The sequence below is a fragment of the Streptomyces qaidamensis genome, assembly GCF_001611795.1.
Lineage (GTDB): Bacteria > Actinomycetota > Actinomycetes > Streptomycetales > Streptomycetaceae > Streptomyces > Streptomyces qaidamensis.
This window is the reverse complement of the sequence record NZ_CP015098.1, coordinates 3,995,183-4,051,255: the sequence shown is the minus strand read 5'-3', so window position 1 is coordinate 4,051,255 and position 56,073 is coordinate 3,995,183. Positions and strand designations below refer to the sequence as shown.

General features: G+C 72.6%; 53 protein-coding genes (2 of these 53 only partly in view). 29 read left to right on the top strand and 24 right to left on the bottom strand.

Features of this window, described 5'->3' with window-relative positions:
• The 9 genes from A4E84_RS17695 to A4E84_RS17655 form a co-directional block, all read left to right on the top strand.
• Nucleotides 1-1,310, top strand: the 3' portion of a protein-coding gene (locus A4E84_RS17695; protein ID WP_062927517.1) for an acyclic terpene utilization AtuA family protein. It extends 361 nt beyond the left edge of the window; only the last 1,310 of its 1,671 coding nucleotides appear in the window; its start codon lies off the left edge, out of view; its stop codon occupies nt 1,308-1,310.
• On the top strand, nt 1,307-2,905 hold the full coding sequence (locus A4E84_RS17690) for an acyl-CoA carboxylase subunit beta (RefSeq protein ID WP_062927516.1): 1,599 nt from the start codon (nt 1,307-1,309) through the stop codon (nt 2,903-2,905). The genes A4E84_RS17695 and A4E84_RS17690 overlap by 4 nt, the downstream gene beginning before the upstream one ends.
• Before the next feature lie 35 nt (nt 2,906-2,940).
• Nucleotides 2,941-4,791, top strand: a complete 1,851-nt coding sequence (locus tag A4E84_RS17685; protein ID WP_062927515.1) for an acetyl/propionyl/methylcrotonyl-CoA carboxylase subunit alpha — start codon at nt 2,941-2,943, stop codon at nt 4,789-4,791.
• An 81-nt stretch (nt 4,792-4,872) separates the two neighbouring features.
• Nucleotides 4,873-5,994: an acyl-CoA dehydrogenase family protein gene (locus tag A4E84_RS17680; RefSeq protein WP_174569435.1), complete on the top strand. Its 1,122-nt coding sequence runs from the start codon at nt 4,873-4,875 to the stop codon at nt 5,992-5,994.
• A 39-nt stretch (nt 5,995-6,033) separates the two neighbouring features.
• On the top strand, nt 6,034-7,602 hold the full coding sequence (locus A4E84_RS17675) for a 4-coumarate--CoA ligase family protein (RefSeq protein ID WP_062927513.1): 1,569 nt from the start codon (nt 6,034-6,036) through the stop codon (nt 7,600-7,602).
• A complete protein-coding gene (locus A4E84_RS17670; protein ID WP_062927512.1) occupies nt 7,599-8,333 on the top strand; it encodes an enoyl-CoA hydratase family protein in 735 nt (244 codons plus the stop codon). Before A4E84_RS17675 ends, A4E84_RS17670 begins: the two co-directional genes overlap by 4 nt.
• Nucleotides 8,321-8,932, top strand: a complete 612-nt coding sequence (locus A4E84_RS17665; protein WP_062927511.1) for a TetR/AcrR family transcriptional regulator — start codon at nt 8,321-8,323, stop codon at nt 8,930-8,932. The genes A4E84_RS17670 and A4E84_RS17665 overlap by 13 nt, the downstream gene beginning before the upstream one ends.
• Before the next feature lie 49 nt (nt 8,933-8,981).
• The gene (locus A4E84_RS17660; protein ID WP_062927510.1) at nt 8,982-9,230 is read left to right on the top strand and encodes a type II toxin-antitoxin system CcdA family antitoxin; all 249 of its coding nucleotides are present in this window, start codon (nt 8,982-8,984) and stop codon (nt 9,228-9,230) included.
• Entirely contained in the window at nt 9,227-9,628 is a 402-nt protein-coding gene (locus A4E84_RS17655; RefSeq protein ID WP_062927509.1) for a hypothetical protein, read from the top strand. Before A4E84_RS17660 ends, A4E84_RS17655 begins: the two co-directional genes overlap by 4 nt.
• A 3-nt stretch (nt 9,629-9,631) precedes the next feature.
• Here A4E84_RS17655 and pdxH read toward each other — a convergent pair whose 3' ends face one another.
• Nucleotides 9,632-10,300, bottom strand: coding sequence for a pyridoxamine 5'-phosphate oxidase (gene pdxH, locus A4E84_RS17650; RefSeq protein WP_062927508.1), 669 nt, complete (start codon nt 10,298-10,300; stop codon nt 9,632-9,634).
• Between the two features lie 284 nt (nt 10,301-10,584).
• Here pdxH and A4E84_RS17645 point away from each other — a divergent pair, with 284 nt between their 5' ends.
• Nucleotides 10,585-11,685: a citrate synthase 2 gene (locus A4E84_RS17645; RefSeq protein ID WP_062927507.1), complete on the top strand. Its 1,101-nt coding sequence runs from the start codon at nt 10,585-10,587 to the stop codon at nt 11,683-11,685.
• Nucleotides 11,686-11,703: 18 nt separating this feature from the next.
• Here the strand turns inward: A4E84_RS17645 and A4E84_RS17640 are convergent, their stop codons facing one another.
• Complete coding sequence (locus A4E84_RS17640; RefSeq protein WP_062927506.1) at nt 11,704-12,213, bottom strand: hypothetical protein; 510 nt, start codon at nt 12,211-12,213, stop codon at nt 11,704-11,706.
• 818 nt (nt 12,214-13,031) lie between these two features.
• Between A4E84_RS17640 and A4E84_RS17635 the strand changes: the two genes are divergently transcribed.
• Nucleotides 13,032-14,489: a PAS domain-containing protein gene (locus A4E84_RS17635; RefSeq protein WP_079129004.1), complete on the top strand. Its 1,458-nt coding sequence runs from the start codon at nt 13,032-13,034 to the stop codon at nt 14,487-14,489.
• A gap of 341 nt (nt 14,490-14,830) precedes the next feature.
• On the opposite strand, the gene A4E84_RS17630 is transcribed toward A4E84_RS17635, so the two are convergent.
• A complete protein-coding gene (locus A4E84_RS17630) occupies nt 14,831-15,586 on the bottom strand; it encodes an SIS domain-containing protein (protein ID WP_062927504.1) in 756 nt (251 codons plus the stop codon).
• Nucleotides 15,587-15,856: 270 nt separating this feature from the next.
• Between A4E84_RS17630 and A4E84_RS17625 the strand changes: the two genes are divergently transcribed.
• Nucleotides 15,857-16,549, top strand: coding sequence for a metal-dependent transcriptional regulator (locus tag A4E84_RS17625; RefSeq protein ID WP_062927503.1), 693 nt, complete (start codon nt 15,857-15,859; stop codon nt 16,547-16,549).
• Nucleotides 16,550-17,213: 664 nt separating this feature from the next.
• On the top strand, nt 17,214-18,113 hold the full coding sequence (locus A4E84_RS17620; RefSeq protein ID WP_062927502.1) for an alpha/beta fold hydrolase: 900 nt from the start codon (nt 17,214-17,216) through the stop codon (nt 18,111-18,113).
• 17 nt (nt 18,114-18,130) lie between these two features.
• Here A4E84_RS17620 and A4E84_RS17615 read toward each other — a convergent pair whose 3' ends face one another.
• The 3 genes from A4E84_RS17615 to A4E84_RS17605 form a co-directional block, all read right to left on the bottom strand.
• Complete coding sequence (locus A4E84_RS17615) at nt 18,131-19,723, bottom strand: transporter (protein WP_107308341.1); 1,593 nt, start codon at nt 19,721-19,723, stop codon at nt 18,131-18,133.
• The gene (locus A4E84_RS17610) at nt 19,720-20,511 is read right to left on the bottom strand and encodes an ABC transporter ATP-binding protein (protein WP_062927501.1); all 792 of its coding nucleotides are present in this window, start codon (nt 20,509-20,511) and stop codon (nt 19,720-19,722) included. Before A4E84_RS17610 ends, A4E84_RS17615 begins: the two co-directional genes overlap by 4 nt.
• 107 nt (nt 20,512-20,618) lie before the next feature.
• A complete protein-coding gene (locus A4E84_RS17605) occupies nt 20,619-21,281 on the bottom strand; it encodes a bifunctional DNA primase/polymerase (protein ID WP_107308340.1) in 663 nt (220 codons plus the stop codon).
• 306 nt (nt 21,282-21,587) lie between these two features.
• On the opposite strand from A4E84_RS17605, the gene A4E84_RS17600 reads away from it, so the two are divergent.
• Both A4E84_RS17600 and A4E84_RS17595 read left to right on the top strand, forming a co-directional pair.
• On the top strand, nt 21,588-22,973 hold the full coding sequence (locus A4E84_RS17600; RefSeq protein WP_062927500.1) for a hypothetical protein: 1,386 nt from the start codon (nt 21,588-21,590) through the stop codon (nt 22,971-22,973).
• Between the two features lie 201 nt (nt 22,974-23,174).
• Nucleotides 23,175-25,085 carry a hypothetical protein gene (locus tag A4E84_RS17595; RefSeq protein WP_062927499.1) on the top strand — a complete coding sequence of 637 codons (1,911 nt, stop codon included), beginning with the start codon at nt 23,175-23,177 and terminating at the stop codon, nt 25,083-25,085.
• 31 nt (nt 25,086-25,116) lie between these two features.
• On the opposite strand, the gene A4E84_RS17590 is transcribed toward A4E84_RS17595, so the two are convergent.
• Entirely contained in the window at nt 25,117-26,427 is a 1,311-nt protein-coding gene (locus tag A4E84_RS17590) for an ABC transporter substrate-binding protein (RefSeq protein WP_062927498.1), read from the bottom strand.
• A gap of 117 nt (nt 26,428-26,544) precedes the next feature.
• On the opposite strand from A4E84_RS17590, the gene A4E84_RS17585 reads away from it, so the two are divergent.
• Together A4E84_RS17585 and purU are read left to right on the top strand one after the other, a co-directional pair.
• Entirely contained in the window at nt 26,545-27,045 is a 501-nt protein-coding gene (locus tag A4E84_RS17585) for an SCO4402 family protein (protein WP_033312170.1), read from the top strand.
• Nucleotides 27,046-27,116: 71 nt separating this feature from the next.
• Nucleotides 27,117-27,998 (top strand): formyltetrahydrofolate deformylase, encoded by an 882-nt coding sequence (purU, locus tag A4E84_RS17580; RefSeq protein WP_062927497.1) that lies wholly within the window; start codon nt 27,117-27,119, stop codon nt 27,996-27,998.
• Between the two features lie 97 nt (nt 27,999-28,095).
• On the opposite strand, the gene A4E84_RS17575 is transcribed toward purU, so the two are convergent.
• Nucleotides 28,096-29,487, bottom strand: coding sequence for a maleylpyruvate isomerase N-terminal domain-containing protein (locus tag A4E84_RS17575; RefSeq protein WP_062927496.1), 1,392 nt, complete (start codon nt 29,485-29,487; stop codon nt 28,096-28,098).
• Nucleotides 29,484-30,065 carry a sigma-70 family RNA polymerase sigma factor gene (locus A4E84_RS17570; RefSeq protein WP_062927495.1) on the bottom strand — a complete coding sequence of 194 codons (582 nt, stop codon included), beginning with the start codon at nt 30,063-30,065 and terminating at the stop codon, nt 29,484-29,486. The genes A4E84_RS17575 and A4E84_RS17570 overlap by 4 nt, the downstream gene beginning before the upstream one ends.
• A 363-nt stretch (nt 30,066-30,428) precedes the next feature.
• Between A4E84_RS17570 and A4E84_RS17565 the strand changes: the two genes are divergently transcribed.
• Both A4E84_RS17565 and A4E84_RS17560 read left to right on the top strand, forming a co-directional pair.
• Nucleotides 30,429-30,809: an STAS domain-containing protein gene (locus tag A4E84_RS17565; protein ID WP_030849533.1), complete on the top strand. Its 381-nt coding sequence runs from the start codon at nt 30,429-30,431 to the stop codon at nt 30,807-30,809.
• A gap of 168 nt (nt 30,810-30,977) precedes the next feature.
• Nucleotides 30,978-31,490: an EF-hand domain-containing protein gene (locus tag A4E84_RS17560; protein ID WP_062927494.1), complete on the top strand. Its 513-nt coding sequence runs from the start codon at nt 30,978-30,980 to the stop codon at nt 31,488-31,490.
• A gap of 304 nt (nt 31,491-31,794) precedes the next feature.
• On the opposite strand, the gene A4E84_RS17555 is transcribed toward A4E84_RS17560, so the two are convergent.
• Entirely contained in the window at nt 31,795-33,297 is a 1,503-nt protein-coding gene (locus A4E84_RS17555) for a class I adenylate-forming enzyme family protein (protein WP_062927493.1), read from the bottom strand.
• 89 nt (nt 33,298-33,386) lie between these two features.
• Between A4E84_RS17555 and A4E84_RS17550 the strand changes: the two genes are divergently transcribed.
• The 4 genes from A4E84_RS17550 (at nt 33,387) to A4E84_RS17535 (ending at nt 37,719) form a co-directional block, all read left to right on the top strand.
• A complete protein-coding gene (locus tag A4E84_RS17550; RefSeq protein WP_062927492.1) occupies nt 33,387-34,583 on the top strand; it encodes an amidohydrolase family protein in 1,197 nt (398 codons plus the stop codon).
• Entirely contained in the window at nt 34,583-35,716 is a 1,134-nt protein-coding gene (locus tag A4E84_RS17545) for an acyl-CoA dehydrogenase (protein ID WP_062927491.1), read from the top strand. The genes A4E84_RS17550 and A4E84_RS17545 overlap by 1 nt, the downstream gene beginning before the upstream one ends.
• Before the next feature lie 5 nt (nt 35,717-35,721).
• On the top strand, nt 35,722-36,798 hold the full coding sequence (locus tag A4E84_RS17540; protein ID WP_237305136.1) for an acyl-CoA dehydrogenase: 1,077 nt from the start codon (nt 35,722-35,724) through the stop codon (nt 36,796-36,798).
• 444 nt (nt 36,799-37,242) lie between these two features.
• The gene (locus A4E84_RS17535) at nt 37,243-37,719 is read left to right on the top strand and encodes an ATP-binding protein (RefSeq protein ID WP_062927490.1); all 477 of its coding nucleotides are present in this window, start codon (nt 37,243-37,245) and stop codon (nt 37,717-37,719) included.
• Between the two features lie 468 nt (nt 37,720-38,187).
• Here A4E84_RS17535 and A4E84_RS17530 read toward each other — a convergent pair whose 3' ends face one another.
• A complete protein-coding gene (locus A4E84_RS17530; RefSeq protein WP_062927489.1) occupies nt 38,188-39,114 on the bottom strand; it encodes a cyclase family protein in 927 nt (308 codons plus the stop codon).
• 104 nt (nt 39,115-39,218) lie between these two features.
• Here A4E84_RS17530 and A4E84_RS17525 point away from each other — a divergent pair, with 104 nt between their 5' ends.
• From A4E84_RS17525 to A4E84_RS17515, 3 genes are all read left to right on the top strand, one after another.
• Entirely contained in the window at nt 39,219-40,133 is a 915-nt protein-coding gene (locus tag A4E84_RS17525; RefSeq protein ID WP_062927488.1) for an SDR family NAD(P)-dependent oxidoreductase, read from the top strand.
• A 125-nt stretch (nt 40,134-40,258) separates the two neighbouring features.
• Nucleotides 40,259-41,407, top strand: a complete 1,149-nt coding sequence (locus A4E84_RS17520; RefSeq protein WP_062927487.1) for an acyl-CoA dehydrogenase family protein — start codon at nt 40,259-40,261, stop codon at nt 41,405-41,407.
• Entirely contained in the window at nt 41,407-42,456 is a 1,050-nt protein-coding gene (locus tag A4E84_RS17515; RefSeq protein ID WP_062927486.1) for a Zn-dependent alcohol dehydrogenase, read from the top strand. The genes A4E84_RS17520 and A4E84_RS17515 overlap by 1 nt, the downstream gene beginning before the upstream one ends.
• Here the strand turns inward: A4E84_RS17515 and A4E84_RS17510 are convergent.
• Complete coding sequence (locus A4E84_RS17510; RefSeq protein ID WP_062927485.1) at nt 42,446-43,459, bottom strand: GlxA family transcriptional regulator; 1,014 nt, start codon at nt 43,457-43,459, stop codon at nt 42,446-42,448. The genes A4E84_RS17515 and A4E84_RS17510 overlap by 11 nt on opposite strands.
• A gap of 71 nt (nt 43,460-43,530) precedes the next feature.
• Here A4E84_RS17510 and A4E84_RS17505 point away from each other — a divergent pair, with 71 nt between their 5' ends.
• Nucleotides 43,531-44,832: an MFS transporter gene (locus tag A4E84_RS17505; RefSeq protein ID WP_062927484.1), complete on the top strand. Its 1,302-nt coding sequence runs from the start codon at nt 43,531-43,533 to the stop codon at nt 44,830-44,832.
• 20 nt (nt 44,833-44,852) lie between these two features.
• On the opposite strand, the gene A4E84_RS17500 is transcribed toward A4E84_RS17505, so the two are convergent.
• The gene (locus A4E84_RS17500) at nt 44,853-45,320 is read right to left on the bottom strand and encodes a hypothetical protein (RefSeq protein ID WP_062927483.1); all 468 of its coding nucleotides are present in this window, start codon (nt 45,318-45,320) and stop codon (nt 44,853-44,855) included.
• Nucleotides 45,321-45,369: 49 nt separating this feature from the next.
• On the opposite strand from A4E84_RS17500, the gene A4E84_RS42935 reads away from it, so the two are divergent.
• Nucleotides 45,370-45,552, top strand: a complete 183-nt coding sequence (locus tag A4E84_RS42935) for a hypothetical protein (RefSeq protein WP_159029588.1) — start codon at nt 45,370-45,372, stop codon at nt 45,550-45,552.
• On the opposite strand, the gene A4E84_RS17495 is transcribed toward A4E84_RS42935, so the two are convergent.
• The 4 genes from A4E84_RS17495 to A4E84_RS17480 form a co-directional block, all read right to left on the bottom strand.
• Nucleotides 45,530-46,147, bottom strand: a complete 618-nt coding sequence (locus tag A4E84_RS17495) for a flavin reductase family protein (protein WP_237304944.1) — start codon at nt 46,145-46,147, stop codon at nt 45,530-45,532. The two genes, A4E84_RS42935 and A4E84_RS17495, sit on opposite strands and share 23 nt — an antisense overlap.
• A gap of 42 nt (nt 46,148-46,189) precedes the next feature.
• Nucleotides 46,190-46,975, bottom strand: coding sequence for an enoyl-CoA hydratase/isomerase family protein (locus A4E84_RS17490; RefSeq protein WP_062931493.1), 786 nt, complete (start codon nt 46,973-46,975; stop codon nt 46,190-46,192).
• A complete protein-coding gene (locus A4E84_RS17485) occupies nt 46,975-49,200 on the bottom strand; it encodes an acetate--CoA ligase family protein (RefSeq protein ID WP_062927481.1) in 2,226 nt (741 codons plus the stop codon). The genes A4E84_RS17490 and A4E84_RS17485 overlap by 1 nt, the downstream gene beginning before the upstream one ends.
• Before the next feature lie 128 nt (nt 49,201-49,328).
• Nucleotides 49,329-50,534 carry a flavin-containing monooxygenase gene (locus A4E84_RS17480; RefSeq protein WP_062927480.1) on the bottom strand — a complete coding sequence of 402 codons (1,206 nt, stop codon included), beginning with the start codon at nt 50,532-50,534 and terminating at the stop codon, nt 49,329-49,331.
• Nucleotides 50,535-50,821: 287 nt separating this feature from the next.
• Between A4E84_RS17480 and A4E84_RS17475 the strand changes: the two genes are divergently transcribed.
• A complete protein-coding gene (locus A4E84_RS17475) occupies nt 50,822-51,487 on the top strand; it encodes a pyridoxine/pyridoxamine 5'-phosphate oxidase (protein WP_062927479.1) in 666 nt (221 codons plus the stop codon).
• A 119-nt stretch (nt 51,488-51,606) separates the two neighbouring features.
• On the opposite strand, the gene A4E84_RS17470 is transcribed toward A4E84_RS17475, so the two are convergent.
• The 7 genes from A4E84_RS17470 to A4E84_RS17440 form a co-directional block, all read right to left on the bottom strand.
• Nucleotides 51,607-52,488 (bottom strand): GNAT family N-acetyltransferase, encoded by an 882-nt coding sequence (locus A4E84_RS17470; RefSeq protein ID WP_062927478.1) that lies wholly within the window; start codon nt 52,486-52,488, stop codon nt 51,607-51,609.
• Between the two features lie 57 nt (nt 52,489-52,545).
• Nucleotides 52,546-52,758, bottom strand: coding sequence for a DUF4287 domain-containing protein (locus A4E84_RS17465; RefSeq protein WP_062927477.1), 213 nt, complete (start codon nt 52,756-52,758; stop codon nt 52,546-52,548).
• Nucleotides 52,759-52,863: 105 nt separating this feature from the next.
• A complete protein-coding gene (locus A4E84_RS17460; RefSeq protein WP_062927476.1) occupies nt 52,864-53,466 on the bottom strand; it encodes a GNAT family N-acetyltransferase in 603 nt (200 codons plus the stop codon).
• A 31-nt stretch (nt 53,467-53,497) separates the two neighbouring features.
• The gene (locus A4E84_RS17455; RefSeq protein WP_062927475.1) at nt 53,498-53,899 is read right to left on the bottom strand and encodes a Zn-ribbon domain-containing OB-fold protein; all 402 of its coding nucleotides are present in this window, start codon (nt 53,897-53,899) and stop codon (nt 53,498-53,500) included.
• Complete coding sequence (locus A4E84_RS17450; RefSeq protein WP_062927474.1) at nt 53,899-54,348, bottom strand: hypothetical protein; 450 nt, start codon at nt 54,346-54,348, stop codon at nt 53,899-53,901. The genes A4E84_RS17455 and A4E84_RS17450 overlap by 1 nt, the downstream gene beginning before the upstream one ends.
• A gap of 205 nt (nt 54,349-54,553) precedes the next feature.
• Complete coding sequence (locus A4E84_RS17445) at nt 54,554-55,891, bottom strand: SPFH domain-containing protein (protein ID WP_237304943.1); 1,338 nt, start codon at nt 55,889-55,891, stop codon at nt 54,554-54,556.
• Nucleotides 55,888-56,073, bottom strand: the end of a protein-coding gene (locus tag A4E84_RS17440; protein ID WP_062927473.1) for an SPFH domain-containing protein. Its footprint extends 1,530 nt past the window's final position; only the last 186 of its 1,716 coding nucleotides appear in the window; its start codon lies off the right edge, out of view — the gene reads right to left on this strand; the stop codon is at nt 55,888-55,890. Before A4E84_RS17440 ends, A4E84_RS17445 begins: the two co-directional genes overlap by 4 nt.

The window sequence follows — 56,073 nt, the reverse complement described above, 5'->3', positions numbered from 1 at the left end:
CGGGCTCCCTCGCCGCCCACGCCTACCTCGGCGGCTTCGGCATCACGGAGTGTCTGCGGGCGGGCGCCGACGTCGTCGTCACCGGGCGCGTGACGGACGCGGCCCTCGTCACCGGGCCGGCCGCCGCCCACTTCGGGTGGAGCGCAACGGACCATGACCGGCTCGCGGGCGCCGTCGTCGCCGGGCACGTCCTGGAGTGCGGGGCACAGGCCACCGGCGGCAACTACGCCTTCTTCCGGGACGGCGACGTCCGCCGCCCCGGCTTCCCCCTCGCCGAGCTGCACGAGGACGGCGGCTGCGTCATCACCAAGCACCCCGGCACCGGCGGCTTCGTCGACACCGGCACGGTCACCGCGCAGCTGCTGTACGAGACGGCCGGTGCCCGGTACGCGGGACCCGACGTCACCGCCCGGCTGGACACCGTACGGCTGAGCCAGGACGGGCCCGACCGGGTGCGGATCGAGGGCGTGCGCGGAGAGGCGCCGCCGCCCACCCTCAAGGTCGGGCTCAACCGGCTCGGCGGCTTCCGCAACGAGGTCGTCTTCGTGCTCACCGGCCTCGACATCGAGGCCAAGGCCGCCTTGGTGCGGGACCAGATGGAACCCGCCCTCGGAAAGGCCGCCGACGTGCGCTGGGAGCTCGCCCGCACCGACCGCGCCGACGCCCCGAGCGAGGAGACCGCGAGCGCGCTGCTGCGGCTCGTCGTCCGGGACCCCGACCCGGAGGCCGTCGGGCGGACGCTGAGCGGGGCGGCCGTGGAGCTGGCACTCGCCGGCTACCCCGGCTTCCATGTGCTGGCACCACCGGGGAAGGGCTCGCCCTATGGGGTCTTCGAGGATGTGTACGTCCCCCATGGTGGCGTCGACCATGTGGCCGTTCTCCATGACGGGCGCCGGGTCCCCGTGCCACCGGCCCACGACACGGCCGTACTCGACGAGGTGCCGGAGCCGCCGCTCCCCGAGCCGCTCCCGCCCGGGCCGGTCACCAGGGCTCCCCTCGGCCTCGTCGCGGGCGCCCGCAGCGGGGACAAGGGCGGCGACGCCAACGTCGGGGTGTGGGCCCGCACGGACGACGCCTGGCGGTGGCTCGCGCACGAACTGACCGTCGACCGGTTCCGTGAGCTGATCCCCGAGAGCCGCGAACTGACCGTCGTACGGCACGTGCTGCCGAACCTGCGCGCCCTCAACTTCGTCGTCGAGGGGATCCTCGGCGCCGGCGTCGCCGCGCAGCACCGCTTCGACCCGCAGGCCAAAGCCCTCGGCGAATGGCTGCGCTCCCGCCACCTGGACCTGCCGGAGGCACTCCTGTGACCGTCCTGACCTCCGCCCTGGACCCGAACGACCCGGAGTACCGGGCCAACCGCGAGGCCATGCTCGAAAGGCTCGCCGGACTCGACGCCGAGCACGCCAAGGCCCTCGCGGGCGGCGGCGAGAAGTACGTCGCACGGCACCGGGGGCGTGGCAAGCTCCTCGCCCGCGAGCGCATCGAGCTGCTCCTCGACCCGGACACGCCGTTCCTGGAGCTGTCCCCGCTGGCCGCCTGGGGCAGCGAGTACACCGTCGGCGCGTCCCTCGTCACCGGCATCGGTGTCGTCGAGGGCGTGGAGTGCCTGATCACCGCCAACGACCCGACCGTGCGCGGCGGAGCGAGCAACCCCTGGTCGCTGCGGAAGGCCCTGCGCGCCAACGACATCGCCCTCGCCAACCGGCTGCCCTGCATCAGCCTGGTGGAGTCGGGCGGGGCGGACCTCCCCTCCCAGAAGGAGATCTTCATCCCCGGGGGCGCCATCTTCCGCGACCTCACCCGGCTGTCCGCCGCCGGCATCCCGACCGTCGCGGTCGTCTTCGGCAACTCCACCGCGGGCGGCGCCTACATCCCCGGCATGTCCGACCACGTGATCATGGTCAAGGAGCGGGCGAAGGTGTTCCTCGGCGGCCCGCCGCTGGTGAAGATGGCGACCGGGGAGGAGAGCGACGACGAGTCCCTGGGCGGCGCCGAGATGCACGCCCGCGTCTCGGGCCTCGCCGACCACTTCGCCGTCGACGAGCAGGACGCGCTCCGGCAGGCCCGGCGCGTGGTCGCCCGCCTCAACCACCGCAAGGCGTACGAGGATCCGGGGTCCGCCCAGCCGCCCAAGTACGACGCGGCGGAGCTGCTGGGCATCGTCCCCGGCGACCTCAGGAGCCCCTTCGACCCGCGCGAGGTCATCGCCCGCATCGTCGACGCCTCCGACTTCGACGAGTTCAAGCCGCTGTACGGCACGAGCCTGACCACCGGCTGGGCCACGCTCCACGGCTATCCCGTGGGTGTCCTGGCGAACGCCCGGGGCGTGCTGTTCAGCGAGGAGTCACAGAAGGCCGCGCAGTTCATCCAGCTCGCCAACCAGCGCGACATCCCGCTGCTGTTCCTGCACAACACCACCGGCTACATGGTCGGCAGGGAGTACGAACAGGGCGGCATCATCAAACACGGCGCGATGATGATCAACGCCGTCGGCAACTCGAAGGTCCCGCACCTGTCGGTGCTGCTGGGCGCCTCCTACGGGGCCGGGCACTACGGCATGTGCGGCCGCGCCTACGACCCCCGCTTCCTCTTCGCCTGGCCCAGCGCCAAGTCGGCCGTCATGGGCCCGCAGCAGCTCGCGGGGGTGCTGTCGATCGTCGCCCGCCAGTCCGCCGCCGCCAAGGGGCAGCCCTACGACGAGGAGGCGGACGCCGCGCTGCGCGCCATGGTCGAGCAGCAGATCGAGTCCGAGTCGCTGCCGATGTTCCTGTCCGGGCGGCTCTACGACGACGGCGTCATCGACCCGCGCGACACCCGTACCGTCCTCGGCCTGTGCCTGTCCGCGATCCATACCGCCCCCTACGAGGGCGCGCGCGGCGGCTTCGGCGTCTTCCGGATGTGAGGGAACCAGTGACCGATGCCGTGAGGGGCCCTTCAGTGATCACTTCCGTGCTCGTCGCCAACCGGGGCGAGATCGCCTGCCGCGTCTTCCGCACCTGCCACGACCTGGGCATCCGTACCGTCGCCGTCCACTCGGACGCCGACGCCGACGCCCTCCACGCGCGCGTGGCCGACGCGAGCGTACGACTCCTGGGGGAGACGCCCGCCGACACCTACCTGCGCGGCGACCTGATCGTGAAGGCCGCCGTCGCCGCCGGAGCGGACGCCGTGCACCCCGGCTACGGCTTCCTCTCCGAGAACGCCGGCTTCGCCCGGGCCGTCCAGGACGCGGGCCTGGTCTGGATCGGCCCGCCCCCCGAGGCCATCGAGGCGATGGCGTCCAAGACACGCGCCAAGCAGCTCATGGGCATCCGGCCCCTCACCGAGGTCACCGAGGCCGACCTGCCCGTGCTGGTCAAGGCGGCGGCGGGCGGCGGCGGCCGCGGCATGCGCGTCGTACGGCACCTGGCGGACCTGGACGCCGAACTGGCCGCCGCCCGTGCCGAAGCGGCGAGTGCCTTCGGCGACGGCGAGGTCTTCGTCGAGCCGTACGTGGAGAACGGCCGCCACGTCGAGGTGCAGATCCTCGCCGACACCCACGGCACGGTCCGGCCGCTCGGCACCCGCGACTGCTCCCTCCAGCGCCGCCACCAGAAGGTGATCGAGGAGGCCCCGGCACCCGGCCTGTCCGCCGCGCTCGACGAGGAGGTCCGCGCCCTCGCCGTACGGGCCGCCCGGGCCGTCGACTACGTGGGCGCCGGAACGGTCGAGTTCCTCGTCGCCGACGACCATGCGCACTTCCTGGAGATGAACACCCGCCTCCAGGTCGAACACCCCGTCACGGAGGCCGTCTTCGGCATCGACCTGGTGGCGGAGCAGATCCGGATCGCCGAGGGCCACCCCCTCGAAACCGATCCGCCACCCGCGCGCGGCCACGCCGTGGAGGCCCGCCTGTACGCCGAGGACCCCGCCCGCGACTGGTCGCCGCAGACCGGCACCCTGCACCGCCTGTCCGTCCCCCGGGCCGTCCGCCTGGACACCGGGTACACGGACGGCGACGACATCGGCGTCCACTACGACCCCATGCTCGCCAAGGTCGTGGCCCACGCCCCGACCCGCGCGCAGGCCCTCCGCCGACTCGCCTCCGCCCTGGAACGCGCCGAGATCCACGGCCCCGCCACCAACCGCGATCTCCTGGTCCGCTCCCTGCGCCACCCCGAGTTCACCGCGGCCCGCATGGACACCGGCTTCTACGACCGCCACCTGCCGGACCTGACCGAACCGCGCCCCGACCCGCACGCCCCCCTGGCCGCCGCCCTCGCCGACGCCCGGGCCCGCTCCCGTCCCGGCTTCGGCGGCTGGCGCAACGTCCCCTCACAACCGCAGATCAAGCGGTACGCGATGGCGGGACAGGAGTACGAGGCCCGATACCGGCACGGCAGGGAGGGGCTGGAGGCGGAGGGGGTGCGGGTGGTGCACGCCGACGCGGGGCTGGTCGTACTCGAAGCGGACGGGGTGGAGCGGAAGTACGAGGTCGCCCGCTACGGAGACCAGGTCTACGTCAACACCACGGCCCTGACCGCCCTGCCCCGCTTCCCCGACCCCACCACCCAGCACGCCCCGGGCTCCCTCCTGGCCCCCATGCCGGGCACGGTCGTCCGCGTCGCCGAGGGCCTCACGGCAGGAACACCGGTGAAGGCGGGCGAGCCCCTCCTCTGGCTGGAGGCGATGAAGATGCAGCACAAGGTCACGGCCCCGGTGACGGGAACGCTGAGTGAGCTGCGCGCAGTGCCGGGCCAACAGGTGGAGCCGGGCGCACTACTGGCAGTGGTGACAGAGACCTCTTAGGGGCGCGGGGCTGTATCCATGTGCGGCTACCGCCGCGCGAGCGCGACAAGCCATATCCGGCCCGCACCGAAAGGACCCGTCATGGACCCCGAAGACCACAAGGCGCTCCGAGAAGCCGTCGCCGCCCTCGGCAAACGCCACGGCCCCGGCGGCGACCCCACCCAACTCTGGTCGGACGCAGGCAAACTCGGCTACCTCGGAGTCAACCTCCCCGAGGAGCACGGAGGCGGCGGTGGAGGAATCTCCGAACTCTCCATCGTCCTCGAAGAACTCGGCGCGGCCGGCTGTCCCCTGCTCATGCTGGTCGTCTCACCGGCCATCTGCGGCACGGTCATCGCCCGCTTCGGCACAGACGCCCAAAAGCAACAGTGGCTCCCCGGCCTGGCCGACGGCACCCGCCTCATGGCCTTCGGCATCACCGAACCCGACGCCGGCTCCAACAGCCACCGCATCACCACCACGGCACGGAAAGACGGCACCGACTGGCTCCTCACCGGCCGCAAGGTCTTCATCTCCGGCGTGGACATCGCCGACGCCACCCTCATCGTCGGCCGCACCGAAGACGCCCGCACCGGCCGCCTCAAGCCCTGCCTCTTCATCGTCCCGCGCGACACCCCCGGCTTCACCCGCCGCCCCATCGACATGGAACTCAACGCCGCGGAGAAGCAGTTCGAACTGGTCCTGGACGACGTGCGGCTGCCCGCCGACGCCCTGGTCGGCGACGAGGACGCGGGCCTGCTCCAGCTCTTCGCCGGCCTCAACCCCGAACGCGTCATGACGGCCGCCTTCGCGATCGGCATGGGCCGCCACGCGCTCGCCAAGGCCATCGAGTACGCCCGCGACCGCACCGTCTGGAACTCCCCCATCGGCGCCCACCAGGCCATCGCCCACCCTCTGGCCCAGGCACACATCGAACTCGAACTCGCCCGCCTGATGATGCAGAAGGCCGCCCACCTCTACGACACGGGCGACGACATCGGCGCCGGAGAGGCAGCCAACATGGCCAAGTACGCCGCCGGGGAGGCCTGCGTGAAGGCCGTCGACCAGGCCGTGCACACCCTCGGCGGCAACGGCCTCACCCGTGAGTACGGCCTGGCCCGGCTGATAACGGCCGCGCGCGTGGCTCGTATCGCGCCGGTGAGCCGGGAGATGATTCTCAACTACGTCTCCCACCAGACCCTGGGCCTGCCCAAGTCGTACTGAGGACCCTGAGACGGCCCGCGCCGCGAGGAGGAACCCGCCATGTTCCGCAGCCAGTACGCAGACGTCCCGCCCGTCGACCTGCCCATCCACGACGCGGTCCTGGCCCGGGCCGCCGAATTCGGCGACATCCCGGCGCTGATCGACGGCACGGACGGCACCACCCTCTCCTACGAGCAGGTGGACCGCTTCCACCGGCGCGTCGCCGCCGCCCTCGCCGAAGCCGGTGTCGGCAAGGGCGACGTCCTCGCCCTGCACAGCCCCAACACGATCGCTTTCCCGACCGCCTTCTACGCGGCCACGCGCGCGGGTGCCACCGTCACGACCGTGCACCCGCTCGCCACCGCCGAGGAGTTCGCCAAACAGCTGCGGGACTCGGCGGCCCGGTGGGTCGTCACCGTGTCACCGCTGCTGGACGTCGCCCGCCGGGCCGCCGAGCTCGCGGGCGGTGTACGCGAGATCTTCGTGTGCGACAGCGCGAGCGGCCACCGCTCCCTGATCGACATGCTCGCCTCGGCGGCCCCCGAACCGCAGGTCCCCATCGACCCCGCCGAGGACATCGCGGCCCTGCCGTACTCCTCCGGGACCACCGGCACCCCCAAGGGCGTGATGCTCACACACCGGCAGATCGCCACCAACCTCGCACAGCTCCACCCGGCGATCCCCGCCGGCCCGGGCGACCGCGTCCTGGCGGTGCTGCCCTTCTTCCACATCTACGGCCTCACCGCCCTGATGAACGCGCCCCTGCGACAGGGCGCCACCGTCGTCGTCCTGCCCCGCTTCGACCTGGAGCAGTTCCTCGCGGCCGTCCAGAACCACCGCATCACCGCCCTCTATGTGGCCCCGCCGATCGTCCTGGCCCTCGCCAAGCACCCGGCCGTCGCCCAGTACGACCTGTCGTCCCTGCGGTACGTCATCAGCGCCGCCGCACCCCTGGACGCCCGCCTCGCCGCCGCCTGCTCCCAGCGCCTCGGCCTGCCGCCCGTCGGCCAGGCCTACGGCATGACGGAACTGTCGCCCGGCACGCATGTCGTCCCCCTGGACGCCATGAACGACGCCCCGCCCGGAACCGTCGGCAAACTCATCGCCGGCACCGAGATGCGCATCGTCTCCCTCGACGACCCCGGCAAGGACCTCCCCGCCGGCGAATCCGGCGAGATCCTCATCCGCGGACCCCAGATCATGAAGGGCTACCTCGGCCGCCCCGACGCCACCACCGCCATGATCGACCCCGACGGCTGGCTGCACACCGGCGACGTGGGCCACGTGGACCGGGAGGGTTGGCTGTTCGTCGTCGACCGCGTCAAGGAACTCATCAAGTACAAGGGCTTCCAGGTGGCCCCCGCCGAACTGGAGGCCCTGCTCCTCACCCACCCGGGCATCGCCGACGCCGCCGTCATCGGACGGTACGACGACGACGGCAACGAGGCCCCGCACGCCTACGTGGTGCGCCAGCCGTCCGCCGCCGGCCTCACCGAGGCCGAGATCATGATGTACGTCGCCGAACGCGTCGCCCCCTACAAGCGGATACGCCACGTCACCTTCGTCGTCGGCGTCCCCCGCGCGGCCTCCGGCAAGATCCTCCGCCGACAGCTCCGGGAGAGCGCATGACGCTGATCGCCCGCACCCGTGCGCGAGCCGTGGAAACCCTGACCCTCGACTCGCCGCACAACCGCAACGCCCTGTCGGCGGCCCTGGTCGGCGACCTGGCCGACGCGCTCGGCGACGCCGCCGAGGACACCGGTGTCCGCGCGATCGTCCTCACCCACACCGGCAACACGTTCAGCGCCGGTGCCGACCTCAAGGACCCGCCGCCGCCCGAGGCCCTGGTCGCCCTGCTGCGGCGGATCGTCGAGCTGCCCAGACCGGTCGTCGCCCGGGTCACCGGCCACGTCCGCGCGGGCGGCCTCGGCCTCCTGGCCGCCTGCGACATCGCCGCCGCCTCCACGGACGCCACCTTCGCCTTCACCGAGGTCCGCATCGGAGTCGCCCCCGCGGTCATCTCCCTGCCGCTGCTGCCCCGCACCGACCCCCGCGCACTGGCCCGCTACTACCTCACCGGCGAACGCTTCGACGCCCCGGAGGCGGTGGCAACGGGCCTGCTCACGACCTGTGACAGCGATGTCGACAAGGCCCTCGACCCCATCCTCGACGGTCTGCGCCGCTCCGCCCCCGATGCCCTGGCCGAGACGAAACGGCTGCTCACGGCTAGGGTGCTGGAAGCCTTCGACCGGGACGCGGACGCCCTGACCGCGCTCTCGGCCCGGCTCTTCTCCTCCCCGCAGGCCCGCGAGGGGATGACGGCCTTCCTCGAACGACGGGATGCGGCATGGGTGGTGTGAGCACGGCCGACCGTGCGGAGAGAGTCCCCAAGCAGGACCGCAGCCGGGCCACCCGGCAGCGGCTCCTCGAAGCCGCCGTGTCCTGCCTCGCCGAACACGGCTGGGCAGGCTCCACCGTCTCCGTCGTCGCCGAACGCGCCGGCGTCTCCCGCGGCGCCGCCCAGCACCACTTCCCGACCCGCGAGGACCTCTTCACGGCGGCCGTCGAATACGTCGCCGAGGAACGCTCCACGGCCCTGCGTGCCCTGTTCCCCGAGGGCGCGGCCGGTGACCGTCACGCCGTCGTCGCCGCCCTGGTCGACCTCTACACCGGGCCGTTGTTCCGCGCCGCCCTGCACCTGTGGGTCGCCGCATCCAACGAGGAGCAGCTGCGGCCCCGCGTCACCGAACTCGAATCCCGCGTCGGCCGCGAGACCCACCGCATAGCCGTCGACCTCCTCGCCGCCGACGAGTCCCTCCCCGGCGTCCGCGAAACGGTCCAGGGCCTCCTCGACATGGCCCGCGGCCTGGGCCTCGCCAACCTCCTCACGGACGACGCGGCCCGCCGGGAGCGGGTGGTGGCCCAGTGGGCGGGGCTGCTGGAGGAGACGCTGGGCTGAGTGGTGTCAGCGCGGACGGGGGATGCGCATACCGCAGTATGCTCGGAGCATGGCGGACACGACACGCATCACGGTGACACTGCCGACCGACCAGGTCGCCGAACTCAGGAAGCTCACCGACAACGTCTCCGGCTATGTCGCCGAGGCGGTGGCTCGTCAGCTGCGGCATCAGTTGCTCGGCGCCGACCTGATGCGTCACCAGGAGGAGCACGGGGCGTTCACGGAGGAGGAGCTGGCCGAGGCCCGCTCCAGGATCTTCGGCACGGCGGATGCCGACGGATCGGCGAGCGCTGCGTGATGGAGCACGTCGAGACGGTTGTCCTGGACTCCCACGGGCTCTCCGCCTGGATCGCACAGGATCGCAAGATCCTGGCGATGTTCCAGGTTCTCCACGCCATGGGCACCGATTTCGTCATCGGCGCCAACACCGTCGTGGAAGTCAGTCATGCGCGCGTGAACATGCCTCGACTGCAGTGGGCGCTCTCCCGCGTCAAGGTCGAGCCGGTGACCGAGGGCGCCGCGAAAGCGTCCGCGGAACTGCTGAAGGCCGCCGGGCTGCACGGCCACAAGTACGCGATCGACGCGACTGTCGCCGAGGTGGCACTGCGGCAGCCGGGCCCAGTGGCCGTGCTGACGTCCGATGTCGACGACATGGCGCGGCTGTGCGGCGATCGAGTCCGGCTCATCGGCATCTGAGCCTCACGGACTGAGCCGCTCCACCCGCCAGCTCCCATCGGCCTGCTCCACGTACCGCAACCGGTCGTGCAACCGGTTCTCCCGGCCCTGCCAGAACTCCACCGTCTGCGGGGCCACCCGGAAACCGCCCCAGTGCGGGGGCACCGGCACCTGCTCGCCCTCCGGGTAGCGCGCGGCCAGCTCCGCGTACGCGCCGTCGATGTCGGCCCGGGTGGAGATCACCGAGGACTGGGCGCTGGCCCACGCGCCCAGCTGTGAGCCGTGCGGGCGGGTGCGGAAGTACGCCGCCGTCTCGTCGCGGCCGGTGCGACGGGCGATCCCGCCCACGATGACCTGCCGGGCCATGGGGTGCCAGGGGAACAGCAGCGAGACGAAAGGGTTCTCCGCCAGGTCACGGGCCTTGCGGGAGTCGTAGTTCGTGTAGAAGACGAAGCCCTGCTCGTCGAAGTGCTTCAGCAGCACCGTGCGGGCACTCGTCCGCCCCTCGGCGTCGGCCGTCGAGACGATCATGGCGTTCGGCTCGAACAGCCCGCCGTCCGTCGCGGCCTGCTGGAACCAGCGCGCGAACTGCTCGACGGGCGTGGCGGCGAGCTCGGTCTCGGAGAGCCCCTCGGCCCGGTACTGCTTGCGCATCGAGGCCAGATCGAAGGGGACGTCGTCGCGGTCGGTCACCCGGTCATCTTGCCGTACGGACGGTGTCCTTCGTCACTGCGTGGCACTGAGTGCCGTGAACCCTCCCCAACGGTGGCACTCGGAGATATCGTTTCCGTGCCGTTCCGGTTGGGTGACCGTAGGCCGGACGGGGCATCACAGGGGCAACCGACCAGGACCGCGAGTCGCCGTAGACGACCGTGGATCCACCGGACGGCCGCCCGCTTCGCAAGCCGACTGACACATGGTTCGTACGCCCACCCCATAACACACCATCTGTCACTTCCACCACGAGGAGCCGCCTGATGTCCGACTTCGTTCCCGGGCTCGAGGGAGTCGTCGCGTTCGAGACGGAGATCGCCGAACCGGATAAGGAGGGCGGCGCACTCCGGTACCGGGGCGTCGACATCGAGGACCTCGTCGGCCACGTCTCGTTCGGCAACGTCTGGGGCCTGCTCGTCGACGGCGCCTTCAATCCCGGCCTGCCGCCCGCCGAGCCCTTCCCCATCCCCGTGCACTCCGGTGACATCCGCGTGGACGTCCAGTCCGCCCTGGCCATGCTCGCGCCGGTCTGGGGCCTCAAACCCCTCCTGGACATCGACGAAGAGGAGGCCCGCGAGGACCTGGCCCGTGCGGCCGTCATGGCCCTGTCGTACGTCGCCCAGTCCGCCCGCGGCCAGGGTCTGCCGATGGTTCCGCAGCGGGAGATCGACAAGGCGCAGTCCGTCGTCGAACGCTTCATGATCCGCTGGCGGGGCGAGCCGGACCCCAAGCACGTGGCGGCGGTGGACGCGTACTGGACGAGCGCCGCGGAGCACGGCATGAACGCGTCCACGTTCACGGCCCGTGTCATCGCCTCGACCGGCGCGGACGTCGCGGCCGCGCTCTCCGGCGCCGTGGGCGCGATGTCCGGCCCGCTCCACGGCGGCGCCCCCTCCCGCGTCCTCGGCATGATCGAGGAGATCGAACGCACGGGCGACGCGGAGGCCTACGTCAAGAACGCGCTCGACAAGGGCGAACGCCTCATGGGCTTCGGCCACCGCGTCTACCGCGCCGAGGACCCGAGGGCGAGGGTCCTGCGCCGCACCGCCCGCGAACTGGGAGCCCCCCGCTTCGAGGTCGCCGAGGCCCTGGAGAAGGCGGCCCTCGCGGAACTCCACGCCCGCCGCCCCGACCGCGTCCTCGCCACCAACGTCGAGTTCTGGGCGGCCATCGTCCTGGACTTCGCCGAGGTCCCGGCGCACATGTTCACGTCCATGTTCACCTGCGCCCGCACGGCCGGCTGGTCCGCCCACATCCTGGAGCAGAAGCGCACGGGCCGCCTGGTCCGCCCCTCGGCCCGCTACGTCGGCCCGGGCACCCGCGACCCCCACGACATCGAGGGCTACGAGGACATCGCACACTGACCCGCCCCGCCCACGGCCTCACCCGCTCCCGGGTGGGGCCGTCCGTGTGCTCCGCCCCGAGAGCCGGTCCAGCTCCTCCCCGATGGCCTCCCGCAACGGGCCGTGCCGAGCCCCGAGCGCGTACCGCGCCTCGCCCCACATCCCCCGCGGGTAGAGCCACACGGGCCGCCGCACGAGCTCCGCGGGCTCCCAGGCGTACCGCGGCCACACCTGCGCGTGCAGAAACCCGTCGGCGTTCCCGAGAATCTCCAGATTGACCCGCCGAAACCCCGGCTCCACCCGCCGGCAGGCCTGCTCGACGGCCTCCCCCAGCCGGTCCATGTCGGCCAGGAACGCCAGCCGCCCGCTCCGCGGCAACTCGGACAACCGCTGCACAGCGGGATCATCGGTCAGCAGCACCGAGTAGCCGGGCAGGAACTGCACATCCCCGATCACCGCGAACCCGGACTCCAGCCGCCGCATCACGGCCGGATTCTCGCCCCGCAGGGCGCTCCCGATCCGGTCCTCACGCCACGCACCCACTGTCATCGCCCCCGGAACGCCGCAGAAGAACGCAGACGACCCGCGAGTCTGGTTCCTCCTGGGGAGGAGCCGGCCGGACGTACCGGCGACTCGCGGGTCGGGTGACTGCCTGAGATTGGGCCGGCTGCACGTACGCTCACGTGCCGGCTCGGCACCGCACTGAGTGTGGTGACGGGCCTCTAGCCCGCAGCCACCTCACGCGTCCGGGATTCATACATCTGCCGGATCACCTCCTTTCGGTGTGAGCCACACACTAGGAACCGCCCGCTCACCGCTCAACCCATTTTTCGAGACGTTGACTGTGCCGGTTCGGGTCGGATGCCCCACCCGTATGCCTCGCGGCACCACAGCACGCACCAGGTCGCCGGTGATGTATCCGGAGCGCTGCTCGGCACGAGTCCTCAGCAGACGAGGGAACCCGTGCCTGTCCGAAGTGGTGCGGGCGTAAGAGCCGCGGCCCGTGGCCTTCGCCGTCAGCACATGCGCCGGACACCTCACGATCCGGTCGCCGGCATGGCGGCGGCATCAGCCAGCGGTGCCCTCAGTCGAACGCGTGGCCGAACTCTCTGCTGCTCCGGCATGGCTCCACTCCGCTGCGTCCTTCGGGATCCCACCGCCCGACGCCCGTATGAAGATCGGGATCGATGGGTACACGCGGCAGGGGGCGGAGGCAGGGCCCGGTTGTTGATCGACTGACGGCGTCGGTCGGCCGCGGTGTGGTCGGCCGGGTGGTCTCCGGAGCCGTTGACGTGGGGATTGCCGCCGTACAACGATTCCTTCAATGTTGTGGGAACTCGGTGTGCGCTGGGTCACGTTCCAGTTGAATGATTGCAAGGAGCGAACCGACGTGCCGTACGTGCGGACGCAGCCTGCAGGGGGTCCAGGTGAGTGCTTCCCGGCGTAGTGGGACCACCGACGAGCTGGGGCCGGACGAGCCCGAGCGGGAGAGTTCGGATGGTTCGGATCTGCTTGCCGCTTTGCTGGACGGCATGGACGCGGCGCTGTGCGCGTTCGACGCCGACGGAGTCGTGACGCACTGGAACCGTGAGGCCGAACGGATTCTGGGCTGGGGCGCGGACGAGGCCGTGGGGCGGCGTGGGCTGGCCGGGTGGGCCGTGCGCAGCGCGGACGCCGAGGAGGTCGAGGGGCGGCTGCTGTCGGCGATGCACGCGCCGGGGCGGCAGGTGCACGAGTTCGCTCTGCTGACGAAGGACGGCGGGCGGGTGCTCGTGCGGATGCAGTCGGCGGCGGTGCGCGGGACCGACGGCAAGCCGGCGGGGGTGTACTGCGCGTTCAGCGAGGTGCACGCGCAGATCGATCTGGAGCGCTCTATCGCGCTGAGCGAGGCCCTGTTCGAGGACGCCAGCTGGGGTGTCGTGCTGGTGGACGTGGACCTGCGGCCGGCCGTGGTGAACGCGCACGCGGCCCGCGCGCTCGGCACGGGCCGTACGTCGGTGCTGGGGCGGCCGCTCGGGGAGCTGCTGTCGCACGGCGTGGAGGAGCTGGAGAGCGCGCTGCAGCATGTGCTGGCGGAGGGTGCGCCGCCCGCGCCCGCCGAGGTGTGGGTGAGCGTGCGCGCCAAGGAGGGCGAGAAGCGGCGCTGCTGGCGCAGCGGCTTCCTGCGGCTGGCCTCGCCGCTCGCGGAGGAGCCGGTTCCGCTGGGCGTGGGCTGGTTGTTCCAGGACGTGACGGAGGCCAAGCAGGCCGAGCAGGAGGCGTCCCTGCTGCGCTTCCGTATGCAGCAGCTGCACCGTGCTTCGCGGGCCGCAGCCGAGTGCGAGGACCCGGCGGAGGCGGCGACGGTCCACCTGGACTTCGCCCTGGCCGGTTTCGCCGACCACGGGCTGATCGACCGGGCCGCCGGCGGCGCGGTCACCGACGCGGAGGCCGAGGGGCCGGTCCGGCTGGTCCGGGTCGCCGCCACTCCGTCCGGGGCGCCGGGCCCGAGCAGGCTGGCCGGTCAGGCGGGTCTGCCCGTCCGCTATGCAGAGGGGCATCCTGCGCGGCAGTGCGTGGAGCGGGTGGGAGCCGTGCGTGCGAGCGCGGGCGCCGCCCGGCCCGAGGCGGCCCGCGAGTGGGCCCTGGCCCGTCAGTGGCCCCCGGACGCGGTCCACGCCCTGTGCGCGGTGCTGCGCAGCCGGGGCCGGACCCTGGGCGTCGTGACGTTCCTGCGGGGCGCGGGGCGCAGTGCCTTCGAGCGGTCCGACGCGATGTACGCGGAGGACGTGGCGGTGCGGATCGCTTCGGCGCTGGATCTGTCGGGGCTGTCGGACGGGGAGTGAGGCGCGTCCGGCTGCGGTCCGCTGCGCCGGGCGGTGCCGGGGGTGGCCGGTTGTGGCCCGCCTGTGCTGGGCGGTGCTGGGCTGTCGGGCGAGTGGTGGGGGTGGCCGGTTGTGGTCCGCTTGTGCTGGGCGGTGCTGGGCTGTCGGGCGAGTGGTGGGGGTGGCCGGTTGTGGTCCGCTTGTGCTGGGCGGTGCTGGGCTGTCGGGCGAGTGGTGGGGGTGGCCGGTTGTGGTCCGCCCGTGCCGGGCCGTGTGGTCGGGGCGAGCGGCGACGGGGGCTGCGGCCGAAGGTGCCGAGCGGGGTGGTCGACCCGGGGTGAGAGAGGCGCCCCCGGGTCCGGTCAGTGCCGGTAGAAGATCCGGTCGCGGTACTGCTCCATCACCCGGGTGTTCCAGTCGTGGCCGCCGTCGACGTTGCCGGAGCGCAGCAGGGGCGGCTCGATGCCGCGGTCGGCGAGGGTGGTGGCGGTCGTCGCCATGACGGCCTGGAGGAGGGCCGAGGTGACGACCGTCGAGGCGGGGGCGAAAGGGGCGGGGATGCCGTCGTGGGTCAGTTCCGCGTCGCCGACCGCGATCTTCGAGTCGAGGACGAGGTCGCAGTGGTCCTTGAGGTACGTCCCGGAGGCGTGCCGGGACTTCGTCCGGGAGGCGTAGGCCACCGAGGTCACGCCGATGACCTTGACGCCCAGGGCGCGCGCGTTCATGGCCATCTCGACGGGCAGGGCGTTGCGCCCCGACAGGGAGATGACCAGGAGGGCGTCGCCCGCGCGGAGCGGGGAGCTGTCGAGGACGGCGCTCGCGAGGCCGTCGACGCGTTCCAGGGCGGAGCCGAGGGGTGCGGGCATGACGTCGACGCCGACGACACCGGGTACGGCGAGCAGGTTCACCAGGGCGAGGCCGCCGGCGCGGTAGACGAGGTCCTGCGCGGCGAGGGAGGAGTGCCCGGCGCCGAAGGCGAAGAGGCGGCCGCCGTCGGCGACGGTGTCGGCGAGGAGCGTCCCGGCCGCGGCGATGCTGTCGGCCTCCTCGTCGCGCAGCCGCCGCAGCAGGCCGATCGCGGCGTCGATGAACTGGCCGGCCGGCGCGCGGTCGCTCATACGGGGTCCCTTCAGGCTGGCCTCGCGGCTTGTGTCGCGCATCACGGTGCGGTCTGGACCAGTGCGGTGTCAATACGGCCATGAGGGGCGTGCGCGGAGTGCCGGGAAGCGCCCGAAAGGGAAGTCCGTACCCTTGCGGACGGCCGGGTAATCCCCGGCTTTCCCTCCCGCGGCACGGTTGTCGGTGGTATCCGGCAGAATTGGGTGCAGGGCCAGCGCACGCGCCGGTGAGCCGTCCAGCCTCCGGCAGATCTCATTCGAGGGGCACGTATGTCCGGACTGATCGACACCACGGAGATGTATCTCCGCACCATCCTCGAGCTGGAGGAAGAGGGTGTGGTCCCCATGCGCGCCCGTATCGCCGAGCGGCTGGACCAGAGCGGGCCGACCGTCAGCCAGACCGTGGCGCGCATGGAGCGCGACGGCCTGGTGTCCGTCGCCAGCGACCGGCATCTGGAGCTGACCGACGAGGGCCGCCGGCTGGCCACGCGGGTGATGCGCAAGCACCGCCTCGCCGAGTGTCTGCTCGTCGACGTGATCGGTCTGGAGTGGGAGCAGGTCCACGCCGAGGCGTGCCGCTGGGAGCACGTGATGAGCGAGGCCGTGGAGCGCCGCGTCCTGGAGCTGCTGCGGCACCCGACGGAGTCGCCGTACGGCAACCCGATCCCGGGTCTGGAGGAGCTCGGCGAGAAGGACGGCGCCGACCCGTTCCTGGACGAGGGCATGGTGTCGCTGGCCAGTCTCGACCCGGGCCCCGAGGGCAAGACGGTCGTGGTGCGCCGGATCGGTGAGCCGATCCAGACGGACGCGCAGCTGATGTACACGCTGCGGCGGGCGGGCGTGCAGCCCGGCTCGGTGGTGAGTGTGACGGAGTCGGCTGGCGGGGTGCTGGTGGGCAGCGGCGGCGAGGCGGCCGAGCTGGAGTCGGACGTCGCGTCCCACGTGTTCGTCGCCAAGCCCTGATCCGGCCCGACCCGGCCTGATGCGGCTTGATCCGGCCCGACCCGATCCGATCCGGCCTGATCCGACCCGGGGAGTCGAGTCCTGAGCCGGTCGGTCGGCTTGGGCCAACTCCCGTTGCGCAGGGGGTTCTTGTGGCGTTGGCGTGATCCGGACCGAATCCGGGATCCAGTCCGTCGAATGGCAGCGCTCGCACGCTTCCCGTGCGACGCTGTCGCGTGAGGCATATGACCTGAGGGGCTCTGGGCCGAGGCTCGACAGCGATGTCGCCCGGCCGGGGAGGGGACGGGAGGATGTGCCGTGGAGATGTGGAGGGCCCCGGCGCCGTGCGGCGCCGGGGCCTGTCCTCCCCTGTGCTGACCCGGAGCCCCGAGCTCTCAGGGTCATTCCCCTCGGACCGGTTTCCCCGAGCGGTCCGCCTCCCGCTGGAGATCTCCCCGCGGCAGCGGCGATCAATCCCCGGGGGTGGTCACTCGAACGAGGGGTGTTGCCCGCGAGAACCCCATTCTCGAATGCGCTTTCGATAGTCTGCGGGCGGCGCACGGCACACTTGCACCGACAGGTACGGCAACCAGCACGGCAGAAGGCACAGCAGGCAGAACACGGTTCACAGGACCGGCCGGCTCAGGGAGCCGCGGTCCGCGCGAAGCTTGGGGGGTGCCAGGACATGGCGCGACGCATCGACGTGACCGGGACGGGCGGCGTACGCCTGGCGGCCTGGGAGTTCGGGGACCCGCCCAAGACCGATCCCGCGCAGGACGGGCAGGGGGCGCACGACGGGCACACCGCGCCGGAGGGCTCCCCGGGTGTGCTGTTACTGCACGGCCTCATGGGCCGCGCCTCACACTGGGCCTACACCGCCCGCTGGCTCTCCGCGCGCTACCGCGCGGTCGCCCTCGACCAGCGCGGCCACGGCCGCAGCGACAAACCCCCGCAGGGCTCCTTCACGCGTGACGCCTACGTCGACGACGCCGAGGCCGCTCTGGAGCAGCTCGGTCTCGCCCCGGTCGTCCTCATCGGCCACGCCATGGGCGCGCTGACCGCCTGGCAGCTCGCCGCCAGGCGTCCCGACCTGGTCCGCGGGTTGATCATCTGCGACATGCGGGCCTCCGCGCTCGGCGCCGCCTCGCAGCGCGAGTGGGACCAGTGGTTCGAGGCCTGGCCACTGCCGTTCGCCACGCTCGCCGACGTACGCAAGTGGTTCGGCGAGGACGACCCCTGGGTGGAGCGGCCCAATCCGGCCCGTGGCGCGTTCTACGCCGAGGTGATGGCCGAGTCCCCGGACGGCTGGCGTCCGGTCTTCGAGCCGGAGCAGATGCTCCGCTCCCGCGAGACCTGGGTGTACGACGCGCACTGGGAGGAGCTGGCCCAGGTCCGCTGCCCCGCCCTGGTCGTGCGCGGTCTGGACGGCGAGCTGGGCCGCGCCGAGGCCCAGGAGATGGTCCGGGTCCTGCCCCGCGGCCAGTACGCGGAGGTCGCCGACGCCGGCCACCTGGTGCACTACGACCAGCCGGAGGCCTGGCGCGCCGCGATCGAGCCGTTCCTGGACGCGCTGGGCGACGACTGACGCCGGCCCGGCCCCCGTCACCCCTTGCTGACCGCCGCCAGGATCTCCGGCAGCCGCCGGGCGGTCCGCGGAGCGGCCAGTTTCAGCCCCGCCGCCGCGAGCCCCGCCCCGTACGCCGTGCTCACCGGCAACAGCAGCCACGTCCAGTCTTCGCCGTCGGCGCTCACGTTCAGCCAGATCGTGAGCGCGATGACGGGCGCGCACAGCAGGGCGGCCGCCACCATCCCGCCGAAGATGGAGATCCAGGCGAGCCCGGTCTGCCCGGGGGCGACGTTCTTGTAGCCCTCCTGCGGGATGGAGTAGGGGAAACGGGCGGACGTCCACGCCCCGGTCGCGAGCATCGCGCCGAGCAGCGCGAAGGACAGGCCCAGTGCCTCGGGCAGCCGCCGCCAGTCACCGAGCATGGCCGTCGTCAGGATCGTCACGAGCGCGGCGTAGGGCACCGTGATCAGCAGCAGGGCGTACGCCCGGGCGCGCAGTTCGACGTAGGCGTCACGGGTCGAGGAGATCGTCATCGCGACGATCCAGAACGCCGAGGTGTCCTGCCCGAACTGGTTGTACATCTGGATGCCGAGCATCCCGGCGGCGAAGCACGCGAAGTACACCGACCCGGTGCCCTGCCAGGCGTTGAACACCGGCACGATCAGCCCGATGGCCAGCGACGTCACCCAGGCGGCCTTGGTCTTCGGGTCGCGCCACACGTACCGCAGGCTGCGCTCCATGACCGTGCCCGTACGGCCCGGAGGCAGCAGCCGCCCCAGCCCGGTCGACGACCGCTCCTTGGCGGCCGACTCGGCGCCCGGCAGGGTGGATCCGTCGGGTGAGGTCATCAGCCGGGTCAGATGCCGTGACCAGAGCGCGAGCAGCGCCACCAGCGCCCCCGCGGTCAGCGCCAGCTGCGCGGCGGCGACACCGTACGACCCCTCGCCCACCGCGTGCACGGCCCCGATCGCCGAGGCCGGCGGCACCCACTGCAGGATCCCGGCCGCCGGGTCGAGTTCGCCCAGCCCCGACGCCCCGATGCGCTGCGCGCCGAAGTTGACGATCTGCGCCCCGATGGCGATGACCAGCCCGCTGAGCACGGCGAGGTCGCGCCCCTTCCGGCTGGTCAGCAGCCGTACGTTCGCGGCGGCGACGGCCCGCGCGAGCGCCACGCACACCAGCAGCGCGAGGACGACGGCGACGGCACCGACGGCGAACGCCGCCCCGCCCCGCGCCACCGCGACGACGGAGCCGACCAGCAGACACAGGGTGAACAGCGGCCCGATGCCCACCAGCGAGGCCGTGAGCAGCGCCCGCACCAGCGGCCGGGGCCGCAGCGGCAGCATCACCAGCCGGGTCGGGTCGAGGGTCTCGTCACCGCTGGGGAAGAACAACGGCATCACCGCCCACCCGAGCCCCAGCACCGCCACCGCCAGCACGACCACCGACTCGGCGTGCGCGTGGCCGCGCAGCGCGATCAGGCCGATCAGCTGGAGCGCGGCGAACAGCAGGGCGAAGACGGCCGAGGTGATGTAGGCGGCCTTCCGCCCGCCGGACTGCCGCAGCCCGTTGCGCAGCAGCGACAGCTTCAGCCGCACGAAGACGGGGGTGATCGCGTCGGCGCTCACCGGGCCCCGCCGCCCAGCCAGTCGAGATCGGACCCGGCGTCCCGGCCCTGTGCGCCGACGAGTTCGAGGAACGCCCGCTGCAACGAGGGAGCGTCCCCGCGCACCTCGGCGAGCGTGCCGGTGGCACGGATCCGCCCGGCGGCCATGACGGCGACCCAGTCGCACAGCGACTCGACGAGCTCCATGACGTGGGAAGAGAACACGACCGTGGCGCCCGAGGCCGTGTACCGCTCCAGGACGCCGCGGATGGTCTGCGCGGAGACGGGGTCCACCCCCTCGAACGGCTCGTCCAGGAACAGCACTTCGGGATTGTGGAGGAGAGCGCTGGCGAGCCCGATCTTCTTGCGCATGCCGGTCGAGTAGTCGACGACCAGCTTGTGCTGGGCCCCGGCCAGATCGAGGACGTCGAGGAGCTGCGTGGCCCGCTTGTCGACCTCGGCACCGGGCAGTCCGCGCAACCGCCCGGAATACGCCAGCAGTTCCCGCCCGGAGAGCCGTTCGAAGAGCCGCAGCCCCTCCGGCAGCACCCCGATCCGCGCCTTCACCTCGACGGGGTCCCGCCACACGTCGTGCCCGACCACCTCGACGGTCCCGTGATCGGGCCTGAGCAGCCCGGTCACCATCGACAAGGTGGTGGTCTTCCCGGCCCCGTTCGGCCCGACGAGCCCGATGAACTTGCCCGCGGGCAAGTCGAGATCGACCCCGGCGACAGCGACCTGCTGCCCGAACCGCTTCCACAGCCCCCGCACACGCACAGCGCTGGATCCCACCGCGCCTCCCTCCGTCACCCTGCACCCTACGGTGGCGTGCTTCAGGGGCGCGGGGAACTGCGCGATCAACCACGACGAAGCCGCAGCCGCCGGCGAACGCGAACCAGGCAGGACAGCGGGCGCGGCTACCGATCCCTGCCGCACGCATAGGCCAACGGCGAGATCAACTCCTCCGCATCCGGCAGCCACCGATTCGCCGGAGTCGGCCGGCAGGCCCACTGCACAGCCCCGCGGGACCCGAACCGCGTAGGCGGCGCGGCCACGTACGCCCCCTCACCCAGCACGGCCAGATCCAGCGACGACACCGACCACCCCAGCTTCCGCACCAGATCGGGCACCTTCACCCCGGCCCCCGGCAGCACGAAGAACTCCATCCGCCGGTCCGGCGTGAGCGTCACCGGCCCGAGCGTCAGCTCCATCCGCTCCATGCGCGCGAGCGCCAGGAACCCGGCCGTCTCCGGCACGGAGATCGCGTCGAACGTCCGCCCCGTCGGCAGCAGGATCGACGCGGTCGGCTGCTTCTGCCACATCCGTCGCGCGACCGTCGCACTGCCCGTGGCCTGCGTCGCCCAGTCCGGGCGCGCCGGGTGCGACCCGGGCGCCGGACACGCCGCGTCACCGCAGGAGCAGCGCTGGCTGCCGTCGACGGCTTCCAGCCAGGTGCCGGGGAACACGTCCCAGTGGCGCTCCTCGGCGTAGCGAACAGCGGTCTCCAGCAGCGATTCCCCGCGCTGCTTCGGGATCTGAGCGGCTTCGGTGCCCGCGATCGTCTCTTCCACGATGAACACAACTCTGGTCGTCACCAGGGGTTACGCCCACCCGTGTGCGCGGGGGAGAGCATCGCCCCTGTTCGCGGGGCGCATGGGTGCATGTGCGGGGGCGCGCAGGAGGATCCCGTCGCGGAGCTGGGTAGCCACGAGGGGGGCCGGCAACTGCCGTTACCCCGGCATTCCTCACATGCTTCGCATTTTCGCCTGGTCGGCGGGGCATTGATCTTCACGGCCGGATCTTTTCGCCGGGACGTGAGGGGTTCGGCCGCGGAAGACACGTCAACTCGGTGCGTGGGCAGGCACCGCAGCCTCAGGGGGTACGCCATGGCCGCAAGGCCGCTCGTCGCCCGGCAGCCGAACGAACGGCTGCAGGCGCTCATCCAGGAAGCCGGATGCTCCAACGCCGGCCTGGCCCGCCGGGTCAACATGTGCGGTGCCGAGCACGGCCTCGACCTGCGCTACGACAAGACGTCGGTGGCGCGCTGGCTGCGCGGGCAGCAGCCGCGGGGCCGGGCCCCGGCGATCATCGCCGAGGCGCTGGGCCGCAAACTCGGCCGTACGGTCACGATCGACGAGATCGGCATGGCCAACGGCAAGAACCTCGCCTCGGGCGTGGGCCTGCAGTTCTCGCCGACGGTACTGGGGGCCATCGAGCAGGTCTGCGAGCTGTGGCGCAGCGACGTGGGGCGGCGGGACTTCCTGTCCGGTTCCTCCGTCGCGGCGTCCGCGCTGGTCGAGCCCAGCCGGGACTGGCTGATCTCCACGCCCGACGCGCAGGTCTCGCGCTCGGCGGGGCCGCGGGTGGGGCAGTCCGACGTGCAGGCGGTCCATGCCATGACGCAGGCGCTGGTGGATCTCGACCACCAGTACGGCAGCGGGCATGTGCGGCCGGTCGTCGTGCACTACCTCAACAGCGTCGTCTCGGGGCTGCTGGCGGGGTCGTACCGGGAGGCGGTCGGGCGGGACCTGTTCGCCGCGGTGGCCCGGCTGACGGAGCTCGCCGGGTACATGGCCGTCGACACCGGCCAGCCCGGCCTGGCCCAGCGCTACTACATCCAGGCCCTGCGGCTGGCGCAGGCCGCCGGGGACCGCGGCTACGGCGGGTACGTCCTCGCGGCCTCCATGAGCCATCTCGCCGCGCAGCTCGGAAACCCGCGGGAGATCGCGCAGTTGGCGCGGGCGGCGCAGGAGGGGGCGCGGGGGCGCGTGTCGCCGCGGGCGGAGTCGATGTTCCTGGCGGCGGAGGCGCGCGGGCACGCCCTCATGGGCGACGTGCGCGCCGCCCAGTCCTCGGCGGGGCGCGCGGTCAGCGCCCTGGAGGCGGCCGACCCGGCCGCCGGGGACGACCCGGTGTGGATCGCGCACTTCGACGAGGCCTACCTCGCCGACGAGTTGGCCCACTGCCACCGGGACCTGGGGCATGCCGAGGCGGCGGCCCGGTGTGCGCAGGAGTCGCTGGCCGGGCATCCCGAGACGCGGGCGCGCCGCCGGGCCATCGGCTATGTGCTGCTGGCCACGGCGCAGGTGCAGCAGCGGGAGATCGAAGAGGCGTGCAACACCGGCATGAAGGCCGTCGAACTGCTGGAGGGGCTGCGCTCCAACCGGGGCGCCGAGTACCTGGAGGACTTCCAGCAGCGGCTGGAGCCGTACCGGGACGAGGCGGTGGTAAGGGAGTTCGGGGCCCGGCTCGACCTGCAGGCGGCTGCGTGAACACAGGGTCTGCGGATGCGTGAACGTGCGGGAAACGGCTGCCGGCTGCGCAGGAGGTGACCTGGGCAACGTGCCGTGACCCACTGGTGTTACCGCGCTCACAGGGCACGAGGTCGGGCCCTGTGCTGCGTGGCACGGGGCTCTGGGGACCCGGTAGCGTGACCCGACGATTCACAAGGTCCCCCATTAGTAGGAGTCCCGGTGACGCAGAGTGGACAGGGCGAGGAGCCCTCGGCGCGCCCCGCGCGCGAAGGCATCGTGCTGCCCTCCGACGGTGGCGAACCCCTGCTGCCGGGCATGACGGGCGGACCGGGTGACGCCCCGGGCCGCCGGCCCGTCCCGCCCTCGACGGGCGGGCCGCAGGCCTCGGCCCCCGCGGAGGGCCAGACGTGGGGCCAGCCGTGGGGCCCCGGCCAGGAGCAGACCCCGCCCCCGCCGCCGGGCCAGACCTGGCAGTCCCCGCCCCAGCAGTGGAGTGCGCAGGAGCCGCCGGCGTGGGACGCCCAGGCCCCGGGTGAACTCCCGCCGGAGGGCGGCCGGCCCCCGAACCCCTACGCCGGCCCGCCGGCCGAGCCCGGCCCGTACGGCACGGCCCGGCCGCCCGCCGGCCACACCGGCTACGACCCGTACGGCGCCCCCGGCGCGGCCCCGCTTGCCCAGGAGGGCTCCGGGACCCTGCCGCAGGGCACCGACGCCTACGGCGCCCCGGCCGGGGGCGGCGCACAGCCGCAGCCGGGAACGGGCGGGCAGGGGCCGCAGGGAGGCTCCGGGTACGGGTATCCGCAGGAGTCCGGACTGCCGTCCTCCGCCGGAGGCTACGGCGCCGCCGGCGGAGCCCAGCCACAGCCGGGGTCCGGTGCGCACGGGGCCGGTCTGCCGCCGGCCGCCGACGCGTACGGCCCGCCGGGTGGGGGAGCCCAGCCGCAGCCGGGCGCCGAGGTGTACGGCGGCGGTCTGCCGCCGGTCTCCGGTGCGTACGGGGCCACCGGCGGGGGCGCCCCCCTGCCCGCGCCCGCCGACGAGGGGGCCACCCAGTACATACCGCCCGTCGCCGGGGACGCGGCCGCCGCGGCCACGCAGTACCTGCCGCCCGTCGCGCCGTCCGCCGACGAGGGGGCGACGCAGTACATACCCCCGGTGGGCCCGGGGGCACTGCCGCCCGAGATGCCTTCCGGGGAGGACCCCGAGACGACGCGGTTCCTCGGGACCGGGCCCCGGGCCGGGGCGGGCGCCGGGCCGCTGCCGGCCGCCTCGCATCCGGACGCCGAGGCGACGCAGTTCATCGCGCCGGTGCCCGGCGGGGACAAGCAGCCGCCCGCCGAGTTCGACAACCTCTTCCGCAGCCAGGGCGGCGCCGAGAGCCCCGCCGGGGCCACGCAGCAGATGCCCCGCATCGAGCAGCCCCGGCCGCAGCCCTCGTACGCCGCTCCCCACACTTCCCAGGGCCCGCCCGCCGGAAGCCGGTCGCGCGGTGGCCGTACCGGCTCGCGCGTCCCCGTCATCGCCGCCGTCGGCATCGGCATCGCCGTCCTCGGCGTCGGCGCGGGCGCGCTGCTCGCCGGTGGCGGAGGCGGCGGTGACGACGACGGCGGCGACAACAAGACGGTGGCCGCCTCCGCACCCGCGACGGACGGCTCCGCCTCCCCGTCCGCCGACCCGGCCCGGGCCCAGGCGGTCGAACTGGACAAGCTGCTCGCCGACAGCGGCAACAGCCGCAGCATGGTGATCAACGCCGTCGCCGACGTCAAGGGCTGCGACAACCTCGCCGAGGCCGCCAAGGACCTGCGTGACGCGGCCAAGCAGCGCACCGGGCTGGTCACCCGGCTGTCCGGCATCGAGGTCGACGAGCTGCCCGGCCACGCCGCGCTGACCACCGCCCTCACCAAGGCCTGGCAGGCCTCCGCCTCGGCCGACAACCACTACGCGGCCTGGGCCGACCAGACCGCCGGCAAGAAGGGCTGCAAGAAGGGCCAGGCCCGGCCCACCGGCCAGACCCAGGCCGGCAACCGGGCCAGCGGCGTCGCCAGCACGGAGAAGGCCAAGGCGGCCGGGCTGTGGAACGGGATCGCGAAGAAGTACGGCCTGACCGAGCGGCAGCCGACGCAGCTGTGAGGGGGCGTGGACTGCTGGTCGGCGGGGTCGCTCAGTAGTCCACGTCGGTGTCCTGCAGCGTCTTCGTCGTGTCGACGAAGCCCTTGCGCGCCGACACCAGCCGCCCGTCCCGCACCACCTGGAGGGTCACGTTCGCGTTGACCAGGCGCGGGAAGCCCACAGCGGCGAGCTTGTCCTGGAACCGCCATCGCAGCGTCGGTGTGAGGCTGCCCGTGGTGACCTTCAGGCCGTCGTCCAGGGCCTCCGCCACCGTGTCGGCGGACACCTCGCCGTCGCCGAGCGACTCGACGACCTGCCGGAACACCGTGTAGGCGATCCACGTGGTCTGCACCCCGGCGTCCGCGGGGTCGATGCGGTTGTCGCCGAAGGCCTGCTCCCGGATCACCTGCTTCATCCCGTCCCAGCGCGGATCGCTCGCGACCGGGTACCAGCCGGTGATGTACGAGCCCTCGTAGGGGCCCGACGCCCCGCCGGTGGCGTCGATCACCGTCTGGTCGACGCTGCCCAGCACGGTGGCCGTCCGCACCTCGGGGTAGTCCTCGCGGGCGCGCCGGAAGGAGTCCATGAAGGTGCCGTTGCGGTCCCCCAGGGCGGGCACCACGCACCCCTGGTCCGCCCTGTCGGTGCTCGTCGTGCGCAGAGCGCGCTCGGCCTGGTCGTCGTACTCGGTGGCGTCCTCCGCCGCCCGCTGGTCGTTGGAGGCCCGGTGCCCGCCCGCCTTCAGACCGGAGTCGAGCAGCGGGGGCAGCTGGTCGCCCGCGATGGTGTCGGGCCGGATCAGTGCGACGGGCCCGCACTCGGCGAGGGCACTGCCGAGACCGGCCAGCAGCGCGGGCTGGCCGCCGTTGACGGGGTACGACAGGGGGCTGGTGAACTCGGCGTTGGTGGCGCCGTAGCCGCCTATGTAGGGGATGCCGGCGCCCTCCAGCGACGGGAAGAAGGAGTCCGCGTACTGGCTGTAGGATCCGACGACCGCGACCACGTTCTCCTTGGCGGCCCGCCGGGCGCACTTGGCGGCGGCCACGCTGTCGTTGTGGTCGTTGCAGGTCAGCACGTTGAGCTTGCGGCCGTTGATCCCGCCCTTGGCGTTGATCCAGCGGGCGTAGGCATGGGCGAAGGCGGGCATTCCGGGCTTGTTCGTGGCCTTGGTGTTCTGCGGAGCCCAGGTCATGACGGTGATGGTGCCGTCCCCGACATCCCCCGTGGTGCCGGGGACGACACCGCATGCGGCGAGGAGCGACGCGCACGCGACCGCCGTGCCCGCGGAGAGGACGCCTTTTCTGGCGTGACGGGTGAGGAGGCCGGGGAGGAATGTGCTGCGGGTGCGTCGCCTGCCGGTCATGGTTCTGCACGATTCCGTCACACGGCTAACCCGTGAGTGATCTCGGGTCAACAATTGGTGACGCACCGGTGAATTGCGGGGGCAGCTGTGACCGATGTGGAGGGGAACGTACGATCGATGACCGTGCAAGCTTCGGAGAACTCTTCCCGTCGTGGCCGTCGCTCATCCACCATGGGCGGCATGCCTGTCAACGACATGCCGTGGTGGCGCTGGCGCAGCAACGTGCGCTCGGCCCTGCACATGCTCTCCGATCCCGGGTTCCAGCGGGACGTCTGGCTGGCCGGCGTGGACGGCTACGGCGACGTGACCGACGCGGTGTACCGGCTGGTCGAGGACACCTGGCTGGACCACTGGTCCGCCGAGAAGTACGTCGGCACGATCTTCCGCGACGCGCAGGAGGCGGCCCTCGTCGACACCGCGGTGCTGCGCGTGCTGCGGATCATGCACCAGGTCGGGCCGGACGCTCCGGTCGCCGCGTACCTGGAGCACGAGGCGTGGCCGGAGGCGGTCCGGGCGGCCCGGGAGGCGCATGTGCGGCTCGCGGCTGGTGACGGCGAGGAGCCGGACACGGCGCCGCGCAGCCTGGACGTGCTGCAGATCATGACGAGGTCTGCCTAGAACCTGTCGTCGCCGGTCCGCACAGCGGGACGATTGCCGGTGGTGTCGCCCCCTGTGGGACCCTGTCCTGCATGAACGAGCAGTCCACCAGCGCCGCGGTACCGGCCGACCAGTATGTCCTCACCCTCTCCTGCCCTGACAGGAAGGGCATCGTGCACGCCGTGTCGAGCTATCTGTTCATGACCGGCTGCAACATCGAGGACAGCCAGCAGTTCGGCGACCACGACACGGGGCTGTTCTTCATGCGCGTCCACTTCTCGGCGGACGCGCCGGTGACCGTGGACAAGCTGCGGGCCAGCTTCGCGGCCATCGGCGACTCGTTCCAGATGGACTGGCAGATCCACCGGGGCGACCAGAAGATGCGCATCCTGCTGATGGTCAGCAAGTTCGGGCACTGCCTGAACGACCTGCTGTTCCGCGCCCGCACCGGCGCGCTGCCGGTGGAGATCGCGGGAGTGGTGTCGAACCACACGGACTTCGCCGAGCTGGTGGCGTCTTACAACGTCCCCTTCCACCACATTCCGGTGACGAAGGACACGAAGGCCGAGGCCGAGGCGCAGCTGCTGGGGATCGTGCGCGACGAGGGCGTGGAGCTGGTCGTGCTCGCCCGGTACATGCAGGTGCTGTCGGACGACCTGTGCAAGGCGCTGTCCGGGCGGATCATCAACATCCACCACTCGTTCCTGCCGAGCTTCAAGGGCGCGAAGCCGTATCACCAGGCTCATGCGCGGGGTGTGAAGCTGATCGGGGCGACGGCTCACTATGTGACGGCCGATCTCGACGAGGGGCCGATCATCGAGCAGGAGGTCGAGCGGGTCGGGCACGACGTGACGCCCGAGGGGCTTGTCGCGATCGGGCGTGACGTGGAGTGCCAGGCGCTGGCGCGGGCCGTGAAGTGGCATGCCGAGCGGCGGATTCTGCTCAATGGGCGGCGGACTGTGATTTTCGCCTAGGAGCTCGGGTCGTCCGGTTTCGTGGCGGGTGCGGGTCCGTTGGGGTTGTTCGCGCGGTTCCCCGCGCCCCCTGAGGGCGTGCCCCTGGTGCCGGGTTCTACATCCTGCTCAGTGAAGCCGCTGCGAACAGGACGTCCCTGATCGCCTCTCTGTCTCCGACCTGGCCCGCCGCCGCCTCCTGCGGGGGGACGTGGCCGGCGGCCAGGCGGCAGAACTCGACGCCGTCCAGGGCCACATGGGCCACCTCGTGCTCGGCGGAGCCCTTCGCCGCGGGGGAGTCGAGGGGGATCAGCCACTCGCCGCCGCCCGAGCCCTCGATCTCCAGGCGGAGGCTGCGGCCCGGTTCGCCCGCCGCGACCAGATGGCGATGGGGGGCGGGGGAGGCCAGACCGGCCCGGCGGCGGTGGGCCAGGGCCGTCGGCAGCATCCGGGCCGCCAGGTCGATCATGCGGTGCAGATGGCGGGGCGAGGGCGGGTCGTAGGGGTAGTCGACCGCGTCGGCGATGTCCTCCGCGTGCACCCAGCACTCGAAGGCGCGGTCGAGCATCGCGTCGTGCAGGGGCAGTTCGAAGTCGCCGTACGACACCGGCATCCTCCCCGCGCCGCCGCCCGTGAAGGACACCGTGCGCACGAGGCTGTGGCTCTGCTCCCGCCAGGGCGCGCGGACGAACCGGGTGGGCGGGAAGTGGGAGGCGCGCCAGAAAGCCTCGGTGCGGGCCGCCGGGGTCGGCTTCCGGGACGGGACGTCGCCCAGTGGGTCGTCCAGGCCGAGCGCGACCGCCACCAGGCCGTCGACGCTGAGCAGATGCGCGATGACCCCGGCGACGGTGGTGCGGCGGCTCGTCGCCGCGTCGGAGCGGAACCAGCGCAGCCGTACCGGAGCGTGCCACTCGGCGTCACCGAAGTCCTGCAGCAGGGCGTCCAGGCGCGCGGTCTCGGCGTCGTACGCGGCGGCCCAGTCCGGTACCGGGATGCGCGGCGGGCGCCGCTCCAGGCAGGTGTCCAGGACCCGGGTGCGCAGCCCGGGGTCCAGGTCGAGGCTCTCCGGGCGTTGAAGCAGGCCGACCGCCTCGCGCAGCCGCCGGGCCTCGTCGGCGCAGGAGCCGCAGTCGCCGAGGTGCTCCTCGACGGCCGTGGCCTCCTCGGCCGAGCAGGCGGCCAGCGCCCAGGCGCCGAGCAGGGCCTTCAGCACGGGGTGTTCGAGGACGGGCGGGGCGGGCGGCGGTGCCGTGACGCCGAGGTCCGCCGGCGCGGGCAGCGGCAGCCCGCTGTCCTCGACGGAGGCACGGGGCATGGGTATCCGGGGCCGGCCCCCGGGCGCCGGGGTGCCGTCGCGCCCGGTCCCGCCGCTTCCGTCCCGGGCGCCGTCTTCATCCCGAAGGCCGCCTTCGTCCCGGGTGTTGTCGCTCTCCTCGGGGCCGTTCTGCCCCTCGTGACCGTTCTCCCCCTCGTCGCTGTCGTGGGCCTCGAACCGTTCCGGCCCGTTCACACCGCACCCCCGTATCCGGGCGGTGCGCCCGGTGCCTGGGTGTCGTGGGCGGTGGAGAGCAGTTGCAGGCCCAGGCGCAGCCGGCGGCGTGCCTCGTCCTCGGTGATGCCGAGGTCGGCGGCGGTCTGGCGGTAGTCGCGGCGCTGGAAGTAGGCGCGTTCCAGGGCCGAGCGCAGCGGGACCGGCATGGACTGGACGATGTAGTCGGCGCGGGCGGCGACCGAGGCGCGGCGCACCCTGCGCTCCAGTTCCTCCGCGGTGCCGGAGCCTTCGCGGGCGAGGGCGGCGGTCTCGGTGGCGCGCAGCCGCTGCACCGCCAGCCGGTGGGTAAGGGTGGCGACCCAGGTGCGCAGCGGGCCCTGCTTGGGGTCGTAGGAGTCGGGATGCTCCCAGACGTGGATGAAGACCTCGCGCGTGATGCCGTCGGCGGCGCGTTCGTCGCCGAGCACGCGGTGGGCGAGGCCGTGCACGAGGGAGGCGAACCGGTCGTAGAGCTCACCGAGGGCGGCGGCTTCCCCGCGGGCGAGCCGCTGCTGCATCTTGCGGTCCCAGCGAGGCGGTGCGTCCTTTTTCGCCATGCGGTCCCCTCACCCCCCTGCTCGTGTCCCGCGCCCGTGCTCTGTCCAGCCTGTCTCCGGTGTCTCCTCGAATGTAGTCGGCACGTCCGGTAACGCACGCCCCTTTGTGGCAATGTGCGCCCCCTGACCGGCCGCAGGTGGTAGGGGGGCGCGGAGGCCCGCACCGAATGCCTTTGGGCTCGCGCCTACCCCACAGCCCTCCGATCAGACCTGACTGAAGAGGATCGAACAGGATCGAAGTCGACTAAAACAAGCCTCTTCCGCGGGGGATCCGTTTTTCGGGTTGCGTTTCAGGGAACTGCCGCTGGGCAGCCGCGCTGCAAGGAAGCGTAGGGACTGCTTCCGTTTTGGCGAGCGAGGGGCGTGGTGGTGACCTTCAAAGTGACCGGCGGCGAGCAGGGCGAATGGGCCGTGCTCCAGGTGTCGGGCGAGCTGGATCTGGTGACGTCACCGGTGCTGCGTCAACGCGTGCACGACGTGGTGGCCGAGGGACACCACTGTCTCGTCCTGGATCTGTCCGAGGTGTTCTTCTGCGACTCCAGCGGCGTCGGCGTGCTCATCGCGGCCCGCCGGCTGATCCGCTCCTGCCAGGGCCGGCTGCGCCTCGTGCTGCCCGCCCGGGGCGCTGCCGACGGGTCCCACGTCAACCGGGTCCTCGGCGCGCTGGGCGTCCGCAGGCTGTTCGACGTGTACGGCGATGTGGACGCGGCCCTCGGCGACGAGGGCGAACCCCTGTCCGCGTGACGCCGCGATCACGCACCGTGGACGGAGTGTTGCCGTTCCGACACGCCGTTGTCCCGGAATTCCCCCGGTCTTGGCGCAAGTGACGTTTTCCCGCGCCCGAACGGCTCCCTCCGTCGTACGCTCCGACCGAGACGCACCCCACCCGACGTAAGGCGGCCCGAAAGAGACATGGTCAGCAGCGAGTACGAGCGCAGGATCGCCGCCAGGTTCGCCACCTTCGACCAGGACGGCAACGGCTACATCGACCGCGAGGACTTCTACGGCGCGGCCAAGGCGCTGCTCACGGAGTTCGCCGTGACGGCCCGGTCCGACAAGGGGCAGGCCCTGTACGGCGGCGCCGAGGCCTTCTGGCAGGGCATGGCGGGCATTGCGGACCGCGACGGCGACCAGCGCATCACGCGCGAGGAGTTCGTCACCGGCGCGGTCAAGCGCCTGCGCGACAACCCCGACCGGTTCGCCGAGATCGCCCGCCCCTTCCTGCACGCGGCCCTGGACGTCGCCGACGCCGACGGGGACGGCGCCGCGACGGTCGAGGAAGCGGGCCGCGTCCTGAAGTGCCTCGGAGTCCCCGAGGACCTCGCAGGGCCGGCCGCCGCCGCGCTCGACACGGACGGTGACGGCAAGGTCGGCGAGGCCGAGGTCGTATCCGCCTTCGCCCGCTACTTCACCGTGCCCGAGTAGGGCCACGTGTCCGCGCCGCGGGATGTCGGCGCCCCTTCGCTGCGGGGATTGTTCACGGGTGGGCGGGTGCGGGCTGTCGGTGGTTGCTCGCGCCGTTCCCCGCGCCCCTGAAGGTCCTTCCCGCAGCGCGTTGCGTGTCCGCGTCCGTGTCGTGGGATGTCGGTGCGCCTTCGTCGTAGGGGTTGCTCTCGGAGGGGCGGGTGCGGGCTGTCGGTGGTTGCTCGCGCCGTTCCCCGCGCCCCTGAAGGGGCTGCCCGCAGTGGGTTGCGTGTCCCGCGCCCCTGAAGGGGCTGCCCGCAGTGGGTCAGGTGTCCGTGTAGCGGTCGCGCAGCTTGTACTTCAGCACCTTCCGCAGGGTCTCGCCCCGCGGAAGGGCGTCCACCACCTCCAGCCGCTCCGGCAGCTTGTGCACCGACAGTCCCTCGGCGCGCAGGAAGGCGGTCACGGCGGCGAGCGTCAACGCCTCGGTGCCGGGCGGCTGTTCCACCACCGCGCACACCAGCTCCCCGCGCTCCGCGTCCGGCAGTCCGACCACCGCCACGTCACCGACCGACGGATGCCGGTGCAGGAGATCCTCGATCTCCTGGGCCGAGATGTTCTCGCCCTTGCGGATGATCACGTCCTTGAGCCGGCCCGTGAGGACCAGGTGCCCCGTCTCCGTCAGGCGTCCGAGATCGCCGGTGCGCAGGAACCCCTCCTCGTCGAAGGCATCCGCCGACTGCCCCGGGTCCAGATACCCCCGGCACACGGCCTCCCCGCGCAGCCGCACCTCCCCGTCCACGATCCGGATCTCCATCCCCTCCGGCGGCCGCCCCTCGGTCACCGCGAGCAGCTCCGGGGTGTCGTCCGGGTCGCCCATGGTGATCATCGGCACCTCGGTCATGCCGTATCCGTGGGTGAGCTGCACGCCCATCTCGCGCACGACGGCGTGGTACAGCTCCGGCGGCTTGGGCGCCCCGCCGCCCGCCAGCAGCCGCAGCGACGGCACCACCGGCTCTCCCGGCTGCTTGCGCTGCTCCGCCAGGAACATCGAGTAGAAGGCCGTCGACCCGCCCGCCATCGTCACCCCGTGCGCGCGGTACGCCGCCAGCGCCTCCGGCAGCGCGAACTGCTCGAACAGCACCGCCGGGAAGCCGTACAGCAGCAGCATCACCGTGTAGTCGGGCCCGCCGATGTGGGCGTACGGGAAGGCGATCGACCCCACGTCGTCCGCCGAGGGGCGCAGCGCGTGGGCCAGGCAGGAGCCGCCCGCGAGCAGTGAACGGTCCGTGTGCAGTACGCCCTTGGGGTCGGAGGTCGTGCCGGAAGTCCAGTAGATCCAGCGGACGGCGGTGCCGTCGCAGGGCGGGGGCGGCAGGAGGGACGGATCGCCGTCGGGCAGGTCGGCGTAGGCCTCGAAGACGCCCTTCGCGCCCAGCCGCCGGGCCATCTCGCCGTGGTCGAAGCCGCGCCAGGTGCCCGGCACCGCGAAGAACTCCGCCCGGGACTCGCGCAGTGCGAAGCCGACCTCGCGGTCCCGGTAGAAGGGGATCACCGGGGTCTGCACGGCGCCGAGACGGGCCAGCGCGAAGGACAGTACGGCCGTCTCGATACGGGTGGGCAGCTGCCAGGCGACCACTGTGCCGGGGCGCACACCCATGCCGTACAGCCCGGCCGCGACCCGCTCGGCCCGCGCGTGGAGCGTCCCGAAGGTCAGCGTCCGGTCGGCCTGGAGGAAGAGCGGGCGGTCGGGCGTGAGGGCCGCGCGGCGGGTGACCAGCTCCCACAGGGTGCGGGACGAACTCAGGGCGTGCGGGGTCTCGTTCACGACTGCCCCCTGCTGCTTGGCTGACAGGTCGTCAGGTGGGATGCTATCTGACGATGCATCAGATAAGTACCGTCCGGCGGAGGGGACCCATGGCGACCGAACTGCCCCGCATCATCAGCGTCGACGACCACGTGATCGAGCCCGCCCACCTCTTCGACACCTGGCTGCCGGCCAAGTACCGCGAACGCGGGCCGAGGCCCCTGACCGCCGGGATCGGTGAACTCGCCTACGTCGGCGGCAAGTACCGGATCACCATGGACCCGGACGGCCAGCCCACCGACTGGTGGATCTACGAGGACCTGAAGTTCCCGTACAAGCGCAACATCGCCGCCGTCGGCTTCGACCGGGACGCGATGACCCTGGAGGGCATCACCCGCGAGGAGATGCGGCCCGGCTGCTGGGACTCGAAGGAACGCCTGAAGGACATGGACCTCAACCACGTCGAGGCGAGCCTGTGCTTCCCCAGCTTCCCGCGCTTTTGCGGTCAGACCTTCGCCGAGGCGCACGACAAGGAGGTCGCCCTCGCCTGCGTGCGCGCCTACAACGACTGGATGGTCGAGGAGTGGTGCGGCGACAGCGGCGGGCGGCTCATCCCGCTGTGCCTGATCCCGCTGTGGGACATCGGCCTGGCCGTCGCGGAGATCCGCCGCAACGCCACACGCGGGGTGCGGGCGGTGACCTTCTCGGAAATCCCCACCCACCTCGGGCTGCCGTCCATCCACTCCGGCTACTGGGACCCGTTCTTCGCGGTCTGCCAGGACACCGGGACCGTCGTCAACATGCACATCGGATCCTCGTCCCAGATGCCGGCCGCCTCCCCGGACGCCCCGCCCGCCGTCCAGGCCTCGCTCAGCTTCAACAACGCGATGGCCTCGATGATGGACTTCCTCTTCAGCGGGGTCCTGGTGAAGTTCCCGCGCCTCAAACTCGCTTACTCCGAGGGCCAGATGGGCTGGATCCCGTACGCCCTGGAGCGGGCCGACGACGTCTGGGAGGAGCACCGCGCCTGGGGCGGCGTCCGCGACACGATCCCCGAGCCGCCGTCGACGTACTACTACCGGCAGATGTTCTGCTGCTTCTTCCGCGACCAGCACGGCGTGGCGTCGATCGACGTGGTCGGCCGGGACAACGCCACCTTCGAGACCGACTACCCGCACGTCGACTCGACCTTCCCGCACACCAAGGAGGTCGCCCTCGACCACGTCAAGGGCCTCGACGACGAGACGGTGTACAAGCTGATGCGCGGCAACGCCATCCGGATGCTGGACCTGGACCTGGACCGCTGATGGATCTGTCGTACACGCCCGAGGAGGAGGAGTTCCGGGCCCGGCTGCGGGAATGGCTCGCGCGAACGCTCCCCGCACTCCCGCCCAGGCCGTCCCCCGACGACTGGCCGGGACGGCGGGCGTACGACCTCGGCTGGCAGCGCAGGCTGTACGAGGCCGGATACGCCGGCGTCCACTGGGACGCCACCCCGAGCGTCCGCCTGATCTTCCTGGAGGAGACCGAGAAGGCCGGAGCGCCCTATGTGGGCGCCAACTTCGTGGGCCTCCTGCACGCCGGGCCGACCATCGCCGCCGAGGGCACGGACGCCCAGCGGGCGCGCTGGCTGCCGCCCATCCTGCGCGGCGAGGAGGTCTGGTGCCAGGGCTTCAGCGAACCGGAGGCCGGATCCGACCTCGCGGCCCTGCGCACCCGCGCGTGGCGCGACGGCGACGACTACGTGGTGAGCGGCTCCAAGATCTGGACTTCGCACGCCGAAGTCGCCGACTGGTGCGAACTGTTGGTCCGCACCGGCCCGGCCGCCCCGAAGCACCGGGGCATCACCTGGCTCGCCCTGCCCATGGACGCGCCCGGCATCACCGTACGGCCGCTGCGGACACTCGCCGGGCCGGCCGAGTTCGCCGAGGTGTTCCTGGACGAGGTGCGGGTGCCGGTGGCGAACCGGGTCGGGGACGAGAACGACGGCTGGCGCGTGACCATGGTGACGCTGTCCTTCGAGCGGGGCACGGCCTTCGCGGGCGAGGTCGTCGCCTGCCGCCGGGTTCTCGCCGAACTGGCCGTCGAGGCCCGCAAGAACGGCCGCTGGGACGACCCGGCCCTCAGGCGCCGGCTGGGCAGGCTCAACGCGGAGTTCCGGGCGCTGTGGCGGCTCACGCAGTGGAACGTGAGCGCGGCGGAGGCCTCGGGCGGAGTGCCCGGCGCGGGCGGCTCGGTCTTCAAGCTCCGCTACTCGCACGCCCGCCAGGACCTCTACGACGCCGCCGCCGAAGTACTGGGCCCCGACTGCCTCGACCTGGACCGGCCGTGGACCCCCGACCGGCTCTCTTCCCTGGCGTACACCATCGCGGCCGGCACCTCGCAGGTCCAGCACAGCATCATCGCCGAGCGCATCCTCGGTCTGCCGAAGGGACGGTGAGTGCCGTGCGGTTCCGGCTGACGGACGACCAGCGGGCACTGCGGGACGGGGTGCGCGAGGCGCTGGCGCGGCGGTTCGACGGCCGGGCGCTGCGGGCGGCGGTGGAGGAGGCCGACAGGGGCGGCGGCGCCGGGGTGCGGGGTGGAGCCCGTGGCACAGGTGAGGGCCCGGGGCGTTCCGCGGCGGGCGGCGGTGGTGCGGGCGGGGCCCGTGCGGCAGCGGCGCTTGACGGCAGGGGACATGGGGGGACGGGGAGTTCCGGGGGACCGGGCGGGGCCGGCGGACCGGGGGAGGGGCGTGCGGCCGGGCCGCCGCGGCTCGACCGGGGGCTGTGGCGGGCCCTCGGTGACCTCGGGTTCTTCGCGCTGCGGGTGCCGGAGACGGACGGCGGGGTCGGACTCGGTCTCACGGAGGCCGTGTTGGTGTTCGAGGAGGCGGGGCGGGCGCTGCTGCCCGGGCCGCTCGTCGCCACCCACCTCGCGGCCGGTGCCGTACCCGGCGCGGCCACCGGGGAGACGGTGGTGGCGGCCGTGGACGGCGGGCTCGTGGAGTGGCTGGCGGAGGCGGACGCCGTACGCGGGGACACCACCGGGGCCGTGCCGCTGCGCTCGCTCGACCCGTTGACGCCCCTGCACCGCGTGCCCGCCGCGCGCCCAGCCCCCGACCCCGTCGCCATCCTGCTCACCGCCGCCGAGCAACTCGGCACGGCGGGCCGCGTCTGCGAACTGGCGGCGCAACACGCCCGGGCGCGCGAACAGTTCGGGCGGCCCATCGGGGCCTTCCAGGCGGTGGCGCATCTGTGCGCGGGGATCTTGGTCCGTGCGGAGACGGCCCGCGCCGCGGTGTACGCGGCCGCCGTGACCGCCGACCCGGCCGACATCGCCGCGGCCCGGATCCTCGCCGACGAGGCCGCCGTGCGAGGCGCCCGCGACTGTCTCCAGGTGCACGGCGGGATGGGCTTCACCTGGGAGTCCGAGGTCCATCTGCACCTGAAACGAGCATGGGTTCGAACCCAGCGTGCGGGCGGAGTTACGGAGAGTGAAGAGGTGCTCGCGGCGGCTCTGACGCCCGAGACGGTCTGACGGGCCGTCTGGCTGCGGTATCGCCGGGACCCCTCCCGGAGATGTCACGGATCGTGGCATACCGGAATTACGGAGCGTTGATATCGGCTTTGTGTCCTCAGCGTGACTCGTTACGGCCTGGAGTCGATTGCCCGCTCCGGTACCTTGTGTCGAATGCGAGTGGCTCCGAGCGCAGTGCGACCCCGTGGCGCCGCCTGTTCGACTGCCCGCGGCGAGCGTCGCACAGTATGCCGCACGGGTACTCCTTCGCGCTGGAATATGCCCGAAGCGCTTGTTGGCGTGACTGTACGTCAACCATGCTGTCCCACAAGGGATTCACGGTGCGTGATCCTTGTCCCGGCCGTTGTTCTGGCCATGCAGAAAATGGCTACGATCGTGGCCCTCGTGAGGCGCGAGCCTAAGTGTCCGCCGGTTCGGATGGTGTGAGCGGTGCAGGTGCTTCAAGTGCAGCTGGAGATCCGGCCCGACCCCGCAGAAGTGGGGCGAGCCCGGCGGTGGGCCCGCTCCCGCCTGGCCGGGTCCGGCATACAGGCCGACGAACCCCTCGCCGAGACGCTGATCCTGCTCGTCTCCGAGCTCGTCACCAACGCCGTGGTGCACACCGGCCGTCCCGCCGTCCTGCGGCTGTCCCTGCCGCACGTGGTGACGGAGGAGGCCACGGTCCGTCTGGAGGTCGCGGACCGCAGCGGCCGGGCCCCCGTGCCCCGGTGCGCCGGCGACGAAGCGACCGGCGGCCGGGGCCTGGCACTCGTCGACGGCCTCGCCGACCGCTGGGGCTGGAGCGTCGAGGCCACCGGCAAGCGCATCTGGTGCGAGGTGGACCGGTGCGCGAAGTCCCCTGACCTCACGGCGTCGTGCGCAGGCGGCGCGGTGGCGTGCGGCGGGGCGGCTTTCGAGGGCCTGGCGTACGAGGCGGTGTAGCACCGCCGCCCGTTCCGGCCGGGCGTGGTGTACGGCGGCACATGCCGCGGGTTCGTGCGGCGGGGCCGGGGCACGGATGCACGACGGGTCGGCGGGTTCCGTCAGATCATGCGGCGATGCGCCGGGACGTGCTTCCGTGCGCGCCTGCGGCAAAAGCCGCCTTGGCGACATTTCTCCGAACTCCTGTTGACGCGTCGTGACCGTTTGCTCACGCTGGTGGTCAGCGATTCACCGTGAGGGGACGGCGAGGGCTTCGGTGGACGGCGGCCCTCGTCGAGTGTGAGTCGCGATTCGGCGTCGGCTCCCTTCAGGGGCGGGGAGTCGGGGCGGGAGCGCCGGAGTCGGGTGGCGGCGCGCGCTGCCGTGCTCGGGGCGAGCAGCGCGGCGCCGCCATCCAGCTGCGGCGGATGGCGGCCCGGCGGCGCCGGCCTGCCGGGCGTCCGGCGGGCGGGGCCCGGATCCGACGGCCTACAGGACGGCGACGGGGGCCACCGGAGAGCCGGTCGCCCCGGTGAACGGCTCGGGGGTCGCGGTCAGCAGGAAGGCATACCGCCCCGCTTCTCCACAGGCTGTGGACAACTTTTCGAGATTCCAGTTCTGGCCCTGTGGCATGCCCATCTCCACGAGGTCGAGGGCGTGCACCGGCAGCCAGAGGTCCTCCACCTCGGGCGGGAACACCTCGAAGGTCAGGGTGTCGTTGGCGACGGCCGCGACATCGCGCGCGTGGAACCACTCCGGGGTCCGGATCGACAGCCCCGGCGAGGGGTACGCGTAGCCGTGCCGGTCCCCGGCCAGGCAGGCCTGGATCTGCCCGGTCCGCACGAGCACGACGTCTCCCGCCCGCACCCGCGTGCCGGCCAGCTCCTCGGCGGCGTCCAGGTCCTCGGGCGTGACCGCGTACCCGCCGTCGAGCCGGTCCGTGCCACGGGCCCGGGCGACGTCCAGCAGCACCCCGCGCGAGACGACGTGCCGGACCGTGCCGATACCGCTGAACCCGGCGCCGCCGTGTGCGGTGACGGTATGGGCGGGGCGGCCGTTGTAGAGCCGGCCCGAGTGTGAGACGTGCGGCAGGGCGTCCCAGTGGGTGGCCGCCTGGAGGCCCATGGTCACGACGTCGTCGCTGCACGCGACCGTGCCCGGGCCGAAGATCTCCTGGTTGATCTGCACCATGGCGTGCAGGGGGTTGACGCGGCCGGGGATCATGCCGGTCTGCACGCCGTCCTGCTGGAGAGGCAGCGCCAGCGGGACGCGATGACCGGTGCGGACGGTGGCCGCGGCCTGCCTGACGACGTCGTCCGTGATCAGGTTCAGGGTGCCGATCTCGTCGCCGGATCCCCAACGGCCCCAGTTGTTCACGCGCTTGGCGATGTCGTGGAACGCGTCCGGCAGCGACATGAGTCCTCCGCGGGGCTTGTCTTTCCATATCTGACGGGCCGTAGAATTCGGGAACCGAGAATCTAACGGTCCGTCAGAAATCGTGGGACGGGAAGGGGCCGGGCGTGGGGAACTTCTTGGCAGGCAAGGTCGTCGCCGTCACGGGTGCCGGGCGGGGCATCGGCCGCGCGGTCGCGCTCGCGGCGGCGGCCGAGGGGGCGAAGGTCGTCGTCAACGACTACGGCGTCTCGGTCGACGGCGCGTCACCGGCGAGCGAGGTCGCCCAGGCCGTGGTCAAGGAGATCGAGGCGGCGGGCGGCGAGGCGGTGGCCGTCGCCGACGACATCTCCACGATGGCCGGCGGGCAGCGGGTCGTCGACGTGGCACTGGCGTCGTACGGGCGGCTGGACGGTGTGGTCTGCGTGGCCGGGATCCTGCGCGAGCGGATGCTGTTCAACATGACCGAGGAGGAGTGGGACCCGGTCGTCGCGACCCACCTGAAGGGCACCTTCACGGTGTTCCGGGCGGCCTCCGCGGTGATGCGCAAGCAGCGGGCCGGGACGCTGATCGGCTTCACCAGCGGCAACCACCAGGGGTCCGTCTCACAGGCCAACTACAGCGCCGCCAAGGGCGGGATCATCTCGCTGGTGCGCAGCGCCGCGCTCGGGCTGCACAAGTACGGGGTGACCGCGAACGCGGTGGCGCCGGTCGCGCGGACCAGGATGTCGGCCGGGGTGCCGATGGAACTGGCCGAGATCGGGGAGCCGGAGGACGTCGCCGCGCTGGTGGTGTACCTGCTGTCCGACGCCGCCTCCCGGCAGGGGATCACCGGGCAGGTGTACACGGTGGCCGGGGCGAAGATCGCGGTGTGGGCGCAGCCGCGGGAGCTGCGGGCGGCGTACGCCTCCGGCGGGTGGACGGTGGAACGGATCGCGGAGTTTCTGCCCGGGTCGGTGGGGGTGGATCCGATGCCGTTGCTGGAGCGGGTGCGGGAGATGGAGAGGGCGGCGGCTGAGGGGGAGCGGCCCAACGCCCAGTAGGTCGGGGGGCGGGGTGGTTCGGCGGGTGCGGGTGGAGTGTGGTCGTTCGCGCAGTTCCCCGCGCCCCTGAGGGGGCTGCCCCGCTGACCGTGTGCATGGACCGGGCCAATCTAAGGCGGTCGAGCGTGGAGTTCGGGTTCGGGCAAGAGGATGAGGACTTTCGCGCCGAGGTGCGCGACTGGTTGACGGCGTATGCCAAGGACGCTGCCGACCGCCGCACTTGGGAACGCACCCTCGGTGCCGCCGGGTGGATCGGGCTCGGGTGGGGGGAGGACGGGTACGGGAATCGCAGGGCCACCCTCACCCAGCAGGTCGTCTGGGCCGAGGAGTACGCGCGGTCGGGGGCGCCGCCGCGCTCCGGGCACATCGGGGAGAACCTGCTCGCCCCCACGCTCCTCGCCCACGGCACCGACGAGCAGAAGTCGCGGTTCCTGCCGCCGATCGCCGCAGGCGAGGAGCTCTGGTGCCAGGGTTACAGCGAACCCGGTGCCGGATCGGACCTGGCCGGGATCCGTACGGCGGCCGTGCGCGAGCCGGACGGCCGTACGTACCGCGTCACCGGGCAGAAGATCTGGACGTCGCTCGCGCACGAGGCGGACTGGTGTTTCGTACTGGCCAGGACCGAACCCGGCTCGGCACGGCACCACGGGCTGACCTTCCTCCTCGTCCCCATGGACCAGCCCGGCCGGATCGAGGTCCGCCCCATCCGCCAGCTGACGGGCACCAGCGACTTCAACGAGGTCTTCCTCGACGGCGCGCACGCCGAGCACGTCGTCGGCGGCGAGGGTGACGGCTGGCGCGTCGCGATGAGCCTGCTCGGTTTCGAACGCGGGGTGTCCACGCTGGCCCAGCAGATCGGGTTCGCCGAGGAACTGGCGGGCGTGGTGCGCGCGGCCGTCGCGTCGGGCGTGGTGCACGACCCCGTCGTACGGGAACGGCTCGTGCGGCAGTGGGCCGAGCTGCGGACGATGCGCTGGAACGCCCTGCGCACGCTGGGGGGTTCCGGTGACGCGGGTGCCCCGAGCGTGGCCAAGCTGCTGTGGGCCGGCTGGCACCAGCGGCTCGGGGAGCTGGCGGTGCTGGTGCGGGGCGCGGGGGCGGCCGTGGGCCCCGGCGACTGGTCGGCCTCCGAGCCGTATGAACTGGACGCCTCCCAGCACCTGTTTCTCTTCTCCCGGGCCGACACGATCTACGGCGGCTCGGACCAGATCCAGCGCACGATCATCGCCGAGCGGGTGCTCGGCCTGCCCAGGGAGCCCAAGGGGGCCGTGTGATGCGAGGCGTGATCTTCGACGGGAGGCACATCCGGGTCGTGACGGACCTGGAGGTGCGCGAGCCGGGGCCGGGCGAGGTGCGGGTCGCGATCTCGGCGGCCGGGCTGTGCCACAGCGATCTGTCGGTGGTGGACGGGACCATACCGTTCCCCGTGCCTGTGGTGCTGGGCCATGAGGGGGCCGGGGTCGTGGAGGCGGTGGGTGGGGGCGTCACCCATGTCGCGCCCGGTGACCATGTGGCGCTGTCCACCCTGGCGAACTGCGGCACGTGCGCCGAGTGCGACCGGGGCCGGCCGACCATGTGCCGGCAGGCCATCGGACGCCCCGGCCGACCGTTCCGCCACGACGGATCGCCGGTGCACCAGTTCGCGTCCAACTCGGCGTTCGCCGAGCGCACCGTCGTCCAGGCCGTCCAGGCCGTCCGGATCCCCGACGACATCCCGCTGACGTCGGCGGCGCTCATCGGGTGCGGGGTGCTGACCGGGGTGGGCGCCGTACTGAACCGGGCACGGGTGGACCGCGGCGACAGCGTCCTGGTCATCGGGACGGGCGGCATCGGCCTGAACGTGCTTCAGGGGGCCCGGCTTGCGGGCGCCGGGCGGATCGTGGCCGTCGACGCCAACCCGGCGAAGGAGGAGGCGGCACGCCGGTTCGGCGCGACCGACTTCCTGACGTCCACCGAGGGGGTGCGCGAGCTGCTGCCCACCGGCGCGGACCACGCCTTCGAGTGCGTCGGCCGCGTGGAGCTGATCCGGCAGGCGATCGACGCCCTGGACCGGCACGGCCAGGCGATCCTGCTCGGGGTCCCGCCCGCCACGGCCGAGGCGTCCTTCCGGGTCTCCTCGATGTACCTCGACAAGTCCATCCTGGGCTGCCGTTACGGCTCCTCCCGACCCCAGCGGGACATCGCCCTGTACGCCGGGCTGTACCGCCAGGGGCGCCTCCTGCTCGACGAACTGGTCAGCCGGACCTACCCGGTCGAGGACTTCGAGAAGGCGGCGGCGGACGCGGAGGCGGGGCGGGTGGCACGGGCGGTGCTCACCTTCTGAGGGCGGCGGCGGTCTCCTTCTCCGCCCGGAAGGTGCGCCGGTAGGCGGTGGGCGTGACGCCGAGGGCCGCCTGGAGGTGCTGGCGCATCGACTGGGCCGTGCCGAAGCCCGCCTCCCGCGCCACCTGCTCGACGGAGCGGTCGGTGGACTCCAGGAGGTGCCGGGCCCGCTCCACGCGCTGCTGGGTGAGCCACTGGCCGGGGCTGACGCCGGTCTCCTCACGGAAACGGCGGGTGAAGGTGCGCACCGACATGGACTCCTGCGCCGCCATGTCACGCAGCTGGATCGGCTCGTGGAGACGGCCCAGGGCCCAGGCCCGGGCCGAGGTCGTGGTCGCCTGCTGCGGGTCGGGCACGGGCCGGTGGATGTACTGCGCCTGACCGCCGTCGCGGTGCGGCGGTACGACCGTGCGGCGGGCCACGTCGTTGGCGACCGCCGTGCCGTGGTCGCGGCGCACCATGTGCAGGCACAGGTCGATGCCGGCCGCGACACCGGCGGAGGTCAGGACGTCGCCGTCGTCGATGAACAGGACGTCCGGATCGACCTGGATGTGCGGGAAGAGCCGCTGGAAGCGGTCGGCGTCGGCCCAGTGCGTCGTGGCGGGCCGGCCGTCGAGGAGACCGGCGGCGGCGAGGACGTAGACGCCGGTGCAGATCGAGGCGAGCCGGGTGCCGGGGCGGATGTGGTCGAGGGCGGCGGCCAGTTCGCCGGTGAGCACGCCCTCCTCGAAGACCGGGCCGAGTTCGTACGACGCCGGGACGATCACGGTGTCGGCGGTGGCCAGGGCCTCGGGGCCGTGCTCGACCTGGACGGCGAAGTCGGCGTCGGTCCGCACCGGGCCCGGCGGGCGGATCGAGCAGGTGACGACGTCGTACAGCGGCCGCCCCCGGGCGTCCCGGGGGCGGCCGAAGATGCGGTGCGGGATGCCCAGCTCGAAGGGGAGCAGGCCGTCGAGGGCGAGGACGACGACCCGGTGCGGGCGGAACTCCGGCTCACGGCGCATGGCCTGATCCTAACGAATGCTGTCCTTCGGGCCACTCGATGGAGCGAGCCGCAGGTCGGAAGCTCTATGCCGTGACCCGGACAACCGATGCGGCGGCCGTCCAGCAGCCGCCGAAGCCGACTCGTGTGCGCGTGCACCGCGCCTGGTTCGTCGCCGCCGTCACCTTCGTGACGATCATCGGCGCCGCCGCCTTCCGTTCCGTGCCGGGCCTGCTCATCGACCCGTTGCATGACGAGTTCGACTGGTCGCGCGGCACGATCGGCGCCGCTGTCTCGGTGAATCTCGCGCTGTACGGCCTGACGGCCCCGTTCGCGGCGGCCCTGATGGACCGCTTCGGCATCCGCCGGGTCGTCGCGGTCGCCCTCACCGTGATCGCGGCCGGCTCCTGGCTCACGGTGTGGATGACCGCGGCCTGGCAGCTGATGCTGTGCTGGGGCCTGCTGGTCGGTCTCGGCTCCGGCTCCATGGCGCTGGCCTTCGCGGCGACCGTCACCAACCGCTGGTTCACCGAACGGCGCGGCCTGGTCAGCGGCATCCTCACCGCCGCCTCGGCCTCCGGCCAGCTGATCTTCCTGCCCCTGCTGTCCTGGATCATCGACCGCTACGACTGGCGCCCGGCCGCCGTGACGGTCGCCCTCGCCGCCCTCGCGGTCGTGCCGTTCGTGTGGCTCCTGCTGCACGACCACCCGGCGGACGTGGGCCAGAAGCCGTACGGTGCCGCCGAGTTCGTGCCGAAGCCGCCGCCCGTCCCCGGCGCCGCCCGCCGGGCCGTGACCGTCCTGCTCTCGGCCGTGCGCACCGGCCCGTTCTGGCTGCTCGCCGGCACCTTCGCGATCTGCGGCGCCTCCACCAACGGCCTGATCCAGACCCACTTCATCCCAGCGGCCCACGACCACCACATGCCCGTCCAGGCCGCCGCCTCCCTGCTCGCGGTCATCGGCGTCTTCGACGTCGTCGGCACGATCGCCTCGGGCTGGTTCACGGACCGCTTCGAGCCGCGCCGCCTGCTGGCGGTGTACTACGCGCTGCGGGGCGTGTCGCTGATGTTCCTCCCGCTCCTGCTGGGCCCCGTGGTCCACCCGCCGATGATCTTCTTCATCGTCTTCTACGGCCTCGACTGGGTCGCCACCGTCCCGCCCACCCTCGCCCTGTGCCGCGAGCACTACGGCGAGGACAGCGCGATCGTCTTCGGCTGGGTCCTCGCCTCCCACCAGGTCGGCGCCGCCCTCGTCGCCTTCCTGGGCGGCGTCGCCCGCGACACGTTCGGCACGTACGACGTGGTCTGGTACGCGTCGGGGGCGCTGTGCGCTGCGGCGGCGCTGATGGCGCTGGTGATCCGGCGGAGGGCGGGGGGCGAGCCGGTCGCGGCCTGAACGGGCCGGTCTTCCGGGCTTCAGGCCTCGATCCGCCGCGCGCGGCTCGCCCGGGCGGCGTTGCGGATCCTCTTCGTCCGGCCGCTCTCGGCGAGGACATCGAGGGCATCGGGGCTCGACCCGGCCGCGGTCTTGAGCTGGAGCCAGTCCGACGACACGAGCAAATCCTCTGACCGCCAGGGCAGTTGAAGGGAGACCGATCGAAACAGGGACCACTCCTGGAGGCGCCGGACCAGGAAAGGCCGTCCGGTCACCACCCGGCCCACGGCCGCTGCCCACTCCTCCCAGGCGGGTTTTGGCCACAGCTGTGCGGCCCGGCGGTCGAGGTGCCGCACCACGGCAGCCTCGGCCATGACGCGGTCCGGGTCGGCGAGGACAGCGCCGACCAGCTCCATCTCGTCCGTGTCGGCGACCTGTTCCAGCTCGCCCAGGCAGGCGGCGAAGCGGGCGTGCTCGGCGGGTTCCTGCGGGCCGTCCTCGGTGGTCATGGCTCCTGCCTCCCTGGTCCGACGCGACGCTCCGCCCGGTCGGCCCATTGTGAGCTCGACCTTGTTCCGCCCGCTGGCACTCCGAGCCCGGGCTGCCCCTGCCCGCCGGGTCGTCGCCGACGACCGGATGCGGGCCGCCGTCGCCCACCGGCTGGCCTGTGAGGGCACCGGGCTGCTGTGGCGGCTGGCGGCCGACCGTGGCGTGAGCCCTACGGGCGGGCCGGCCGGGTGAAGCGCCCCCGGTGGAAGAGCAGCGGTTCGGACGGATCGTCCGCCGTGCCGAGGGCGTTCACCCGGCCGACCACGATGAGGTGGTCACCGCCGGTGTGGACGGCGTGGATCGCGCAGTCGATCCACGCAACGGCGCCCGTCAGCCGGGGCGAGCCCGACACCGGCGCGGCGTCGTGGGCCACGCCCGCGAACTTGTCCGCGCCGCTCACCGCGAAAGCGCGGCACAACTCGCCCTGGCCCGCGCCCAGGACGTTCACGCAGAACACCCCCGCCCGCGCGATCCGCGGCCACGTCGACGACGTACGGCCGACCATGAAGGCCACCAGGGGCGGGGTGAGGGAAAGGGACGTGAAGGACTGGCAGGCGAAGCCGGCGGGGGAGTCACCGTCGGCGGTGGGTGGTGCCGTGATGACCGTCACGCCCGTCGCGAAGGCGCCGAGGACGCGTCGGAACTCAGCCGGGTCGAGTGGTGCGCGCTCGTCCTCGGCGACGCAGCGCAGATCGGGGCGCGGCAGCGCTTCGACGGGCTCCGGGGCGGGTGTGCGGTTCGACCTGAGGTAGCGGACGGCGGCTTCCGCCATCCCTGCTTGTCCCATCACATCCGCCATTGAAGCTGACGGCTCGTCAGATAGGAAGGGTCAGCGTCCCTCGAACTCCGCGCTCCGCCGTTCCACGAAGCTCCGTACGCCCTCCCGTGCGTCCGCCGTCGTCATGTTGATCTCCTGCGCGGCTGCCTCGGCGGCGAAGGCGGCGGCGCGGTCGGTGTCGAGGGAGGCGTTGACGAGCTGCTTGGTCAGGGCGAGGGCGCGGGTGGGGCCGGAGGCGAGACGCTCGGCCCACACGCGTGCCGTCCTCTCCAGCTCCTCGTCGCGGACGACCCGGTTGACGAGCCCGAGGCGTTCGGCTTCCGCTGCGCTGAGCGCGTCGCCGAAGAACATCAGCTCCTTCGCGCGCTGCGGGCCGATGAGGCGGGGCAGGAGATAGGCGCCGCCGCCGTCGGGGACCAGTCCGCGGCGTGCGAACACCTCGATGAAGCGGGCGGATTCGCCCGCGAGGACCAGATCGCAGGCGAACGCCAGATGCGCGCCGAGGCCGGCCGCCGTGCCGTTCACCGCCGCGATCACCGGCTTCTCACAGTCGAGCACGGCGCCGATCAGCCGCTGGGCGCCGGTGCGGAGGGTGCGGGCGACATCGCCCGCGAGGCGTTCGCCGGATGTCCCGGCGCCCCTGAGGTCCGCTCCGGCGCAGAAGCCGCGGCCCGTCCCCGTGATCACGACGGCTCGTACGCCGGGGGCCGCCGACGCCTCGGACAGCAGCCGGACGATCTCGTCCCGCTGGTCCGGCGTGAGGGCGTTGAGCGACTCGGGCCGATTGAGGGTGAGGGAGAGGACATGGCCGGCCGTCGCGTACAGAACGGCCGGCATCAGCGGCACACCGCCAGCGCGTCCAGCGCCACCGCGCCCTGCCCCTGCGGCAGCACCATCAGCGGGTTGATGTCCAACTCGGCGAGCTGGTCGCTCAGTTCCAGGGCCATGCGCTGCACGCGCAGGACGACCTCGACCAGCGCGTCCAGATCCGCCGCCGGGCGCCCCCGGACACCGTCGAGCAGGGCCCGCCCGCGCAGCCCGGCGAGCATGTCCCGCGCCTGCTCCTCCCCGAAGGGCGGCACCCCGACGGCGGTGTCGCGCAGCACCTCGACGAGCACGCCGCCGAGTCCGACGGTCACGGTCGGTCCGAACAGGTCGTCGTGGGCGACACCGACGACCATCTCGACGCCCTGCTCCACCATCTGGCAGACCAGGACGCCGTCCAGGGCGACGTCCTCGTAGCGGGCGATGTCGGTCAGCTCCCGGTAGGCGTCGCGGACCTGGCTGGCCGAGGTCAACCCGATCTTCACCAGGCCCAGTTCGCTCTTGTGGGCGATCCGGGCCCCGGAGGCCTTCATCACCACCGGGTAGCCCACGAGCCCGGCCGCGCGGACGGCCGCTGCCGCGCTGGTCACCAGCTGCTCGCGCGGTACGCGTATGCCGTACGCCCGCAGCAGCTGCTTCGCCGCGTGCTCGCTCAGCTGCCGGCCGGGCTGCATCAGGGCCTGCGCCTTGCGGTAGGACGGCGACGGGGTGCGCGGGGCCTCGTCGAAGGGGGAGCGGTAGCCGGTCGTGAAGCGGTGGTGGGCGAGGTAGGCGCGGACGGCGGTGAGGCAGTTGCCGACCGTGCGGAACGTGGCCACGCGGGAGGAGCCGAGCAGGACCTCGCGGTAGGCGGGCTCGGTGCCGACCGGCGAGCCCCACACCACGCAGACCAGCTTGTCGGTCTGCTCGGCCGCGTCCACCAGGTCCCGGACGAGCCGGTCGCTGAGCGGCGGGAACGGGCCGGTGACCGGGCAGATCAGCACGCCCACCGTGGGGTCGGCGAGGATCGCGTCGATGATCTTCCGGCCGCGCTCGTCGCCCACCGGATGCCCGCCGTTGTCGACCGGGTTGGCGACGCTCAGGTACTCGGGTATCCACTGGTGCAGCTCGGCCTGCCTGGCCTGGGACAGTACCGGCAGGCTCAGACCGGCGGCGGTCGCCAGGTCGGCGACGTGCGCGCCCGTGCCGCCCGAGATCGAGTAGACGACGACCCCGTCCGCGCGCGGCGGCCGGGCCCGGGCCAGCAGGGCGGCCGTGTCCTGGAGTTCGTCCAGCCCGTCGACCCGGATCACGCCGTACTGGCGCAGCGCCGCGTCCACCACGGCGTCCGCGCCGGTGAGTTTGCCGGTGTGGGAGGCGGCCGTGCGGGCGCCGGTCTCGGTACGGCCCACCTTGACGGCCACGACCGGGACTCCACGCCGGGCGGCGCGGTCGGCGGCGAGCAGGAAGGAACGGCCGTCCTTCAGCCCTTCCAGGTAACAGGCGATGGCGCCGACCTCGGGCTGCTCGGCGAACCAGGAGAGGAAGTCGGCGCTGTCGAGGTCGGCCTCGTTGCCGGTGGGGGCCCAGTGGGAGAGGCGGATGCCGAGCTCCTGCAGGGCGAAGACCGGGCGTCCCTGGTGGCCGGACTGGGTGATCAGCGCGATCGCCGGCCCCTCCAGGTCGTCGCGGAACCGCTCGAAGGCGTTGAGGTTGGTGTTGGGCCCCAGCAGCCGCAGCCCCGACCGCTCGACGGCGGCGGCAAGGCGCCGCTGGGCGGCCTCGCCCTCCGGCCCGGTCTCGGCGAACCCGGACGCGAAGACGACCGCGAACCGCGTCTTGGCCTCGGCCAGTTCCTCGATCACCGGGAGGGGGTCGCCGACCAGCACCACGGCCAGATCGACCTGTTCGGGCAGGCCGGCGACGGACGGGGAGCAGGGGATGCCGAAGACGGAGGGCCGGCTGGGGTGTACCGGGTGGAGCCGGGCACCGACGCGCTCCGCCCAGTCGGCGAGCTGCCGCGTGATGCCGGTGTTGGGGCGGCCTTCGGCGTCCGAGGCGCCGATCACGGCGACGGACCGGGGGCGGAAGAAGCGGTCCAGGTCGGGTACGCCGGCGTGCAGCGGGCGTCCGCTGACGTCCAGGTCGCCGTCCTGGGCGGGCCTGCCGTGCACGACGGGCCCGGACCGCTCCCCGCAGGCGATGGCCCGGGTCCGGCGGGAGTCGGTGGTGAGGGTGCCGTGGGTCGATCCAAGCATCGTTTCCGCCCGCTCCTGTGAGACAGCCGCTAACTGACGCTCTGTCAGATTACTGAACTGATGCGGCGTCAGGAACTGGGCGGAACGAGCGAAGTTGTACGGAGGTCCGGCCGGGCGGGGCGGGTTCGTCAGCCCGGCAGCCGGGACACGCTCCCCGGGCCGGACCGCGCGACGGCCTTGGCGATCTTCACCGCGTCGAGTGCCATTTCACGGAGGTTGCCGCTGATCGGGTTGGTGAAGCCGGTGAAGTACAGGCCGGGAGCGGTGTGCGGGGTGCGGGCGCCGTGGACGACGGGCCTGCCGCGGTCGTCGAGCACGTCGAGGTGACCGACCAGGCCCTCCAGGGCGCGGACGTAGCCGGTGGCGGCGATCACCACGTCCGGGGAGATCCGGGTGCCGTCGGCCAGGGCGATCTTGCCGCCGTCCTCGAAACCGTCCACGGCGGCCACGATCTCCACCCTGCCCTTGCGCACGGCGTCGATCAGGCCGACGTCCTGCACCGGGACGGCCCCCTCCTTCACCCGCGTGTACAGCCCGGTGTCCGGACGCGGCAGCCCGTGGGCCGACAGATCGGGCAGGGCCACCCTGGCCTGCACCCGGGAGATCCGGTCGACCAGGCCGACCGGCAGCCGGCGGACCAGGACGCCGCTGTACTGGGCGGCCCAGCCGGCGGTGGAACGGCGCACGATGTGGGGGACGGTGCGCACGGCGAGCCGGACCCGGGAGGCGCCGCTCTCCACCAGGTCGACGGCGATCTCGGCGCCGGTGTTGCCGACCCCGGCGACGAGGACGTCCCGGCCGGCGTAGGGCGTGCCGTTGCGGTAGTCGCGGGCGTGCAGGAACTCGCCGGTGAACGCGGACCGGCCGGGCCAGTCCGGCACGCGCGGGGTGTGGTTGCAGCCGGTGGCGACGACGACCGCCGCGCCGGTCAGTTCCCGGCCGCCGGTGGCGTGCAGCAGCCAGCCCGTGCCGTCGGGGGTGCGCTCGACGCGGGACACCTCGACGCCGGTGACGATTTCGAGGCGGTGGTGCTCGGCGTACTTCTCCAGGTACCGCACCACGTCGTCCCGGGACACCCACCGGCCGAACCGGCGCGGCATCGGCAGCCCGGGCAGGGCCGAGAGGCGTCGGGTGGTGTGCAGGTGCAGCCGGTCGTAGTGACGGCGCCACGACGCCCCGACCCGGTCGGACTTCTCCAGGACGACGGCCCGTATGCCCCGGGCGCGCAGCGCGTACGCGACGGAGAGCCCTCCGGGGCCGCCGCCGATGACGTAGACGGGGCGGTCGGGCGGAGGCTGCGCGGAGGTGTGTGTGGGGGGTGTGGAGTCGGCCATGAGCGGGAGCGTAATCACGGGACCGGATGATGGGTCTCGGTCAAGACCGGAATTGGTTCCGGATTGATCACGACTGTAGAAGGACGGGGCGGAGCCGGTGGCATGGCGGGCCTGATGGTGGCGATTCGGTGATCCTGCCTCCCCGACCGCGCCCTGGCGAGGGAACACCCGGTCTTGGCCGGGCCGGTTCTCGCTCAGAAACGCTGGTGCCGCGGATGCGGCCGGAGCGGTGGGTCTCGTCGGACCTCGGTCAGGTGCGAGGAGCCCTCCGGGGTGACAATCGGGGGATGTCAACGGATCTTCATGAGCTGCTGAGGTCACTGCGGGTCTGGGACCCGGAGGTCACGCGACTGCCCTCCTTCGACCCGACGACCGCCCCCGCCGCCCCGCTGCCCCTCTTCACCGAGTGGTTCGCGGCGGCGGTGGCGGCCGGGCAGACCGAGCCGCACACCATGTCGCTGGCGACCTCCGACGAGTCCGGCCGGCCCGACGTACGCATCGTCATGCTGCACGGCGCCGACGAAACCGGTTGGTTCTTCGCGTCCCACGCCGGCAGCCGCAAGGGCCGCCACCTCATCGCCCGCCCCTGCGCCGCGCTCGGCTTCTACTGGCCGGTCCTGGGCCGGCAGGTACGGGTCCGCGGCCCGGTGTCGGCAGCCCCGTCCGAGGAGGCCCAGGGTGACCTCCACGCCCGCTCGACGGGCGCGCTGGCCGCGGCACTGACCGGCCGCCAGAGCGAAATCCTGGGCTCCGTGGAGGAGCTGGCACGGGCCTCGGAGTCGGCGTGGGAACGGGCCCGGAATGAGCCGGAGGCTCCCGTACCGTCCTGGACCCTGTACCGACTGCGGCCGCAGGAGGTGGAGTTCTTCCAGGGAGACGAGGCACGGCGGCACGTACGGCTCCGCTATCGGAGCACGGAGGCAGGGTGGGCACGGGAACTGCTGTGGCCGTGACCGGACCTGGGGCCGCGAGCGCCCGTGAGCCGTCGGAGGATGATGCGGCGATCAAGTCGACGAGCCCGGCAGTGTTCTGATCCTCCGACGCGGGAAGCCCCCTGGTCACTGGGGCGAGATCAAGCGGGCGCGGACCACCCCGTGAAGTCGTACACCGCGAAGTCCGCCACCGGCAGGTACCCGATCCGCTGGTACAGGCCGTTGCTGGTCGGGTTCGACAGGTCCGTGAAGAGGAGCACCTCCTGCGCTCCGGAGGCCAGGGCGGCGCGGCTGACCTCGGCCGTGGCGGCGCCCGCGTAGCCGCGGCCGCGCAGGTGGGGCGGGGTGTAGACCGAGGCGACGCGCACCTGGCCGGCGATCTCGGGCGTCGTGCCGGCCATGGCCACGGGCGTGCCGTCCGGCGTCTCCCAGAAGGTGATGCCGCCGTCCGCGATACGGGCGTCCGCCCATGCGGCGGCGTCCCGGAAGCTGCCCTCGCCGACGGCGGCGACGAACTCGTCGTGCCAGCGGCAGAGTTGGTCGCGGTCTGCCTCGACGGCGATGCGGGGCCCACCGGGCGGTACGGGACGGGGCACGGTCAGGGTGCCGAGCCGGTAGAGCCGCTGACGCTGTCGGAGCGTGGCCGCGGCGCCCGTGTGCCGCTGCCAGGCCTCGGAGAAGGCGGCGGCGGTGTCGCGGTCGGCGTGCACGCCGGGCAGGCGGTGGCCGAGGGCGGCCAGTCGTGCGGCCAGCGCCTCGGCCTCCTCGGCGGTCAGGGCGGTGAGGTTCATCCGGTGCGGTGGTGTGCGGAAGACCGTCGCCCGGACCAGGCCGTCCCGTTCCAGTACGCCGAACTCCGGCACGCTGTCGCCGTAGATGTGCGGGCCGCGTCTGCGCAGGTTGTCCGTGACCGTCAACGGGACGGTGTGCAGAGCCGGCTGGGCTTGGAGGAAGGCGCCGGCCCGGGTCAGGAAACCGTCGAGGTCGTGGGTGAGGCGCCAGTGGCCGGTGTCCGTGTCCATGCCTCATGATGCCGTCGGCCTCCGTCCCGGCGCCTCCCCATTAGCGGCCCCCTCGGCTCACTTGCCGCCGTCCTCGGCGAGGGTGTGGGCGACGAGCGCGTTGGCGTGGCCGTGCCCGAGGCCGTGCTCGGACTTGAGCCAGTTGACGAGCTCCAGGTGCCGGGTCAGCGGCGAGGAGCGGATGAGGGCCTGCCAGTCTGCGATCGGCCGGCCGTACTTCTTCTCGATGGAGGGGAAGTAGCTCGCGGGGCCCTTCGCGGGTGCGGTCATCTCGGTGGTCCCTTCGCTGTTGTCGCCGGTTATGACCGGGGCGACGGGACCGACTGATCGCCCGCATCGAGTGACCTGCGCCACACTCCTGCCCGGCTCCAGGCCTCACGGACCCGCCGGGTCCGGGTCCGTGGCCAGGCGGGCGTGCAGGTGGGCGTCCCGGAACGCGTCGTGGCGGTCCTCCTGGAAAATCGCCCCGCGCAACGTGCCCTCGTACGCGAAGCCGCACCGCTCGGCGATCCGGCACGACACCTCGTGCCCCACCGCGTGATCCAGCTCCAGGCGGTGCAGCCCGAGTTCCGTGAGGGCCCAGCGGGCGGCGAGCAGGAGGGCCCGGGTGGCCACGCCCTGGCCACGGGCCTCGGGCAGGACCCAGTAGCCGACGCGGGCGACCCTCAGGTGGTACCTGATCTCATTGACCCCGATGTGCCCCAGTGCCGTGTCGTTGCGCGCGTCCGCGACCCGGAACGACAGCGATGTACCCTCCGTGGCGCTCTGCTCCCGCGCCAGCAGCGACTCCCGGGCACTCCTGCGGTCCGTGACCGGCCGCAGCGGGGTGTTCCAGCGCCGGAACTCGGAGTCCCGCATCCCACGCAGCCAGGCGTCGACGTCGGAGCCGGACCCGGCGTCCCAGGGACGCAGGCGCAGTCCGTGGCCGTTCAGTTCCGGGTGGGGGCCGGTCGGGGAGTGGTCACGTATGGGGGCCATGAGGTCATTCAAGCGCGTGGGGCAGCGCCGTTCACCTGCCGGCCGCGCCGGGCAGGAGCCGGAAGACCGGGATCCCCTGCCGGAACCCCACCCGCAGCTGCGCTCCGGCCGACGGTTCCCCCGGGCCGACGATCTCCGTCATCATCCGCGGCCCCTCGGCCAGATCGACCACGGCGGCGACGTAGGGGAGGCGCTCGGTGAAGGGCGGCAGGTCGTTACGGTGGACGACGGACCAGGTGTAGAGCGTGGCCCGGCCGCTCGCCGGCTCCCAGGTGACGTCCTCGCTCCAGCAGTGCGGGCAGAACTCGCGCGGGTAGTGGTGGGCCCGGTCGCAGGCCCCGCAGCGGCGGATCAACAGCCGGCCCTCGGCGGCGGCTTCCCAGTACGTCCGGGTGAAGGCGTCGGGCTCGGGCAGGCTGTGGCGGGCGGTCATCAGAACAGCCCCAGCGCTGCGTCCAGCGACCACGTCTGCCAGGACATCCCGAACAGCCCGACCAGTGACATCAGCGCCATCATCGAGTTCTGCCCCTGCTCGGCGACCTCGTGGATCATCAGCGTGAAGTAGAGGGCGTTGAGGAGGAACCCGCCCGCGAGGGCGACCGGGGTGAGGAAGCCGGTGATCAGGCCCAGCCCGAGGGCGAGTTCGGCGTGGACGACGACGTACGCCATCGCGCGCGGGTGGGGCGCGACGACCGTGTCGAATCCCGAACGTACGGCGCTCCAGCGGTGCTCGGCGGCTATCCCCGCCGCCCACGTGATGCCGGTGCCCCGTTGGAACCAGGCCTTGCGGTCCTTGTGCCGCCAGCTCTCCAGCCACCACAGCCCGAGCCCGATCCGCAGCACGGCCAGCCATTCCGCCCCGGTGAGCCAGATCGTGTCCATGCCCATGCTCCCGCATCGCCGCCGACACCGAATTTGACGGTACGTCAGATTCGGCTGCCGCAACAAGCCCGCGAAGGCGCGAGCCCGGACCCCGGTGGCACTCCTCGCGTGCGGTGGATCTCACGACAAGACCGCCACCTCCTGCGAGGCAGCGGTCGGTCGGGCGTCGTTCCCGCTCCGGGCCAGGCCGCTCGGAGAACGGACCTCAGCGTGCGTCGCCGCCCTCGCCGTCGCCGTACCGGACGTGGTCGTCGAGACGCATCCGGCCGTCCGTCGGCGGGGCCGTCAGCTGCGGCAGCAGGTGCGCGGTGAGCAGCGTGGTCAGGGCCGAGGTGTCGGTTCCCGTGCCGTCCGTGCGGACGACCACCGGCTGCGGGGCCTTTCCGGCGAGCTGGGCGCCCACGTCCAGGCGCCGACGGGCCAGTTCGTACTGGAGCACCGCCCGGTTGTCCCGGTAGGCCTTGGCCAGGGCCCGCTGGGCGCGGGCCTCGTTCTCGGCGGCGATGAGGCCGCTGCGCCCCCGCGTCTCGATCTCGAACCGGACGCGCTGCGCCTGGGTCTCCTGCTGCTCCAGCAGCTGGGCGACCTGCTCGCGCGCCCTGTTCAGCGCGGCCTTCACCTCGACGATCCGGGCGTCGCGGACCTTCTTGGCGCGCTCGATGTCCATGCCCAGGCTGTCGATGCGGCGCTTGCGGATCAGGCCCCATTCCTGGTCGTAGGCGGTGCGCTCCTTGGAGACCCGCTCGCGGGTGGCCAGGTGCTGCTGGTACTGCGTGGGCAGCTGGACGTCCGGGATGTTGGAGCCGGTGATGCGCACGCCGTAGCCGGACAGCTGGCGGTTGAGCAGTTCCTGCATGTCGGCGACGTCCGAGCCGCGCAGGTCGTACGCGCGCTCGGTGCGCATCTTGCGGGCCCGTTGCCGGATCGCGTCCTGCACCGCGCTGGACAGCACCAGGTCGAAGTTGCCCGCGCCGATGGTGCGGACGAACAGCACCGCGTCGGTGATGCGGAACTTCAGGAAGAACTCGATGGACCGCAGCGGCACGTTCTCCTGCGTCGGACAGGCCATCACGGGCGCCGAGTACGGGATCTCGGTGGCCGTGTCGACGACGAAGTCGACGCGTGACCACGGGTGCCACAGGTAGTGCCGGCCGGCGTCCAGGGTGCGGGTGACGGCGCCGTAGCGGGTCAGCACGCCGTGGGTGCCCTGCTCGATCTCGACGATCGACGAACGCCACCACCACAGGCCGCCGACCAGCAGCATGACCACGCCGGCGACGTAGCACAGGGTGCCCAGCGTGCCGTAGGCGAGATCGGCGGCGCCCTCGGAGTCCGCCTCGCGCAGCGACAGCATCACGCCGGCCAGCAGGGCGTACACGCCGAGCCAGAGCGGCAGCATCCACCACAGGCGGCGGCGGTGGCGCGGGATGATGACCGGGATCAGCGTGTCGGCCTCGCCGCCGCGCAGCAGGCGGGCGATGTCGTTCCAGGGGGCCACCGCCTCGGCGATGACCGAGCGGCGGCTCATACGGGCGGTGCTCACTGCTGGTCCTCCTCTGACACGGCGGACGGGTCCTCCGCGGCGTGCGGTGCCGCACTCGCGGCACCGGGTTCATCCGGTGCGCCGGTCTCACCGGGCATCTGCGGCACGGTGGGCCGCTCGGCGGCCAGCAGGGCGCCGATCTCGTCCTGGCGGGCGGCGATGCGCTCGGACACCTCCCCCAG

Bases quoted from the DNA above. Each gene is read 5' to 3' on its own strand.
- A4E84_RS17590 (WP_062927498.1), bottom strand. From the start codon at position 26,427: ATGACCGGCAGGCGACGCACCCGCAGCACATTCCTCCCCGGCCTCCTC.
- purU (WP_062927497.1), top strand. From the start codon at position 27,117: ATGAACGAGCAGTCCACCAGCGCCGCGGTACCGGCCGACCAGTATGTC.
- A4E84_RS17620 (WP_062927502.1), top strand. From the start codon at position 17,214: ATGGCGCGACGCATCGACGTGACCGGGACGGGCGGCGTACGCCTGGCG.
- A4E84_RS17470 (WP_062927478.1), bottom strand. From the start codon at position 52,488: ATGGACACGGACACCGGCCACTGGCGCCTCACCCACGACCTCGACGGT.
- A4E84_RS17545 (WP_062927491.1), top strand. From the start codon at position 34,583: ATGGATCTGTCGTACACGCCCGAGGAGGAGGAGTTCCGGGCCCGGCTG.
- A4E84_RS17670 (WP_062927512.1), top strand. From the start codon at position 7,599: ATGACGCTGATCGCCCGCACCCGTGCGCGAGCCGTGGAAACCCTGACC.
- A4E84_RS17585 (WP_033312170.1), top strand. From the start codon at position 26,545: ATGACCGTGCAAGCTTCGGAGAACTCTTCCCGTCGTGGCCGTCGCTCA.
- A4E84_RS17515 (WP_062927486.1), top strand. From the start codon at position 41,407: ATGCGAGGCGTGATCTTCGACGGGAGGCACATCCGGGTCGTGACGGAC.
- A4E84_RS17635 (WP_079129004.1), top strand. From the start codon at position 13,032: ATGATTGCAAGGAGCGAACCGACGTGCCGTACGTGCGGACGCAGCCTG.
- A4E84_RS17640 (WP_062927506.1), bottom strand. From the start codon at position 12,213: ATGACAGTGGGTGCGTGGCGTGAGGACCGGATCGGGAGCGCCCTGCGG.
- A4E84_RS17560 (WP_062927494.1), top strand. From the start codon at position 30,978: ATGGTCAGCAGCGAGTACGAGCGCAGGATCGCCGCCAGGTTCGCCACC.
- A4E84_RS17645 (WP_062927507.1), top strand. From the start codon at position 10,585: ATGTCCGACTTCGTTCCCGGGCTCGAGGGAGTCGTCGCGTTCGAGACG.
- A4E84_RS17530 (WP_062927489.1), bottom strand. From the start codon at position 39,114: ATGTCGCTGCCGGACGCGTTCCACGACATCGCCAAGCGCGTGAACAAC.
- A4E84_RS17490 (WP_062931493.1), bottom strand. From the start codon at position 46,975: ATGCCGGCCGTTCTGTACGCGACGGCCGGCCATGTCCTCTCCCTCACC.
- A4E84_RS17510 (WP_062927485.1), bottom strand. From the start codon at position 43,459: ATGCGCCGTGAGCCGGAGTTCCGCCCGCACCGGGTCGTCGTCCTCGCC.
- A4E84_RS17665 (WP_062927511.1), top strand. From the start codon at position 8,321: ATGGGTGGTGTGAGCACGGCCGACCGTGCGGAGAGAGTCCCCAAGCAG.
- A4E84_RS17625 (WP_062927503.1), top strand. From the start codon at position 15,857: ATGTCCGGACTGATCGACACCACGGAGATGTATCTCCGCACCATCCTC.
- A4E84_RS17485 (WP_062927481.1), bottom strand. From the start codon at position 49,200: ATGCTTGGATCGACCCACGGCACCCTCACCACCGACTCCCGCCGGACC.
- A4E84_RS17675 (WP_062927513.1), top strand. From the start codon at position 6,034: ATGTTCCGCAGCCAGTACGCAGACGTCCCGCCCGTCGACCTGCCCATC.
- A4E84_RS17600 (WP_062927500.1), top strand. From the start codon at position 21,588: ATGGCCGCAAGGCCGCTCGTCGCCCGGCAGCCGAACGAACGGCTGCAG.
- A4E84_RS17455 (WP_062927475.1), bottom strand. From the start codon at position 53,899: ATGACCGCCCGCCACAGCCTGCCCGAGCCCGACGCCTTCACCCGGACG.
- A4E84_RS17460 (WP_062927476.1), bottom strand. From the start codon at position 53,466: ATGGCCCCCATACGTGACCACTCCCCGACCGGCCCCCACCCGGAACTG.
- A4E84_RS17680 (WP_174569435.1), top strand. From the start codon at position 4,873: ATGGACCCCGAAGACCACAAGGCGCTCCGAGAAGCCGTCGCCGCCCTC.
- A4E84_RS17480 (WP_062927480.1), bottom strand. From the start codon at position 50,534: ATGGCCGACTCCACACCCCCCACACACACCTCCGCGCAGCCTCCGCCC.
- A4E84_RS17570 (WP_062927495.1), bottom strand. From the start codon at position 30,065: ATGGCGAAAAAGGACGCACCGCCTCGCTGGGACCGCAAGATGCAGCAG.
- A4E84_RS17475 (WP_062927479.1), top strand. From the start codon at position 50,822: ATGTCAACGGATCTTCATGAGCTGCTGAGGTCACTGCGGGTCTGGGAC.
- A4E84_RS17465 (WP_062927477.1), bottom strand. From the start codon at position 52,758: ATGACCGCACCCGCGAAGGGCCCCGCGAGCTACTTCCCCTCCATCGAG.
- A4E84_RS17500 (WP_062927483.1), bottom strand. From the start codon at position 45,320: ATGACCACCGAGGACGGCCCGCAGGAACCCGCCGAGCACGCCCGCTTC.
- A4E84_RS17495 (WP_237304944.1), bottom strand. From the start codon at position 46,147: ATGGGACAAGCAGGGATGGCGGAAGCCGCCGTCCGCTACCTCAGGTCG.
- A4E84_RS17630 (WP_062927504.1), bottom strand. From the start codon at position 15,586: ATGAGCGACCGCGCGCCGGCCGGCCAGTTCATCGACGCCGCGATCGGC.
- A4E84_RS17660 (WP_062927510.1), top strand. From the start codon at position 8,982: ATGGCGGACACGACACGCATCACGGTGACACTGCCGACCGACCAGGTC.
- A4E84_RS17550 (WP_062927492.1), top strand. From the start codon at position 33,387: ATGGCGACCGAACTGCCCCGCATCATCAGCGTCGACGACCACGTGATC.
- A4E84_RS17450 (WP_062927474.1), bottom strand. From the start codon at position 54,348: ATGGACACGATCTGGCTCACCGGGGCGGAATGGCTGGCCGTGCTGCGG.